The organism is Phaeobacter sp. PT47_59, assembly GCF_028890025.1.
Taxonomy (GTDB): Bacteria; Pseudomonadota; Alphaproteobacteria; order Rhodobacterales; family Rhodobacteraceae; genus Phycobacter.
Genome location: NZ_JARCJL010000023.1, coordinates 1 through 55,430 on the forward strand (window position 1 = coordinate 1; position 55,430 = coordinate 55,430).

Annotated in this window: 54 protein-coding genes and 4 pseudogenes (1 of these 58 running past the window's edge); 32 read left to right on the forward strand and 26 right to left on the reverse strand. The window is 63.1% G+C overall.

Going from position 1 to position 55,430, the window contains the following annotated elements; translation table 11 throughout:
• Positions 1-131: 131 nt before the first annotated feature.
• Complete coding sequence (locus PXK01_RS17200; protein ID WP_274861059.1) at positions 132-617, reverse strand: hypothetical protein; 486 nt, start codon at positions 615-617, stop codon at positions 132-134.
• 337 nt (positions 618-954) lie between these two features.
• On the opposite strand from PXK01_RS17200, the gene PXK01_RS17205 reads away from it, so the two are divergent.
• Positions 955-1,248 carry a hypothetical protein gene (locus PXK01_RS17205; RefSeq protein WP_028288615.1) on the forward strand — a complete coding sequence of 98 codons (294 nt, stop codon included), beginning with the start codon at positions 955-957 and terminating at the stop codon, positions 1,246-1,248.
• Between the two features lie 28 nt (positions 1,249-1,276).
• Here the strand turns inward: PXK01_RS17205 and PXK01_RS17210 are convergent, their stop codons facing one another.
• The 9 genes from PXK01_RS17210 to PXK01_RS17250 all read right to left on the reverse strand — a co-directional run bounded on the left by PXK01_RS17210 (position 1,277) and on the right by PXK01_RS17250 (position 10,091).
• Positions 1,277-1,438 carry a hypothetical protein gene (locus tag PXK01_RS17210; RefSeq protein WP_224557872.1) on the reverse strand — a complete coding sequence of 54 codons (162 nt, stop codon included), beginning with the start codon at positions 1,436-1,438 and terminating at the stop codon, positions 1,277-1,279.
• A gap of 135 nt (positions 1,439-1,573) precedes the next feature.
• Positions 1,574-2,275, reverse strand: a complete 702-nt coding sequence (locus PXK01_RS17215; RefSeq protein WP_028288616.1) for a VIT1/CCC1 transporter family protein — start codon at positions 2,273-2,275, stop codon at positions 1,574-1,576.
• Entirely contained in the window at positions 2,272-4,179 is a 1,908-nt protein-coding gene (locus PXK01_RS17220) for a heavy metal translocating P-type ATPase (RefSeq protein WP_036540305.1), read from the reverse strand. Before PXK01_RS17220 ends, PXK01_RS17215 begins: the two co-directional genes overlap by 4 nt.
• A 5-nt stretch (positions 4,180-4,184) precedes the next feature.
• Positions 4,185-5,165 (reverse strand): FAD:protein FMN transferase, encoded by a 981-nt coding sequence (locus PXK01_RS17225; protein ID WP_028288618.1) that lies wholly within the window; start codon positions 5,163-5,165, stop codon positions 4,185-4,187.
• Positions 5,146-7,353, reverse strand: a complete 2,208-nt coding sequence (locus tag PXK01_RS17230; protein WP_028288619.1) for a PepSY domain-containing protein — start codon at positions 7,351-7,353, stop codon at positions 5,146-5,148. The genes PXK01_RS17225 and PXK01_RS17230 overlap by 20 nt, the downstream gene beginning before the upstream one ends.
• 11 nt (positions 7,354-7,364) lie before the next feature.
• The gene (locus tag PXK01_RS17235; protein ID WP_028288620.1) at positions 7,365-7,835 is read right to left on the reverse strand and encodes a DUF2271 domain-containing protein; all 471 of its coding nucleotides are present in this window, start codon (positions 7,833-7,835) and stop codon (positions 7,365-7,367) included.
• 35 nt (positions 7,836-7,870) lie between these two features.
• Positions 7,871-8,251 carry a PepSY domain-containing protein gene (locus tag PXK01_RS17240; RefSeq protein WP_028288621.1) on the reverse strand — a complete coding sequence of 127 codons (381 nt, stop codon included), beginning with the start codon at positions 8,249-8,251 and terminating at the stop codon, positions 7,871-7,873.
• A gap of 180 nt (positions 8,252-8,431) precedes the next feature.
• Complete coding sequence (locus PXK01_RS17245) at positions 8,432-9,817, reverse strand: ferredoxin reductase family protein (protein WP_028288622.1); 1,386 nt, start codon at positions 9,815-9,817, stop codon at positions 8,432-8,434.
• Complete coding sequence (locus PXK01_RS17250) at positions 9,774-10,091, reverse strand: PepSY domain-containing protein (RefSeq protein ID WP_028288623.1); 318 nt, start codon at positions 10,089-10,091, stop codon at positions 9,774-9,776. Before PXK01_RS17250 ends, PXK01_RS17245 begins: the two co-directional genes overlap by 44 nt.
• A 145-nt stretch (positions 10,092-10,236) precedes the next feature.
• Between PXK01_RS17250 and PXK01_RS17255 the strand changes: the two genes are divergently transcribed.
• A complete protein-coding gene (locus PXK01_RS17255) occupies positions 10,237-10,896 on the forward strand; it encodes a response regulator transcription factor (protein ID WP_274861061.1) in 660 nt (219 codons plus the stop codon).
• Complete coding sequence (locus PXK01_RS17260; RefSeq protein WP_028288624.1) at positions 10,893-12,260, forward strand: ATP-binding protein; 1,368 nt, start codon at positions 10,893-10,895, stop codon at positions 12,258-12,260. The genes PXK01_RS17255 and PXK01_RS17260 overlap by 4 nt, the downstream gene beginning before the upstream one ends.
• A gap of 156 nt (positions 12,261-12,416) precedes the next feature.
• On the opposite strand, the gene PXK01_RS22025 is transcribed toward PXK01_RS17260, so the two are convergent.
• The 5 genes and pseudogenes from PXK01_RS22025 to repA all read right to left on the reverse strand — a co-directional run bounded on the left by PXK01_RS22025 (position 12,417) and on the right by repA (position 17,881).
• Positions 12,417-12,557, reverse strand: coding sequence for a hypothetical protein (locus tag PXK01_RS22025; RefSeq protein ID WP_009503871.1), 141 nt, complete (start codon positions 12,555-12,557; stop codon positions 12,417-12,419).
• Positions 12,558-12,570: 13 nt separating this feature from the next.
• A pseudogene (locus PXK01_RS17270) lies at positions 12,571-14,178 on the reverse strand (ParB/RepB/Spo0J family partition protein); the annotation flags it as partial.
• 168 nt (positions 14,179-14,346) lie between these two features.
• Positions 14,347-15,558, reverse strand: a complete 1,212-nt coding sequence (gene repC / locus PXK01_RS17275) for a plasmid replication protein RepC (protein ID WP_050525470.1) — start codon at positions 15,556-15,558, stop codon at positions 14,347-14,349.
• Positions 15,559-15,771: 213 nt separating this feature from the next.
• Entirely contained in the window at positions 15,772-16,704 is a 933-nt protein-coding gene (gene repB / locus PXK01_RS17280) for a plasmid partitioning protein RepB (RefSeq protein WP_028288626.1), read from the reverse strand.
• Positions 16,688-17,881 (reverse strand): plasmid partitioning protein RepA, encoded by a 1,194-nt coding sequence (repA, locus tag PXK01_RS17285; RefSeq protein ID WP_009503867.1) that lies wholly within the window; start codon positions 17,879-17,881, stop codon positions 16,688-16,690. The genes repB and repA overlap by 17 nt, the downstream gene beginning before the upstream one ends.
• Positions 17,882-18,089: 208 nt before the next feature.
• Here repA and PXK01_RS17290 point away from each other — a divergent pair, with 208 nt between their 5' ends.
• Both PXK01_RS17290 and PXK01_RS17295 read left to right on the forward strand, forming a co-directional pair.
• The gene (locus PXK01_RS17290; protein ID WP_009503866.1) at positions 18,090-18,317 is read left to right on the forward strand and encodes an AbrB/MazE/SpoVT family DNA-binding domain-containing protein; all 228 of its coding nucleotides are present in this window, start codon (positions 18,090-18,092) and stop codon (positions 18,315-18,317) included.
• The gene (locus tag PXK01_RS17295; protein ID WP_028288627.1) at positions 18,307-18,702 is read left to right on the forward strand and encodes a PIN domain-containing protein; all 396 of its coding nucleotides are present in this window, start codon (positions 18,307-18,309) and stop codon (positions 18,700-18,702) included. Before PXK01_RS17290 ends, PXK01_RS17295 begins: the two co-directional genes overlap by 11 nt.
• 78 nt (positions 18,703-18,780) lie before the next feature.
• Here the strand turns inward: PXK01_RS17295 and PXK01_RS17300 are convergent, their stop codons facing one another.
• A complete protein-coding gene (locus PXK01_RS17300) occupies positions 18,781-19,665 on the reverse strand; it encodes a recombinase family protein (protein WP_274861062.1) in 885 nt (294 codons plus the stop codon).
• A 226-nt stretch (positions 19,666-19,891) separates the two neighbouring features.
• Here PXK01_RS17300 and PXK01_RS17305 point away from each other — a divergent pair, with 226 nt between their 5' ends.
• Entirely contained in the window at positions 19,892-20,959 is a 1,068-nt protein-coding gene (locus tag PXK01_RS17305) for a hypothetical protein (RefSeq protein ID WP_274861063.1), read from the forward strand.
• Between the two features lie 293 nt (positions 20,960-21,252).
• On the opposite strand, the gene PXK01_RS17310 is transcribed toward PXK01_RS17305, so the two are convergent.
• The 3 genes from PXK01_RS17310 to PXK01_RS17320 are packed head-to-tail and all read right to left on the reverse strand — an operon-like array spanning position 21,253 to position 26,151.
• Complete coding sequence (locus tag PXK01_RS17310) at positions 21,253-24,354, reverse strand: efflux RND transporter permease subunit (protein WP_274861065.1); 3,102 nt, start codon at positions 24,352-24,354, stop codon at positions 21,253-21,255.
• Positions 24,351-25,649, reverse strand: coding sequence for an efflux RND transporter periplasmic adaptor subunit (locus PXK01_RS17315; protein WP_274861066.1), 1,299 nt, complete (start codon positions 25,647-25,649; stop codon positions 24,351-24,353). Before PXK01_RS17315 ends, PXK01_RS17310 begins: the two co-directional genes overlap by 4 nt.
• A 4-nt stretch (positions 25,650-25,653) precedes the next feature.
• On the reverse strand, positions 25,654-26,151 hold the full coding sequence (locus PXK01_RS17320; protein WP_274861068.1) for a cytochrome b: 498 nt from the start codon (positions 26,149-26,151) through the stop codon (positions 25,654-25,656).
• Positions 26,152-26,289: 138 nt separating this feature from the next.
• Here PXK01_RS17320 and PXK01_RS17325 point away from each other — a divergent pair, with 138 nt between their 5' ends.
• Positions 26,290-26,862 (forward strand): TetR/AcrR family transcriptional regulator, encoded by a 573-nt coding sequence (locus PXK01_RS17325; RefSeq protein WP_274861071.1) that lies wholly within the window; start codon positions 26,290-26,292, stop codon positions 26,860-26,862.
• Here the strand turns inward: PXK01_RS17325 and PXK01_RS17330 are convergent.
• Positions 26,859-27,818: pseudogene (locus tag PXK01_RS17330) on the reverse strand (IS481 family transposase). The gene PXK01_RS17325 and the pseudogene PXK01_RS17330 overlap by 4 nt on opposite strands.
• Before the next feature lie 158 nt (positions 27,819-27,976).
• Between PXK01_RS17330 and PXK01_RS17335 the strand changes: the two are divergent.
• On the forward strand, positions 27,977-28,249 hold the full coding sequence (locus PXK01_RS17335) for a hypothetical protein (RefSeq protein WP_274861072.1): 273 nt from the start codon (positions 27,977-27,979) through the stop codon (positions 28,247-28,249).
• Here PXK01_RS17335 and PXK01_RS17340 read toward each other — a convergent pair.
• Positions 28,228-28,641, reverse strand: a complete 414-nt coding sequence (locus PXK01_RS17340) for an RrF2 family transcriptional regulator (protein ID WP_274861073.1) — start codon at positions 28,639-28,641, stop codon at positions 28,228-28,230. The two genes, PXK01_RS17335 and PXK01_RS17340, sit on opposite strands and share 22 nt — an antisense overlap.
• Before the next feature lie 119 nt (positions 28,642-28,760).
• Between PXK01_RS17340 and PXK01_RS17345 the strand changes: the two genes are divergently transcribed.
• From PXK01_RS17345 to PXK01_RS17380, 8 genes are read left to right on the forward strand one after another with little or no spacing between them, the layout of a single operon-like run.
• Positions 28,761-29,243, forward strand: a complete 483-nt coding sequence (locus PXK01_RS17345) for a hemerythrin domain-containing protein (protein WP_274861074.1) — start codon at positions 28,761-28,763, stop codon at positions 29,241-29,243.
• Positions 29,244-29,250: 7 nt separating this feature from the next.
• Positions 29,251-29,784, forward strand: a complete 534-nt coding sequence (locus PXK01_RS17350) for a DUF2478 domain-containing protein (protein WP_274861075.1) — start codon at positions 29,251-29,253, stop codon at positions 29,782-29,784.
• Positions 29,781-30,467: a 5-formyltetrahydrofolate cyclo-ligase gene (locus tag PXK01_RS17355; protein WP_274861077.1), complete on the forward strand. Its 687-nt coding sequence runs from the start codon at positions 29,781-29,783 to the stop codon at positions 30,465-30,467. The genes PXK01_RS17350 and PXK01_RS17355 overlap by 4 nt, the downstream gene beginning before the upstream one ends.
• Positions 30,464-30,991: a ubiquinone anaerobic biosynthesis accessory factor UbiT gene (gene ubiT / locus PXK01_RS17360; RefSeq protein WP_274861078.1), complete on the forward strand. Its 528-nt coding sequence runs from the start codon at positions 30,464-30,466 to the stop codon at positions 30,989-30,991. Before PXK01_RS17355 ends, ubiT begins: the two co-directional genes overlap by 4 nt.
• The gene (gene ubiU, locus PXK01_RS17365; RefSeq protein ID WP_274861079.1) at positions 30,988-31,986 is read left to right on the forward strand and encodes a ubiquinone anaerobic biosynthesis protein UbiU; all 999 of its coding nucleotides are present in this window, start codon (positions 30,988-30,990) and stop codon (positions 31,984-31,986) included. Before ubiT ends, ubiU begins: the two co-directional genes overlap by 4 nt.
• 5 nt (positions 31,987-31,991) lie before the next feature.
• A complete protein-coding gene (gene ubiV / locus PXK01_RS17370) occupies positions 31,992-32,903 on the forward strand; it encodes a ubiquinone anaerobic biosynthesis protein UbiV (RefSeq protein ID WP_274861080.1) in 912 nt (303 codons plus the stop codon).
• A gap of 20 nt (positions 32,904-32,923) precedes the next feature.
• Positions 32,924-34,129 carry an NnrS family protein gene (locus tag PXK01_RS17375; protein ID WP_274861082.1) on the forward strand — a complete coding sequence of 402 codons (1,206 nt, stop codon included), beginning with the start codon at positions 32,924-32,926 and terminating at the stop codon, positions 34,127-34,129.
• Between the two features lie 11 nt (positions 34,130-34,140).
• A complete protein-coding gene (locus PXK01_RS17380; RefSeq protein WP_274861083.1) occupies positions 34,141-34,806 on the forward strand; it encodes an NnrU family protein in 666 nt (221 codons plus the stop codon).
• Positions 34,807-34,809: 3 nt separating this feature from the next.
• On the opposite strand, the gene PXK01_RS17385 is transcribed toward PXK01_RS17380, so the two are convergent.
• Together PXK01_RS17385 and PXK01_RS17390 are read right to left on the reverse strand one after the other, a co-directional pair.
• Positions 34,810-35,121 (reverse strand): carboxymuconolactone decarboxylase family protein, encoded by a 312-nt coding sequence (locus PXK01_RS17385; RefSeq protein WP_274848022.1) that lies wholly within the window; start codon positions 35,119-35,121, stop codon positions 34,810-34,812.
• An 11-nt stretch (positions 35,122-35,132) separates the two neighbouring features.
• Entirely contained in the window at positions 35,133-35,831 is a 699-nt protein-coding gene (locus PXK01_RS17390; protein WP_274861085.1) for a cyclic nucleotide-binding domain-containing protein, read from the reverse strand.
• Between the two features lie 336 nt (positions 35,832-36,167).
• Here PXK01_RS17390 and PXK01_RS17395 point away from each other — a divergent pair, with 336 nt between their 5' ends.
• The 11 genes from PXK01_RS17395 (at position 36,168) to PXK01_RS17445 (ending at position 49,623) form a co-directional block, all read left to right on the forward strand.
• Positions 36,168-37,502: an MFS transporter gene (locus PXK01_RS17395; protein ID WP_274861086.1), complete on the forward strand. Its 1,335-nt coding sequence runs from the start codon at positions 36,168-36,170 to the stop codon at positions 37,500-37,502.
• A gap of 65 nt (positions 37,503-37,567) precedes the next feature.
• Positions 37,568-38,965, forward strand: coding sequence for a NarK family nitrate/nitrite MFS transporter (locus PXK01_RS17400; RefSeq protein WP_274861087.1), 1,398 nt, complete (start codon positions 37,568-37,570; stop codon positions 38,963-38,965).
• A 64-nt stretch (positions 38,966-39,029) separates the two neighbouring features.
• Positions 39,030-42,788, forward strand: coding sequence for a nitrate reductase subunit alpha (locus PXK01_RS17405; RefSeq protein ID WP_274861088.1), 3,759 nt, complete (start codon positions 39,030-39,032; stop codon positions 42,786-42,788).
• On the forward strand, positions 42,785-44,311 hold the full coding sequence (gene narH, locus PXK01_RS17410; RefSeq protein ID WP_274861089.1) for a nitrate reductase subunit beta: 1,527 nt from the start codon (positions 42,785-42,787) through the stop codon (positions 44,309-44,311). The genes PXK01_RS17405 and narH overlap by 4 nt, the downstream gene beginning before the upstream one ends.
• Positions 44,311-45,024 (forward strand): nitrate reductase molybdenum cofactor assembly chaperone, encoded by a 714-nt coding sequence (narJ, locus tag PXK01_RS17415; RefSeq protein ID WP_274861090.1) that lies wholly within the window; start codon positions 44,311-44,313, stop codon positions 45,022-45,024. Before narH ends, narJ begins: the two co-directional genes overlap by 1 nt.
• Positions 45,025-45,035: 11 nt before the next feature.
• Positions 45,036-45,803 (forward strand): respiratory nitrate reductase subunit gamma, encoded by a 768-nt coding sequence (gene narI, locus PXK01_RS17420; protein ID WP_274861091.1) that lies wholly within the window; start codon positions 45,036-45,038, stop codon positions 45,801-45,803.
• A gap of 5 nt (positions 45,804-45,808) precedes the next feature.
• On the forward strand, positions 45,809-46,603 hold the full coding sequence (locus PXK01_RS17425) for a peptidylprolyl isomerase (RefSeq protein WP_274861092.1): 795 nt from the start codon (positions 45,809-45,811) through the stop codon (positions 46,601-46,603).
• Between the two features lie 20 nt (positions 46,604-46,623).
• Entirely contained in the window at positions 46,624-47,193 is a 570-nt protein-coding gene (locus PXK01_RS17430; protein WP_274861094.1) for a hemerythrin domain-containing protein, read from the forward strand.
• On the forward strand, positions 47,183-47,815 hold the full coding sequence (locus tag PXK01_RS17435; RefSeq protein ID WP_274861096.1) for a carbonic anhydrase: 633 nt from the start codon (positions 47,183-47,185) through the stop codon (positions 47,813-47,815). Before PXK01_RS17430 ends, PXK01_RS17435 begins: the two co-directional genes overlap by 11 nt.
• Positions 47,812-49,089, forward strand: coding sequence for a molybdopterin molybdotransferase MoeA (locus PXK01_RS17440; RefSeq protein WP_274861098.1), 1,278 nt, complete (start codon positions 47,812-47,814; stop codon positions 49,087-49,089). The genes PXK01_RS17435 and PXK01_RS17440 overlap by 4 nt, the downstream gene beginning before the upstream one ends.
• 12 nt (positions 49,090-49,101) lie before the next feature.
• A complete protein-coding gene (locus tag PXK01_RS17445; protein ID WP_274861099.1) occupies positions 49,102-49,623 on the forward strand; it encodes a DUF2478 domain-containing protein in 522 nt (173 codons plus the stop codon).
• 93 nt (positions 49,624-49,716) lie between these two features.
• On the opposite strand, the gene PXK01_RS17450 is transcribed toward PXK01_RS17445, so the two are convergent.
• Positions 49,717-51,063 carry an ISKra4 family transposase gene (locus PXK01_RS17450; protein WP_274861100.1) on the reverse strand — a complete coding sequence of 449 codons (1,347 nt, stop codon included), beginning with the start codon at positions 51,061-51,063 and terminating at the stop codon, positions 49,717-49,719.
• A 66-nt stretch (positions 51,064-51,129) separates the two neighbouring features.
• Between PXK01_RS17450 and PXK01_RS17455 the strand changes: the two are divergent.
• Positions 51,130-51,294 (forward strand): annotated as a pseudogene (locus tag PXK01_RS17455) (cytochrome c oxidase subunit 3); the annotation flags it as partial.
• The gene (locus PXK01_RS17460) at positions 51,291-51,560 is read left to right on the forward strand and encodes a cytochrome C oxidase subunit IV family protein (RefSeq protein WP_274861101.1); all 270 of its coding nucleotides are present in this window, start codon (positions 51,291-51,293) and stop codon (positions 51,558-51,560) included. The pseudogene PXK01_RS17455 and the gene PXK01_RS17460, both read left to right, overlap by 4 nt.
• Before the next feature lie 28 nt (positions 51,561-51,588).
• On the opposite strand, the gene PXK01_RS17465 is transcribed toward PXK01_RS17460, so the two are convergent.
• Both PXK01_RS17465 and PXK01_RS17470 read right to left on the reverse strand, forming a co-directional pair.
• Positions 51,589-51,822: a hexameric tyrosine-coordinated heme protein gene (locus tag PXK01_RS17465; protein ID WP_274861102.1), complete on the reverse strand. Its 234-nt coding sequence runs from the start codon at positions 51,820-51,822 to the stop codon at positions 51,589-51,591.
• 32 nt (positions 51,823-51,854) lie between these two features.
• A pseudogene (locus tag PXK01_RS17470) lies at positions 51,855-52,274 on the reverse strand (Rrf2 family transcriptional regulator).
• 147 nt (positions 52,275-52,421) lie between these two features.
• Here PXK01_RS17470 and PXK01_RS17475 point away from each other — a divergent pair.
• The 3 genes from PXK01_RS17475 to PXK01_RS17485 all read left to right on the forward strand — a co-directional run.
• Positions 52,422-52,817: a group III truncated hemoglobin gene (locus tag PXK01_RS17475; RefSeq protein ID WP_274861103.1), complete on the forward strand. Its 396-nt coding sequence runs from the start codon at positions 52,422-52,424 to the stop codon at positions 52,815-52,817.
• A 29-nt stretch (positions 52,818-52,846) separates the two neighbouring features.
• Entirely contained in the window at positions 52,847-53,380 is a 534-nt protein-coding gene (locus PXK01_RS17480; protein WP_274861104.1) for a DUF2478 domain-containing protein, read from the forward strand.
• Positions 53,381-53,999: 619 nt separating this feature from the next.
• A protein-coding gene (locus PXK01_RS17485) for a NosR/NirI family protein (RefSeq protein ID WP_274861106.1) crosses the window boundary here: on the forward strand, positions 54,000-55,430 show its 5' portion. The gene runs 771 nt beyond the window's last position; 1,431 of the gene's 2,202 nt are visible here — the first part of the coding sequence; it begins with the start codon at positions 54,000-54,002; the stop codon falls past the right edge of the window.

Below are 55,430 nucleotides of genomic sequence, written 5' to 3' on the forward strand. Positions count from 1 at the left end.
GCCACGGCAGGACGCCGCGCTCGATGATGCGGATGATTTCGTTTGTGATGACCTCGGAGGCATCGAATTTGGGCGTGCGGGATCGGGCCATGGCTGGCCTCCTTTCGAGTGTTGATGAGAGGGAGTGGTGATCAGGTTGACTGGCGGGGGCGCGGATCGTTGACGATCCTCGCGCCGAGCCCTTCGACCATACCGATGTAGTCGGTCAGCGAGACGGACCTGCCAGGACCCCAGAGTTCAGAGTCGTCCGATCCGTCCCGCGCCACCCGCGGCAAGTTCGCGAAGGCAATGACATCGGTGACGGGCCGGACATCGATGAACGGGGTCCCTCGTGCGACCGCAAGAGTGGCCAAGGGAAAGCGCTCGATCGGCGCGAGGGTCGAGACGGTGGTCCAACCAAGATGGATGAATGTCCCGCCCTCTCCGCAGATCACGTGCGCGTTTGGCAATAACGCCGCCTGCTTCAGATAGCCGAGATCACGCAGGACGGTCTGGCATTCGAGCTGCAGTGCCTGGCCCGTCTGGCCGGTTCGGCGTAGTTCCTTGTGTCGCCACCACGAGGCAGCGGTCGCGCGCAATACGCGCAAGACACCTGTTTGCATGAGAATGCCCTTCATCAGGAACGGCAGACCGGAATCCGGCCCGGACCCATCTGAGGGACCTCAAAGGCCCTCATCCGTCAGTCACAAAACCCGAAGAACACTTTCACTCTTTAGGGATCTGATGCCGAGGAGCGTTAAATGCAAAGCTCATGAGAACGTAGGATCCTCCACTTTCCGGCATCAGACCCCAATGAGGAACAGGATCAGGCCCGGACACCCTCTTTCGGGCATCCTCAGGCCTGACCTCCCCCGGCCCTCCTCTTCCTCTCAAACCCCATGATTTCCGCAGGTGGCTTGATTTTGTTCCTGTTATGTTCTATGTTGAAAGCCACGCTAAGAAGGGAGATCCCCGATGGAAAGCACCACTTACGCCCTGCCCGCGACGCCAAAGCAGATCGCCTATGCGCGCGCACTGGCCCTTCGCAACCAGACGCTTCTGCCGTGTGAGGTTCAGCAAGATCGGCGCTCCTTGAGCGCCTGGATCGACGCACAGGCCAAGCTGAAGCCGGGCACGCAGGACAGCCGCCCGACATCAAAGCAGGTCGCCTTTGCCGAGCGCCTCGCCCGCATCAAGCGCCGCGCCGTGCCGGACGAATGCTTCCGCGACAAGGAGCTGATGTCGAAGTGGATCGATGGGAACAAGTGAAGCTGGGTAGACCCCGCGCTGATCGAGATTACTTCGGCCGATCGACAACGGATGCCCCGCCCGACTTGGCAAGCGCGATCAGGCTGGACTGGATTTTGGATGTGAAGACGGAACTGAACGTGCCGATGGGCGTGCGGTCCTCCCAGACAAAGGACCGCTCCAGAACATCGGTGTTGATCTCGTCCAGCATGACCCATTTGCGGACATGGGTTTATGACCCCACGCGCTGCGACTCGATCTGTGGCACCTCGATGATCAGCACGATGTTGACGAGCGTTGCCGCAACAAGCAGCCGGAGCGGGGTTCGGGTACACCCCATTAACTCCTAGCCTACGGCGACCCCGAACAGCGCACCGACCCCGGCTGTCGCCGCCATTGCAAGCGCTCCCCATAGCGTGACCCGCGTGGCCCCACGGACGACGCCTGCGCCGCCGGCCGAAGCGCCCAATCCGCCAAGAACCGCAAGGCCAAGGATCGTCGATCCCGCCACCAGGGGAGCGATCTGCGCCTCCGAGACCAGCAGCACGACGATCAGGGGCAGCACCGCCCCAACGGCGAAGGTCAGTGCGGACACCAGAGCCGCCTGGACAGGGCGGGCGGTAACGGTTTCCGAAATGCCGAGCTCGTCGCGCGCATGCGATCCGAGCGCGTCACGTTCAGTCAGTTGCACGGCAACCTTTTCCGCCAGGTCGCGGTCCAGCCCCCTTTCAACATAAATCCGGGTTAGTTCCTCGAGCTCGGCCTCGGGCGTTTCCTCGAGTTCACGGCTCTCTCGGGCGAGGTCCGCCTGTTCGGCGTCAGTTTGCGAGCTGACCGAGACATACTCCCCCGCCGCCATCGACATCGCGCCAGCCATAAGCCCGGCCAGCCCGGCGATCATGACCTCGGGCTTGCCGGACCCGGCTGCGGCGACGCCGACGACGAGGCTCGCGGTCGAGACAAGACCATCGTTGGCGCCGAGAACGGCGGCCCGCAGCCAGCCGATGCGATGCACCATATGGATTTCAGAATGTGATAGACGGCTCATGGCGTGGCTCCTTGAACGATGTCAGCTTGCTCTGAAATGATCGCCTGGGGTTTGCCCGTAGCTGGCTCCTGTGGCGCGATGCGCAGCGCGCGCAGGGCGTTCAGGATCACGGCAACGTCGATCACTTCTTGCAGGAGCGCGCCCTGAACCGGCGTGAGGTAGCCGAAAGCGGCCGCGATCATGCCCATGACAGACAGGCCGATCCCGGCGACAACGCTTTCGACCGCGATCCGGCGTGAAGCCCGCGCGATCTCGATGCCGGGCCCCAGCCGGTCGATCCGGTCGACGAGCAGCACCACGTCGGCGGCCTCGGCCGAGGCCGCGGCGCCCCGTGCCCCCATTGCCACGCCTACATCGGCTGCGGCCAGGGCGGGCGCGTCGTTGACACCATCACCCACCATCATCACCGGCCCGTGTTTACGCTCAGAGAGCACCAGCAACACCTTTTGATCCGGCGTCAGACCGGCCCGCAGCCCGTCGAGGCCCAGCCCTTCCGTCACACGCTCGGCCACGTCCGCGCGGTCGCCGGTGGCCAGCAGGATACGCGAGATCCCTTGGCGGCGCAGACCGTCCAGCATGGCACCCGCTCCCTCGCGCAGCGGGTCGGACATGACGAGGTGCCCGGCCATGTGACCGTCAACTGCCACTGCGACAAGGACCGATCCGGCGCCCTTGGCGGGGTGATCGCCCACCATCCGCCCGACCCGGGACGCCACGAAGCCGTCGCCCCCGACGATCACCTCGCGGTCCTCCACACGACCCAAGACCCCTTCGCCCGGGATCTCAGCCACTTCTGTCGGAACGGGCAGTGTGAAGCCCTGTGCCTTGGCGGCGGTGACGATCGCTTGCGCGACAGGGTGCTTGGAGGCCTGATCGAGCGCGGCCGCGAGGCGCAGGATGTCGTCCTCGTTCATGCCATCGTGGCTGTCGATCGAGATGATCTGCGGACGGCCATCTGTCAGCGTCCCCGTCTTGTCGAGGATCAGCGTACGGATGCGCGCCATTGTCTCGAGCGGCCCTGCGCCCTTGATCAAAACGCCAAAATGCGCCGCACGCGAGAGACCCGCGACCAGCGCAACCGGCACGGCAAGGATCAGCGGACAGGGCGTGGCGACCACCAGCACGGCGACCGCGCGGATCGGATCGCCTGTGAACCACCAGGCCGCGAAGGCGATACTGACGGTGACGACCAGAAAGCCCAGCGACCAGCGGTCGGCCAGCCGGGACATCGGCGCTTTGGACGCCTGCGCTTCCTCGACCAGGCGAACGATCCCTGCATAGGTGCTGTCCTTGGCCTCGCGCGTCGCCGTCAGGTCGAAGGCCTCGCCCGCGTTGGTCGATCCGCTCATGGCGTCGGCCCCGCGCGCCAGCCGGACTGGGAGGGATTCGCCGGTCAGCGCCGCGGTGTCGAGGAAGGCGGTGTCGGACGTAACCGAACCGTCCACGGGAACGACATCGCCCTGCCGGATCAGCAGGCGATCGCCCGGTGCGATCTCCTCGAGAGGCACATCCTCAAGACCGCCGTTCCGGTGCCGCGTCGCGGTCCGGGGTACGCGAGATAGAAGATCCTTCATCGAACGACGTGCACGGCCCTCAGCGAAGGCTTCGAGGAAAGTGCCTCCAGAATACATGACTGCGACGACAGCCGCAGCCAAGGTCTCGCCGAAGACAAGCGCCGCCGACATCGACAGCGCGGCAACGATATCGAGGCCCACCTCGCCGCGCCCAATGCTGCGGACGATTTCGACCACAAGCGCTGCCAGCGCGGGAACAACTCCTGCAATCCAGATCAGGTTCGCAACCTCTGGTTGGCCCGCAAGGTAGAATGCGAGTCCCACGATCAGCCCGGTTGCGGCCATCAGCAGGAGTGCGGTCTTGAAGCGATCGGTACGGGTCTGTTCCATGCGGCTCATCTTCCCCCGGCTGAGGCGATTGCCGCTGGTTCTTCGGAAAAAAGACGCCCGACTCCCACGCCCATTGCATTCCCTTCATCATCGCGCAGAAGAAACAGGGCGTCGAGTCCACGTTGTCTTGCGAGGTCCGCACCCCTCTCCGCACCGAGCACCATCAGCGCCGTCGCCCAGGCGTCGGCCTCGGCACAGGTGCGGGCCACGACGGTGACGGAGGCCGGCGAGGCGATCAGCGGCGCGCCACGTCTCGGATCCATGGTATGCGACAGGCGGCGCCCATGCACCTCGACCCAATGGCGGTAGTCACCGGAGGTCGCGACGGCGGCGTCCTGCAGCGCCAGAACCGAATGCGGCGTCCGGCGATCAGGGTCCGGCGCTTCTACCGCGATGATCCATGCCTCGCCATCGGGGCGCAGGCCCATGGCACGCATCTCACCGTCGATGCCGACAAGGGCGTCGGCAATCCCATGATCGCGCAAGGTCTCGGCGAGCCGGTCGACACCGTGGCCCTTGGCGATGCCGTTCAGGTCCAGCGCGACGGGCGCGGTCTTGCGCAACTGCATCCCCTCGATCTCCAGCACCTCCTGAGCCGGGCGGCGGGGGGCGTCCATCGCGGCGCGGATACCCTCGGGCGCGGCGGCCCCGGGCCCGAAACCCCAGGCCGTCACCGCATCGCCCATGCCGATATCGAAGGCCCCGCCCGAGGCACGCCCGATCTCGAGCCCGAGGCGCAGGACCGCCCGCAGTTGCTCCGGCACCACCACCCAATCGCCCACCGGCGCCGCATTGATCCGCATGAGCGCGCTCTCCGCGTTCCACATCGACATCTGCGTGTCCACCTCGTCGACAGCCGCCTGAAGGGCGGCACGAATTGCATCCGTGTCGCGGACCCGATCCGCGAAGAACAGCGCCGACCAGCGCGTGCCCATGGCGGGGCCGTTCAGGGCGATGCGCGCGCGCTCAGTAGACATCTTCGACATACCGCCCCTCTGCCTTTAGGACTGCGGGCGTAAGCCCGGCAGGTGCGAGTATCTCGGCCAACGCATCGCTCACGCCCGTGGCCATGTCGCGCCCGCCGCAGACCATCACACGCGCCCCGTCGCAGATAAGCCGGGCCACCTGCGCCGCGTCGGCGCGCAAGGCGTCCTGCACATAACTGCGCCGCGCGCCGCGCGAGACGGCGGTGACAAGCCGGGTCAACCGCCCCTCAGCCTGCCAGCCGGGCATCTCTTCGCCATAGAAGAAATCGCTGTCCGCATGCCGCATCCCGAAAAACAGGTGCACGGGCCTGTGCCGCGCATTGCCGCGGATGAAGCCCGCCAGCGGCCCGATGCCGGTGCCCGCCCCGATCAGGATCAGCGGGGTGAGACCGCGACCGGCGTGAAAGCCGGGATTGCGCCGCAGGAAGGCCCGGACCGTATCGCCCGGTTCCAGCGCGGTCAGCTGGCCCGAGGCCAGACCGCCCGGATGCTTGCGCACCACGATCTCGACGAACCCGTCGCGCCGGCCCGAGGCCAGCGAATAGAGGCGCGGCATCGGGCTGCCCTGCGGCAGGACGCCGATCAGGTCGCCCGCCTGGAACCGTGCGAAGCCCGTGCCCGTCAGCCGTTGCCACGGCGTTGCGCGCGGCAGGGCGAAGCGCAGGATCGCGGCCCCCGCCTGCATCTCGGCCCCGTAGTTGCGCCGCGAGACGAGGGTCAATGTTTCGGTGCGCGGCGAAACGGGCTGGTGAGAAAGCTCGAGAGAGATGCCAAGCACCTCGCCAAGAGCTCGGCCCCAGCGCGCGAAATCCTGTGGCGATTGGCGGTCGATCGTGTCCAGCGGCATGAGTTCGGCCCAGCCCTTCGCCTGCGCCGCTGCCGCAACGGCCTTGGCGAAGGCGCAATAGGACGGAAAGCTGCGGTCGCCGAAGCCGAGCAGGGCCATCGGGATATCAGGCGCAGGGGCCGACGCGTTCATCCGGTCGAGGAGCCCCTTGGCCGAGGCGGGCGCCGCGCCATCGCCATAAGTCGCGGCGAGGACGATGATGCGCTCTGCACGGGCGTAGCGCTCTGGTGCGAAGCCCGACATCGGGCCAACATGGACGCCCTGCCCCGCTGCCGTCAGCGCGGCATGCAGGGTCGCGGCGAAGCCCCAGGTGCTGCCACCCTCGCTGCCGACAAGAATGATCGTCTCGGCACGGCCCGCGGGCTGGTTGCCCCGGATGCGCGGCCGCCCGCGCCGCCCGGCAAGCCAGATCAAGACGCCGGTCACGCCCATCGCCGGCACTCCGAGCGCCATCATCCCGAGCACAAGGCCGAGCATCGCGGCCCCCTGCCCCGTGTGCAGCATGTAAATGGTTTCCGAGACGCGCTCCCACCCGGTCAGGTCGGCCCATGCCACGAGCGCGCCGGTTCCCTGGTCAAGATAGCCGGTGCCCCGGTCGGTCTTCAGTGTGAACACGTCCGTCGCATCGCCGGGATAGGGAAAGCTCAGTTCGCGCAGCTCGGCGACGGGCGTCTGCAGCAGCGTGGCCATCTGATCGAGAGCGAACCCAATCTCTCCGCTCACTTCGGTGGGATCAGCCGGCAGGACGCCACCGTCCGGCAAAAGATCGAAGGTGGAGGCTGTCATCCAGAGGGCGGTGGTGGAGGACAGAACGAGGCCGATGACGGCGATCCGGGCGATCTCGACATGCAGCCTGCCCGTGAACGGACCGCGCAAGGACGCGAACCAGTGCCGCCATCCGCCCGCCCGTCGCACGACCAGCATAGCACCCGAGAGCGAGAGGACCAGCATCGCCGCGGCCCCGGCGGCCATGGCGATGCGCCCGCCATCCCCGAGGAAGAGCGAGCGATGAAAGTTGGTGAGCCAGCGAAGCGCCTGGTTCGGGTCGGCCGAGGCCACGCCCGCGCCCGTCGCCGGGTCGATCACGGCAGCACCCGGCGCGCCCTGATCGAACCAATAGGCGGTGATCCGACCGGAGGGCGACCGCCGGATCTGCTCGACGCCCGGATAGACGACCTGGATGCGCTCCGCGAGGGTGGCGACTGTCAGGCCAGTCTCCACCTGCGGCGCGGTGATGCGCTCGACTGCCGGAAAGACCGAGAGCGCAGCGCCGCTCAGGCTCAGGATCGTGACGAGCGCGAGTGCCAGAAGACCCGGCCAGCGATGGAGTGTACGGATCATGGCCCTGCCCCTCACATGTCGTAGGAGAAGTTGGCGATGTAGCGCCGCCCGCTCACCGGCGTGCCCGCGCCCGCCGTCGTCAGCGGCACGGCCACCTCGTTCGGGCTGTCGCGCATATCCTCGACTGCCGCGTCGATGTGCAGCGTGTAGCCCGCATCGAACAGCGCGTCGGCCAGATCGAGCGTGATCTCGAGACTGCGGCCCGCGCCGACGCTGGCGCCGGTGATACCGTTTACCTGCGCGGTATCGCCGCCCGTGGCACGGTACCAGTCGCTCAGATGCTCGTAGTACTTGGACTTGCCACCAGCCATCCAGAGACTGCCGACATAGGCGCCCGAGGCGTCGGTAACGTAAAGCGCGAGGTAAGCGCCGTCGCCACCATAGTTGTTAAGGGTGGTTGTGAGCGTCACGGGCCGTGCCATAGCGAGGCCGGGAAGCGTGAGTGCGGTGGTAAGCGCGAGCGTTGCGAGAAGTGATTTCATGGGAATGATCCTTGTTCAGGGTGCTTCGGAGCTGTTCAGTTCACCTGAACCTGCGGAGGGGCGCCGTTTCCGAAGAGGCCGTTCTGCGGAGGAGCGACCGTTCCAGCGGGCGCGGGATTGCGGGCGCCACCGCGGTCGTCGTCATCATCCTCGTAGTCCATCTCGACGATCTGCAGCGTCGCCGGATCGAACTTCACCTCGATCTCGCGGCCATTCTGGTCTCGGCCTTCGATTTCGTAGCAGCCGTCGTCGATCTCGAAGTCGCGCACCGTCCAACCGTTCTGTTCGGCCATCTGCATGGCGGCCTCGCGCGGCTGCCACTGGTCACGGGGCGCATTGCAATCATCGTCGTCGGCCAGCGCAGCGCCGGCGGGCAAAAGTGCGATCAGGGCAAGGGCGGTCAGGGTCTTTTTCATGGCAAGGGGTCCTTTCGTTTGATGAGACCAATCTGGCACCCCGACCTGAGGGCATCCTGACGCCCCAGCGATTCCTGCTTCAGCTTGCCGTCAGGAAAATGGCCCCGCCGATGATGACGGGGCCAAAAAGATGCGAGCGCAGGCTACAGGGCTGGCATGGCTATACGCCCTGCCCCGCGTTCAGGTGAATTCGAACTGCTCGAAGCGGACACGGCGAGGCGTTTGGCCTTGTGCTTTCAAGCCCTTGAGAATCCCGTCCTTCAGACCGGTTGGGCCGCAGAACCACAGATCGGCTTGCCGGATCGCGAAAGGGACCGCGCCAATCAGGCGCTCGGCCGTGAGCCTGCCATCGCGCGTCGTAACGACCACCTCGAAACTGAACCTCGGGTTGCGGGCAGCCGCAGCGCGCAACGTCTCTACGCCAATCGCCTCCTCTTGTGTCGGAACGCAGTAGATGAGGTGAATGTCGCGACTCTCCGCCTCTGTCAGGCTTTCCGCCCAGGCGAGGAACGGCGTGATACCGATGCCGCCGGCAAGCCATATTTGGCGCGCACCGCCCTTGCGGAAATTGAACCGTCCATATGGCCCTTCGACCTGCACGCGCGTTCCGGTCCGCAAGATGGCGGGCAGGCTTCGTGTCCAGCCACCCAACCCCCTGATGCAGAACGTCAGGGTGCCGTCAGGGCGCGGGGCGCTGGCAATCGTGAAAGGGTGCGGCTCGGACAGTCCTGCCTCTGGCGCGCGGAAGAAGGCGAATTGCCCCGGCCGCCACCGCATGGCCCGCCCCTCGGGGCGGAGGGTTAGCGTGGTGGTGTCCTTGGTCTGGCTGATCTCTGTGACGGTGAATTCTCTACGCCGCAGGTACGGGGCGACCAGCTCGGTGAATATCCACGCGATCACTCCGGCGATGCCGAATGTGTTCAGAAGCACCGAGAGCGATGGATCTACCTCTGTCGGCAGGTCGACGAAGAACTGGTGAAAGACCACGATTGCAAAAAGGGCCCCCATGAAACGATGGCTGAACCGCCAGATTTGATAGGGGATTTCCAGTGGGGTGAAGGGCAATCTCCGGAACCAGCTGACAGCAACCAGGGCAAGAAGCGCGTTGAAGGCAAGTTCGCCCGCCTCTTCACCAAGTTCACCAAGGGAGGTTTCACGCACCAAACGCTCGAAATCCGGCTCGATCTGCTGGTGCAGGATCATCAGGACCATTGCGGAAATACCAAGCCACTTGTGGACCCGGTACATGCGATCGAGACCGCCGAACAACGGCTCCACCAGCGGCGGCCGTGCGGCGAGGATCAGGGTCTGTGCCATCGCGACAACTGCCGCGGCCCCGACGGCGATGCCGAGCGCGGCATCCGCACCATAAGTCGCATAGGTGTTGAAACCGAGCAAAGCCGCCAGCAGGCATGGCAACGCAACCAGCACCGGGCCCGTCAGGGCTAGAGGAGAGTTTAGGGAAAGCCGGGAGAGTGGCGGCAGGCTCGGCACCGGGACAATACCGTCGCGACGCGCTGCATCAGTCATCGTCGCGTCTCTCGTGATCCCGCTCGCGGCGATCATCCTCGTCGTCCTCGTATTCGAACTCGATTACCTCCAGCGTGGCCGGGTGGACAGTCACCTCGATCGCACGCCCCTCGGCATCCCTCCCGTCGATCTCGTAGCAGCCGTCATCGATCTTGATCCGGCGCACCGTCCAACCATTTTCCTCGGCCAGCATGGCAACAGCATCGCGCGGCTGCCAGTCGGCCATCGGCACGAAGCAATCGTCGTCAGCCAGCGCCGCGCCGGCCGTAAAGACCGCGAGAAAGCCGATAATTGTCAATGTCTTCTTCATGGGGCACACTCCTAGTGGCTCGCCTCTTGATGCCATTCATGCGCCGCGAAGCTGACGGCAGCCTGAAGGGGCTCGACCCACAAGCTTCAGCTTCGTGTCAGCCAGACGGATCATGGAGGGACATCAGGAAAGGACGGGTACGACCATGCGCATATTGCTGATCGAGGACGACACGACTCTTGGCGCTGCCGTGCGCGACCAGATCGCAGCTGATGGCCAGTCAGTAGACTGGGTCACGCGGCTAGACGCGGCGGCAGACGCGATGAGCGCAACCTCTTACGACCTGCTCCTGCTCGACCTCATGCTGCCAGACGGACGTGGTATCGGGTTCCTCAAGGGCCTCAGGACGCGTGGAGACGTGACGCCGGTCATCATCCTGACGGCGCTCGACCAGGTGTCCGATAGGATCGAAGGCCTCAATGCGGGCGCTGACGACTATCTTGTGAAGCCCTTCGACCTGTCGGAACTGTCGGCACGGATCGGATCGGTCGCGCGGCGCTACAGCGGCAACCCCAACCCGATCCTGACCCACGGACCGCTCGACATCAACCTTGCCGCGCGCAGCGTCCATCGGGATGGCAGACATGTGCCGCTGACGGCGCGGGAATGGGCGCTCTTCGAGGCCTTCCTGGCGCGTCCCGGGCAGCTCCTGTCCAAGGCGCAGTTGGAGGAGAAGCTCTACGCTTTCGACGCCGAAGTCGAGAGCAACACCATCGAGGTGCACGTGAGCCGCCTGCGCAAGAAACTGGGGAGCGCCATCATCGAGACCGAGCGCGGCATGGGTTACCGGCTGGGCAAGCCATGATGTGGCCATCCAGCCTTCAGGTACGGCTCGGCTTGTCACTCGGCCTTGTGCTGACGATCCTCTGGCTCGCCGCCGCCACGGTTACCGCGGTGATCGTTCGGGGCGAGATGGACGAGGTCTTCGACAGCGCCCTGCGCGAAACCGCCGAGCGCATCCTTCCGCTGGCCGTGACCGACATCGTCGGCCGAGAAGATCAGGGTGTGACGCAGCGCCTCGCGCCGATCCGGGAGCATGACGAGTTCTTCACCTACATCGTACGCGATGCCGAGGGACGCATTTTGCTGCAATCCCATGCGGCGGACCCTGCCGTGTTCCCTCCATACGACGGGCCGGGATTTGGGCAGAACGCCACACATCGCCTCTACAGCGACGCGGCGCTCCAGGGGACGATCAGCATCACCGTGGCCGAACCGTTGGCGCATCGCGCATCGGTTGCTCTTGAAATCCAGATGGGCCTCGGCCTGCCGCTGCTGGTCGTGCTGCCGTTGGCGCTCGCGTCGATTATTCTCGCTGTGCGCTTTAGCCTCGCCCCTCTCCATCGGTTCCGTACGCGGCTTGAAGCGCGCGGCGTGCGCGACCTGTCAGAAGTACCCGCGGCCGACCTGCCGACCGAAATCGGACCGCTGGCCGCAACCTTGAACAGCCTTTTGGCTCGGTTGCGCGACGCGTTCGAGGCTGAGCGAAGTTTTGCAGCCAATGCGGCTCATGAACTAAGGACACCATTGGCGGGCGCTATCGCCCAGGCGCAGCGACTGCGGTCAGAGACCAAAGATCCGACCATCGACGCCCGTGCCGCCGAGATCGAGGCAACGCTCAAGCGTCTCACTCGGCTTTCCGAGCGTCTCCTGCAGCTTGCGCGGGCGGAAGGCGGTAGACTTCGGATGGACCAGAGCGCTGATGTCAGAACCATCACTCGGGTCGTGGTGGAAGATATCGCGCGCACCACAGAGAACGGGCGCCTTACGTTGAACTTGCCGGACACGCCTGTCTTGTCTGATATCGACCCCGACGCATTAGGAATTCTGTGCCGGAATCTGGTGGAAAACGCCCTACGCCACGGGGCGCAGAATGCCCCAGTCGCGGTTACACTCACGAGCGAGGGGCAGTTGATCGTGGCGAACGAGGGCCCCGCGGTAGCAACCGAAACACTCGAACGCCTGACAGGGCGCTTCGAGAGGGCAGATGCAAAAACTGATGGTAGCGGGCTTGGCCTCGCTATCGTCTCAGCCATCGCAGAACGGATCGAAACCTCTCTCTTGCTCCAGTCACCACGTCCCGGTGAAACTTCTGGATTTCAGGCATCCGTCAGATTGCCAACGGATGCTCCAAATGCCCATGTGAAAGATCGGGAGCATTGGCCTTGAAGTCTCACGTCGCAGCGCCCCGAGGGGTGCGGTGTCGATGATGGTTGTTGTAGACATGATTCTTCATTCTGAATGCGAGTAATCGCGCTCATCCCATTGATATTATTACACTATAGGGTGATTGGGGGCGGAATCTCCGCCCCCCGCTGGATCACGTTATTCCGAGGCCAGCATCGACGCGCCTTCAGCAGGCAGGTCATCCGTCAGAAATGCAGGAAGGTCAGCTTCACTGACGCTGTCAGCCGCTTCGGCATCCGCCCCCTGCCCTTCGGCATGGTCCTCATCGTCAAGCGCCACGAGATCGTTCCGGCGCATGACGCTCGTCGACCAGCTTTGCCACCACGCTGTCCTTCAGATCGCTCGCCTGCGCCGGCATGTAGATGTGACGCACTGAGGCTTCGAGACAGCTTCCCGAAGCAGAGGAAGTGCGGAAGGTGTCCGTCACAATCTTCAGCAGCAGCAGAATCAACGCCACGTCGGGCGAGCGCCCGATCGCTTCACGCAGCGCCAGCGTCCGGTGTGCCGTCAACTCGATTACGAGCCGCTCGGGCAGTGGCTTCAGCGCTCCGTCATCCTCATCCTCCGGCAGATCGCCGCCAATCGGCTGGCCTCCCGACATGATGACGGTTCCGGCATGAGCGGCACTGTCATAGCCATCGGTGAGATCACGATCATCCCCCTGCCCCGCCACCGCAGGATCAGCACCATCCTGGACCGCTGTCACGTCAACCGGCTCATCCTCTGGACGCACATAGCCGCGATAGACGGCCAGCGCGCCGTAGCGGTCGAGCGTGACGAACGCCCCTGCCCGCCCGATCTCCTCCGCGTCGAAGATCAACGGCCGGGTCTCGATCTTTTCCATCTCCGTTTCCAACACGCCAAGCCGCGTGTCGATCCCGTCGGGGATTTCATCCTGACCCGCGTATTCCTCTTCCAGCGCCCGGTATTCGGCGAGCAGCTTGGCATGGGCCGCGCCTTCGTCATCCGTCATCGGTGCCGGATCACCTGACAGGGACCGCAGGCCGTGGCTGTAGCCGTAGGGCAGGTCAAGCGCGACCTCGATCCACTTCCAGCCCTCAACGGCAACCGTCTCAGCCTTGGCCTGGAGTTTTTCCGTCACCAGCCGATCGAGCAGGGCAGGGTCCTCGAGCCAGCCACCGTCATCGCCCTGAAAGAGGTCATGCAACATCGTGCCGCCCGCCGCTTCGTAGGCCTCAACACCCACAAAGACCGCGCGCCGGTCAGACGCCCGGACCGAGGTCTCGGTCAGCATGCGCCGGATCTGGAATGGCTCCTTGTTCCAGGATGAATGGATCACATCCCAGACCTGAACCTGACGCGCATGATCGGGGTTCACGGTGAAGGCCATGAGCTGCTCCAGCGTCATGCCATCCTCGGCATAGACCTCAAGCAGGGCAGGGGCGACGGAAGCGAGTTTCAAGCGCTGCTTCACGATCTGCGGCGTCACGAAGAAGGCGGCGGCAATCTCTGCATCGCTCTGGCCCTTGTCCCTCAGCGCCACAAACGCGCGGAATTGGTCGAGCGGGTGCAGGGCGACGCGATGCATGCTTTCTGCAAGGGAATCATCCTCGGCCAGGATGTCGGACGCAGCATCGCGCACGATGCAAGGAATGGGCGGGGTCTTTGCCAAACACTTCTGCTTCACCAGCAGGGACAATGCTTGGAACCGACGGCCACCGACCGGGATCTCGAACTTGCCGGTCTCGGTGCCGTCGTCAGCCAAGACGGGCCGCACGCTCAGGCTCTGCAACAGACCGCGGCGGGCGATGTCTTCGGCCAGTTCCTCGACAGACACGCCAGCCTTGATGCGCCGCACGTTGGACTGGCTCAGGACCAGCTTGTCAAAAGGGATATCCCGCGAAGGGGACAGGGTGATTTTCCGGACAGCTTTCGTCATCAGATCTTCTCCACGACGGGCGCCGGAAGCCACTCTCCCGATCTCATTTCCCGTCACCCTCAAACCAACACTCCTTTCCCTCTCGATGATCGTATGGTTGCCAAGAGGCGACTTAACAGCTGTTAAGTCATGCCAACTGAGCACCGCGGCGTTGAAACTTAACAGCTGTTAAGCCGCACTTCGCCGACCGATCAAAGCCATGACCATCGGACCGCAAGAGAATTCGCCCGCCGCGGCCTTGGACGTCAGCGCCCGCAAGTATCCACCCGGTGATCTGATGTCAGAGAATCGTTCCAGCATGGCCACGACGACGATCGAGGCTTGCTCTGGTCCCATGCAGCGTTGCGCTTCTTCCCACGCGGAAACACTGATCCCCATGGCCGGCCTTACATGACAAGCCGCGTCGAAAAGTTGGTGCCAGTGTCGAATGTCGCCCTGATAGAAAGTCTTGAGCGAGGGACAGCCGGCGATTACCAGGTGGAGTGGGATTTTCGGCACCCGCCTCGTGTCAGACTCTTCAAGGTCAGCCACGGGCTCACCCGTATCATCATCAGGCGCGCGTCCCGCCGCCCCGCCTTTTTCTAAGGCAGGTTCAAGATCTATAGATTCTTTATTTGAATTATGATGGTGACGCTCACATTGGGCATCATTGGTGTTCATTTCTTCTGTTTCAGGACCGTCAATCACATTACGCGCCTGGTCAAGAAGGGTCTCCAGTTCAGTCCGAAATGCCGACAGATCCTCAAGCGAGAGTTTGCGGCGAAGAGCGCGGGCGGTGAGGGCTGCCTTGTCGCGGAGCTGGTCCCATAGGCCAAGCCCGGGCTGGATCTCCTCGCCGAACTCCGCCAGAGCGGCCAAGTCGCGACGCATAAGGCTCACTACCTCCCTCAGTCGCCGCACACGGTCCTCGGCCTCACGCACAGCCTCTGCAGCCCGTGCAATTTCCTCGGCCCGGCAATAGAGCGGGGAGAGATCAAAGCCGAAGGCCACCCGATCTTCGCCACGCTTGCGCACATACCGCTTCCCATTGGGGCTATCGCGCCGCATGAGCAAGCGTGCCTCTACCAACCGGGCGAGGTGACGGCGCATCGTCGAGCAAGGCATGCCGTTCAGCCGCTCGCAGATCGCCTTGTTGGATGGGAAGACGACCATTTCGGTGTTCCCGCCAAGCGCATCGTCCGGAAAAAAGCTGAGAAGTCCCTGAAGAACGGTCAGATCGCGCTCGGAAACCCCGAAGGCGGCCTGTGCCTTGGACAGCTCACGGAGGAGCTCCCACTTGTTGACGGGCTTGCCGGGAACAGACGCCTCAGGACGCTCGACCACGCGCAGATGGGCGTGCGAGATCGGCCGCATAAACGGCGAAATCGGTGTGTAATCCATGATGTCATTCACGAAGGCAAAATTTCCCTAGCCCGCGAATCGCTTTGCGCTTGCGGGAAAGGGGCCAGATCGCTACATTCAGAGGTGCGAAAACTGAAGTTTTGTAGCGGGCTGGTCCCGTGCGAAACCTAAGAAAGGTCTCGTGAAGCTTGCTTCTCGGGGCCTTTTTCTTTTCTGCCTGTCTCGTGCCTCCTTTTTGATTGTTGCTCTTCCTCAGTCTTCCGAACGCTTCCAGCGCTCGTGAAGCTCGGTGATCAGCTGCGGGGCGTTGCCCTCAAGCCAGCTGACAAAATCGCTCTCCTCGGCCTTCAACTCGAGCTTGAGTTGCTTTCCACGACGTCCGATCGTGACAGTGGCGGCACCGACCCCCGGAATCACCGTGCCGGGCCGCCCGCGAGGGCGAGACGAGGATGTGGTCTGTTCGGGCTTCCCTGCAGCAGAGAGGACGGCCAAAAATGCATGATCGGATTTCTCGTCAATACCGCCTTGGTAGGATGTCTTGGCCTCACCCGCCAAAGCTGCAAGCAGTTCGCGATCGGCATCCGTAGCCCCCAGCAACTTCTTGAGCTCTTCCCACCTGGGCCGACCAATGCCCGGAGCGGCACCGATGGCGAGGACCAAGTCCTCCCCAACGGTGCGGACCACGCTTAACAGCTGCGACACTCCTGCCTCGGTCAGATTGAGAACCTCGGCGACACCCTTGTTAGTGCGTTCGGATGCGCTCAGATGGTCACCGTCGAGCAAGGCTGCGGCAACAAGCGCTCGTTCGATGAAGCTTAGATCCCGCCGCTCCTGGTTCTCTAACAGCTGATCACGAAGTGCCTGATCGCCCTCCATCTCTGTGACAATGGCGCGGACCTTGATCCCAAGTTCTCTGCAAGCTTCCAGTCGACGACGGCCATAGATCAGGCTGTAGCGATCACCATCAAGCGGCCGGACGAGGATTGGTACTCGCTGTCCGTTCTTGGAAATTGACGCCTTGAGGCCCGCAGTCTCAATCTGCAGCCTGTCATCGAGCCGACCTGTGGTTTCGATTTGGTCAGGCTCGATTTCGAAAACGCCGCCGCGCAGCCTGCGCCCTTCAAGAGCGTCGGGCGCGTTGCGCAGGGTCTGCAGTGGCAGTCCCAGTTTAGGCTTTCTTGCCATTGCGTCCCCACGTGTTCTGGATGATCGCCGCGATCTCGTCGTTGACGGCGTTCATGGATTCGATTGCACGATCGAAAGTCTGACGCGTGAAGTCCTTCTTGTCGGCCTCGTAGAGCGTCTGCTTCGTCAGCCCTGCATCAGAGATCGCAGTAGACTCAACCATGTGGTTGGTCAGGACTGACCTGCCGAACAGACCCCGGATGAAAGCAATGACCTCGGTCTGCGGGGCATCACCCACCTTGTAGCGGGTCGGCAGAAAGCGCAGCCAGTCGAAGCGAAGGTTTGCGCCAGCATCCCGGATGACGCCAAGCAGATCAGCGGTCATGCGCAAAAACTGCGACATGGACATCAGATCGAGCATTTGGGGGTGAACGGTAACAAGCACCCCTGAAGATGCTGAAAGGGCGGACATGGTTAAAAAACCAAGCTGCGGCGGACAGTCGATGACGACGACGTCATAGTCCGCTTCGACACTGTCGAGCGCGTCGCGCACACGGGCAAAGAATGCGCGGGCGCCGCCACGCTGAATGGCTGCCGGTGTCTCATGTTCGAATTCCATGAGCTCGAGGTTCCCGGGAATCAGGTCAAGACCACGGATGTAGGTCTTGCGGATCACGTCCGAGATCGGGACCGGTTCATCGTAGCGAACCGCATCATACAGCGTGCCACCCTCCATCAGGTCCAGCTCAGGCTGGATGCCATGCAGCGCGGAAAGGGATGCCTGGGGGTCCAGATCGATCGCAAGGACACGATATCCCTTGAGAGCCAAGCGCTGTGCAAGGTGAGCGGATGTTGTCGTTTTCCCGGACCCGCCTTTGAAGTTCACAACAGAAACAATCTGAAGCTCGTCACCGGCACGACGCCCCGGAACGTAGGTTCCAGGCTTCTTCGCGTTTGCCTCAAGAGCGTGGCGAATCTCCCAGATATCATCGAGGGTATATCGCCGGTGGCTGCCCGCAGTGGTTTCGACGTCAGCGATCTTTCCTTCTCGATGAAGCTTGCGAAGGTAGGTATGATCGACGCCAAGCAACTCGGCCGCCTCGCCGCTGGTCAGGCTGCGCATGACTTTTTTGGCGTCGGGAGGGAAGTGGGCAGCACGTTGCGCATGAAGATTGGACGCAAGAAGCTCTGCGTAGTGCCCGATGGCAATGTCCAGGTCCTGCTCAGCTTCGCTCATCTCTGCCTCGATTCGTGGGCGCGTTTTTTATGTGATCGCGCGTTATTTATCGAGACTATTGCCCGAGCTATCAGATTCGTGCAAGCTCTTTCTAGATTTGGTGTCAGTCGCTGCGTCATGCACAAGAGTAGCTAGGGTTTGCGGCAGGCTTGTCTTAGGAACCTTTCGGATATACATTACAAGACGTATATCCGCATGGGAGGTCACGATGCAGGTCGCAAAATGGGGTAACTCGCTGGCCGTCCGTTTGCCCGCGGAGCTCGTCCGAGAGCTTGGTCTCAAGGAGGGTGATCAGATCGACCTGGTCAAGGACGACGGTCGGGTCAGAGTCCGTCGCCTTGCTCGTGCGGATGAGGTACTTACCGGCCTGCGCCGCTTCCGGGGCAAGTTGTCCGCAGCAGAACGTCTGAGCCGCGACGACGCACATGAGCGTTGAGTTCGCGGACACGAATGTCGTTCTTTACCTGCTCGACGACGGCCCAAAGGCCGATCGCGCCGAGGTCATCCTGGGGCAGGGGCCCCGGATCAGCGTTCAGGTTCTAAACGAGTCACTGGTGAACTGCCGCCGCAAAGCTGGCCTCGGTTGGGAGGAAGCAGCGGCCTTTCTCGAAGGCGTGCGCGCCTTGTGTCCCGTCGAAGATCTCACCGTGCAGACCCATGACGTCGGCCGCGCTTTGGCGGAACGCTACGGCTTCTCGATCTACGACGCGATGATCGTGGCCAGCGCTTTGGTTGCGGGGTGTACCACGCTGTGGAGCGAGGACATGCAAGATGGCCTGCTGGTGGAAGGCCAGCTTCGCATCGTCAACCCCTTTGCATGAGCGAACGGCTTCTGTGCCTGAAACTGACCACAACCTTGTAATCCTTCCCTATAGTGGAGGATTTGCAAGGTTGTTAGGCTACTCAAGCAGCCCCAGCCTCTCCGCCCGCTCCAACAGCATCTTGACTGACGACGGCTGCCATCTCGTTCGGCCACGTGGTGTGCGTTCGCGCATTGATTCCAGCCGTTCACAGATCGCCTGGAGCGTAATGCCGGGATCCGCGCCCTTGATGGCGGCGACGATGGCGGGCAGGCGGTCGTCGGTTTCGCGGCGGCCGGCGCGGGCCAAAACTGTCTCGGGCAGGAAGCCGTCGCGGACATAGGCCTTCACGGCGCGCAAGAGACGGCTTTGGGTCCAGCGACGCGCCTCGGGCAAGGGGCCGTTGATGATGCGCACCACGTCTTCCCAGGCCAAGTCAGGGCGCAACCGGCGCACATGGGGCACCCAATCTTGTGCCGTTTCGTTCAGACGCTCCATGTAGCCGTCCTGTCGCGCTAGCCGCACCTTGCGAAGAGCGGCAGGGTCTTTGGCCCGCAGTCCAGGGTTTCCGCCCACGCGGCCCTTTGTGCGCGCACTGGCGAGGCCGGCCTTGGTGCGCTCCCGGATCAGGGCGCGCTCGAACTCGGCCGCAGCGCCCAAGACCTGCAGCGTGAACTTGCCCTGCGGGGATCCAGTGTCGATCGGGTCCTGGATCGAGCGAAAGAACGCACCCCTAGCCTCCAGCCGCTCGATCACTTCCAGCAGATGCGACAGAGACCGCGCAAGCCGGTCGATCCTCACGACGACCAGCGTATCGCCACTCTGGATGCGTTCGAGCACACGCGCGAGCACAGGACGCGCGCGATTGCCGCCTGAGGCGTGCTCTTCATAGATTTCGGCGCAACCCGCAGATTTCAGGGCCTGCGACTGGGGCAGGGGGGTTTGATCCTCTGTGGATACGCGCGCATAGCCTATCAATGGCATCAAAACAGTCTTTTTGCAGTTTCATATAGCGGCAATAAACGACCGTTTGTAAACGAATGCAAGTGAGTGTTCTCTCGTCGTGCTGCCGTACAATGCCTTGGTTTCCTTGCGCTGAGCGCGATCTGAGAGGGTCCGCCGGCAATCGCGCGCGCATACTATATAAAGAGCAAAGGCAACCGCCACAAAATCACTTGGGTAATGTGCAAAAGAACAGTATTTTGCACATATGAAACCTCAAGCATCCGCTTTGACTGACGATTTCGATGACTCCCTCATCACAATCGAGGAGGATGAAGAGGCTCACGAAGACGATCTCTGGTTCCTGCCTGGGCCACTCGAAGAAGAACCGGATGATTTGCCTCCCGGGCCACGGGCAGAACCACCAGACACTGCTGTCATCGAAGACTGGGCGAAAGCAGAGGGGGCTCATGCTGCGCGGCTAGCAAAGGTGGCTGGACGCCTGGGTGCTCTGGATGACCGGCTGCTGCGCGGCCCGGAAGGCTGGCGGCATCGGCTTGCTTTAATCGAGGCGGCGGATCTTAGCTGGTTCGCAGGGGACCGGGTGAGTTCTGATCGTCTGGCGCTCTGGATATCGATGCGGCTCTCGGGCGCACAGGATGACCCGAATGCCTTGGCAAGAGTTGGATGGGCCGTTCGACGCCTGACAGGCGGTCCCGGACCCATGGCTGACTTGGCTGCCTTCCTGGATCGCCGCGATCCCGAGAACATCGAAGACAGCGCTGAGCGTTTCGAGGATCGCGCGGGCGGATGGCTAGACGTAATGATAACTGCCGCCGATCTCCACCCAATCACCCGGGCTTGCATGGGCTTTCATCTCTGGAGCCTGGCAGGCCTCGGACAGCACGGCGACCAGATGGAAGCCGCCGTCACCGCCTCCAGGATCGCGGCCTGCGACGGAAGCGGCGCCATCTTCGCACCGCTCGCCATGGGCGGGGCAGGGGGACTGCGTGTTTCGGGCTTGCCAACCGAACGCTTGGCCCGCTGGTTGGACGGGATGAACAGTGCAAGTCTAACGGCGATGCGAACACTTGACGACATTGAAGCGTGGACTTGTCGGGCAGAAAACGTCATGGCGCAATTGTCTGGCCGCACGCCGGTTGCCTTGCGAAGAACTCTCTCTCAGTGGCCATTGGTCTCCGCCCCAATGGCTGAGGCCATGACCGGAGCCAGTCGCGCAGCCGTTCAGCGCAATCTGGCGTGGATGGAGGCAAGCGGCTTGATCCGCGAAGTGACAGGGCAGGGGCGGTACCGAATGTGGAAAGCGACAGACTGACCTATCGCCCAGTAATGGATGATGGCGATTCAGGCAGACTTTCAAAGAGTTACTTGGCGGCGTGTGCAGATCACATTCATTTTTTGAATGCACTCTTTCGTGGTCTGTCACGTGATTTTCTGCCAAATGCGTTCAACTGCAGCACATTTGGCGTCGCGTTCGACGCTGTTTTTCTACCCCTGCGACCGGTTAAAGCTCGCCCAAATTCTGGATCGGAATGATTGTCCGCTAGGAAATTTCCATTGGTCTCCTTTAATTCCAGCTGTTTCTGTTTCTTGAGGGGGCGAGGTGGGTCAGCGACCTTCTAGAACGGCAGCATTGACCCGTTTCCTCGGCCGAATATCCTCGAGCGCTGCATAGAATGCGGGCAACACCAAAAGGATCAGAACCGTTGCTGCTAGCAAGCCGAAGACGACTGAAATTACGAGTGGCTTGAGTGTTTGAGCCTGGGTCGAGGATTCCAGCAGCAAGGGTGCCATGCCCATGATCGTCGTCGAGACCGAGACGAAGATGGGACGGAACCGCGATCTCACAGCTTCACCTGCGGCCAGCGCAGCTGACAGTCCCTCGGCGCGGCGAGTGTTGATGACGCCGACCAGCAGGATCGCGTTGTTCACCACAATGCCCGCGAGCGACGCCGCGCCCACCAGAGACGGCATGGAGATGTCGTAGCCCATCAGGACATGGCCCCAGATCACGCCGAGAAACGCGAGCGGGATGGTGATCATCACGATCAGCGGCTCGACATAGCTGCGGAACTGAAAGCTGAGCACAAGGTAGATGCCAACGAGTCCGATCAGGAAGCCGCGCAGGATCGAGGCGACGGTTTCCGCGGAATTCGCGGCCTGCCCACCGATCTCGAAGGTCAGGCCGGGGGTGGCAGCCGCGAGGTCCGGCAGAAAGCCCTCGGCCAGGCGGGCGGTGATCGCGTCGGCATTGCCGATGCGCCCGTCCACATCGGCTGCGACCGTCAGCGTCCGCAGGCCATTGCGGCGCGTGATGGTTCCCCACCCACGTGCTTCGGTGACGGTGGCGATGCTGGACAGCGGCACGGTGCCGCCACCGGGCAGGGCGATCTCAAAAAGGCTCAGATCGTCGCGGGTGGCACGGTCCTGATCGGCCAGCCGCACCTCAAGATCCCAAGCCAGATCGCCGCGCCGGATTTCCGCAAGCTGCGTGCCGAGGAAGGCCGCGCGAAGCTGGCCAGCCACATCCGTCGCGGTCAGCCCCAGGGCCTCGGCGCCGGGCGACAGGCTCAACCGCAGTTCCGGTGCGCCAGGGCGCAGGTCTAGGATCGCGTTGCGCACACCGGCATAGGTTTCAAGCTCCGCCAAAGTGGCGCGGCCCGCCCCTTCCAGCGTTGCGAGGTCAGGGTGGCTCAGGCGTAGCTCGACCGCGATGCCCTGCGGGCCGATCCCCGGCTCGGTCAGAATCAGCGAGGTGACGCCGGGCAGTGTGCCGATCTCCTCCCGCCAGAGCGTAACGATGTCGTCCAGCGTGCTGCTACGCGTTTCGGCCCCCAGCAGGTCTACCGCGACGGTGGCGACATGGGCACCGCTCTCGCCCGCCGAGAGGTTGCGGCCCAGCCGGGTGATGCGGCGGATCACCAGCGGTTGTGCCTCGGGCTGGTCTGGGGTGAGGCGGGCGTTGACCCGGTCCAGTGCCGCCTCAACCTCCGCGACCGCCTCGGTCATGCGCAACAGCGGGGTACCCGCGGGCAGCATCAGCCGCGCCTCGAGCACGTCGCCGTCGATTTCGGGCATCGCCTCGCGCTTGACCAGGCCGCCGCCCAAGGCGCCGACCGTCAGGATCAAGGCCCCGATGGCCAGCCCTGCGACCAGCCAGCGCGCCTTGATCGCGGCATCGGCCAGACGGCCTACGCCCCGCTCGCGCAGGGCGTCGAAGCCGGCGTCGAAGCGTTTGCGAAAGCGGGAGGGGGCAGTATCCTTCATCCCGCCCTTCAGATGATGGGGCAGGATCAGGAAGGCCTCGATCAGGGAGGCGGCGAGTGCGGCCAGCAGGACCACCGGCAGAACCTCCAGCACCGCGCCCAGTTCGCCTGCAAGGAAGGCCAGGGGCAGGAACACGGCAAGCGTCGTGAGAAAGGATGAGATCACGCCTGGCGCCACGGTCGCGACCCCGGCAGCCACGGTCTCGACCGTAGCGCCTTTGGCGGCGTGTACCGCGATGGAATCCGCGATCACGATGGAATCATCCATCACGATCCCGATCGCCATCAGAAGCGCGACCAGCGTCATCATGTTCAGGCTGAGCCCGGTCAGCCCCATCCAGACAAACGCCCCGGCAAAGGCCACGGGCAGGCCCATCGCAGCCCAGATTGCGAAACCGGGGCGGAAGAACAGACTCATCACGACGACGACCAGGACAAGCCCGATGACGCCGTTCTGTACCAGCATCACCAGCCGGTCGCGGATGATGGAGGTCACATCCTGCACCACTTCGACAGTGATCGCGCCCGGTAGGCGGGCGGTTTCCTCGGCCACCAACGCGGCGACCCCGTCGAGCACCCGAAGCGCGTCGGCATCCAGCGCCTTTGATACGTCGAGCACGATGGCAGGTACCCCGTCGACAAAGGCCCGGTCCTGCGGCGGTTCGAACCGTTCCTCGATCACCGCCACGTCACCCAAGGTCAGCGTCGCGCCGTTCGGCAGCACAAGCACGGGGATTGTGGCCAGCGCCGTCACCGTGTCGCGTTCGGCGGTGAAACGCAGGGTCAGGTCCGCGCCCTCCCCCTCCAAAGTGCCGGCTGGCAGGTCGATGTTCTGCGCGGCGATGGCGGCGGCCAGCGTCGACGGTGTAAGCCCGTGGCTGTCGAGAACGGCGCGCTCCGCGATGATGGTCAGTGTCCGGGTTCCGAGGCCTCCGCGGGTGACGCCCGCGACACCTGGCAGGGCGGTAAGGCGGTCCGACAGCGCGTCGGCGTAAAGATCCAACTCGCCCAGCGGTAGATCGCCCGATATGGCGACCGAAGTGACCGGATCGGAGCGGTGCAATTCACGGACGACAGCCGGATCGGCGCGGTCCGGGAAGGTGTCGATGGCCGAAACCTCGGTGCGCAAGGAATTGACGAAGCGCAGCGCGTCATTGCCGGGCGCCATGGTTGCAACGGCGCGCGCGCGGCCGGTCTGAGCGGAGCAGGTGAAGGTTTCCAGCCCCTCGACACCCTGCACGCCATCCCAGAGCGGCGCGCAGATGGCGGTTTCGACATCTGCGGCGGCAGCACCCCTATAGGGCACGGTGATCTCGGCCTCGACCGCGCGGAAGTCGGGAAATGTCTCGCGCAAGAGACCGGGTGCTGCAAAGACGCCCGCTGCAAGGAACAACAGAAGCAGCAGGTTGCCCGCCGTCGGGTGGCCGGTGAACCAGCGGATCATTGCTGGACCTCGACCGGCGTTAGCGCCATGCCGGGGATGGCCGGAGCGATGTCGTCGATCACCACGCGGTCGCCAGGCGACAGGCCTTCGGCGATCACGATAAAGCCACCTTGCGCGAAGGCGGCGGTGACGGGCCGCAATTCCAGCAGGTCATCGGGACCAAGGATACTTACCATGCCGCCATGCAAGGCGGCCTCGGGGATCGCGATGGCGCCTGTGAGGGGAGCACCCGAAAAAGAAAGCTGCACCTGCATATTGGGCACCAGCGGCAGGCGGCGAGGCGGGTCCGCGTCCTCATAGGGGTGGTCAACCCTGACGACGACCGGCACGGTGCGCGCACGTGCATCCAGCGCGCCCTCGATCCGGCTGATGTGGGCGGTCCAGATTTGCGTCGGGTCCGACAGCGGGCTGAGCGTCACATCAATGCGCGTGACGGGCATGTCGTTCATCATGTCCGCTAGGGAGATGCCTTCTGCTGCATCTCCCACGAGCCGTCGAAAACTGTCGATCGGCAAATGCGCCACGACCTCGGCTGCCGCGATCCCGTCGGCACGAATCACCACATGGCCAGGAGCGACGGTCTGAAACTGCTCTGCAGTCACCTCAGTCACCCGGAGGTCGAACGGCGTCGTCAGGGTCGTGCGGTTGAGCGACCGGCGCGCACGGTCGATGGCGGCCTCGCTGCGCGCGACCTGTGCCGCTATCCGCGCCTCGCGGGACGGGATCAGGGCGAGCGTGTTTTCCAGCTCCGCCACCGTGCGGCGGGCCAGAAGTGTGGCGCGTTCGGCCTCGTCAGCGCGCGATTGTGGGACGGTGCCCTGTTCGGTCAGTGTGCGGGTGCGGGTCAGGTCGGCCTCGGCCAGTTCCAAGCGGGCACGTTCCAGATCAAGGATTTGGGCCGTATTGGCCGCCTCGGCGGCCAGTTGAGCACTCTCGGCGGCAAGTGCCGCAAGATCGGCCTGCGATTGCGCAAGCGCCAGTTCGTAATCGGCCGGGTCTATCTGCAACACCTCGGTTTCGGCCGGGATCAGGCGTCCGGCTTCCAGATCAGGATGGCGCCAGATCACCTCGCCCTGCACCTCGGCCACGGCGACCCAGGTGTCGGCCGCCCTTAGATTGCCCCAGGCGGTTGCCGTCGGGCGGATATCCTCCGCTGCGACCGTCATCACCCGGACGGGCAGGCCGGGCGCGCGCCCTTCGATCTGCGCCGGACCGGGCGCATTCGCGACCATCCAGACCGCAATCGCAGCACCAAGAGCAATGGGCGGAATGGCAAGAAGTGGGGCCAGACGCATGGGCTCAGTCCTGCGCACGGCGCATCCGCGCCAGCGTTCCGTCACGCAACACGAACTGATGGTAGAGCGCGCCGACCACATGCAGGGCGACCAAAGCCAGCAGGACAATCTTCAACACATTGTGCCCCTGCGCTGCGGCTTCGACCCCGCCGAACCACGCGACGGACCCGCTGAGCGGCATCAGGATCATCAGCGCGTAAAGGCCCATATGGGTAAGCTTGGCAAGAATGCCCTGGACTTTGCTGGCCTCGATCGCTGGGGGCACCCCGCGCCGCGCGCGCAGGGTCAACCGCCACAGCGCGAAGATCATCACCAGCGCGCCGCCCGCAACGTGGGCAAGGACCAGCGGGTCGAATCCTGTCTCCAGCCCATCCGTGATGCGGCCCCAGGCAGCCGACATCGCGTCCTTGAAGAGATATTGCTGCGAGATCAACGCGAAGACGAGCCAATGCAGCGCGATCTGCAGGCGGGAATAGCCGGTGGGGGCGTTTGTGGCGGGCATGGCGAGGATCCTTTCGGTCGGGGCGGGCGACTCGGGATAGAGCTTGCGGTTGGCAATAGTATATGTTAGTGAGTTATAACTAACAAGAGGTGACGCATGTCAGGCCGTCAAAGCGCTGAAGAGAGAAAGGCACAAATCGTGTCCGAGGTTCTGCGACTGGCCGATGAGATCGGACCCGACCGGCTGAGCACCACGGAGGTCGCGCGTGCCATCGGTCTCAGTCAGCCTGCGATCTTCAGGCATTTCCCCACCAAGGGCGCGCTCTGGCTGGCGGTGGCCGAGGATATCGCTGACCGGTTGCAGAGTTACTGGGCTGCGGCCGAGGCGGGTGCCACTGGGCCGCACGCGCGCCTGAAAGCGCTGATCGGTGCGCAACTGACGGCCATTGCTGAAACGCCTGCCCTGCCGTCGATCCTGTTCTCGCGCGAGTTGCAGGTGGACAATCCAGCCCTGCGCGACGTGTTCCGGGAGCTTCTGGGCGCCTTTCAGGGCCGCCTTGTTGCCGTGGTCCATGATCTTCAGGCTGCGGGCGAGATGAAACGCCATGTCAGCCCGGAGGATGCCGCCATCCTCCTGACCTCGCTGGTGCAGGGCGTCGCGATCCGTTGGACGCTTGGCGCGCGGGGCTTTGCGCTCGTGCCGGAGGGGTTGCGGCTGTTTGACGTGCAGATGGAACTTCTACGCCCAAAGGAGGGCGCTTGCGATGCCTAGGTGTTCAGTCCCGGCATCTGGTGGATCGGATTTAGGATGAATCGATCTGGCTCTGATGTCCAGATTTTGGAGATGTACTCGTAGGGCGTGAGACCGTTCAGGGTCTTCAATCGGCGCGGAAAATTGTAGGCGTCTAGGAAATCGTTGAGATGTCCGCGAAGCTGATCATGGCTGTCGTAGTGATACCGCTTCACCGTTGCGTCCTTGATTGTACGGTTCATCCTCTCGACCTGGCCGTTGGTCCACGGATGGTTGGGCTTGGTCAGACGATGCTCGATATCGTTTGCCTCGCAGATCATATCAAAACGCATTTTGCGGAATGTCACGCTGTTCCGGTTCCGCGGTTGGTCTGCAAACTGGATACCATTGTCAGTGAGGATTGTATGGATGCGGTAGGGCACCCTTTCCAAAAGGTGTTCAAGGAATTTCCAAGCCGTCTTGCGATTGGCCTTCTCTACCAACTGCGCCACGGCGAACTTGCTGGTGCGGTCAATGGTGACAAAGAGATAGAGTTTGCCTTCCTCGGTCCTGACCTCGGCAATATCGATGTGGAAATAGCCAATCGGGTATCTCTTGAACTTTTGCCGTTTGGGCTTGCCCCCATCCATATCGGGCAGTCGAGAGATACCATGCCGCTGAAGGCAGCGGTGCAATGAAGATCGCGTCAGATGCGGGATCGATGGCTGCAATGCATAGAGACAGTCATCCAGCGGCAGCAATGTGTGCCGTCAAAACGCGACCACCATGGCCTCTTCTTCCTCGCTGAGAACGGTTGAGCGCGGTTCTTTTGGCCCGGTCTTCAGATCTTCAACGGTTTGGCGTTTCCGCCACTTCGCCACCGTCTTGGGGTTGACCCCAAGTTCCCGGCTCAGTTCCGCGATCGAAGTTTGCGATCGCTGTATTGCTGCTCTGACGGCGTGCGTAGTCGTGGCGCTGCCATGACGAACTTGTCCCATAAGGCTTCCTTCCATTCCAACGAAAGGATCACACCATCAAACCGTGGGATCAAACACCTAGAACCAGCCTGACGCTCCGCATAGCGGGCGGTGTTGCGATTGCCTTTGGCGTGCTGACCATTTTCTCTGGTGGCCGAACACTGCTCGGATCAGCTGACATGGGAGCAGTCGTACCCTTCGTGCTGTGGTTCAACACGCTGGCCGGGCTTGCATATTTCATAGCAGGCCTTGGCCTTTGGCAGGGGCGGCGATGGGCATGGCCCCTATCGTTCGCACTCTTCGCCGCAACGCTGTTGGTCTTTGCTGCCTTCGGTCTGCACGTCGCCCGGGGCGGAGCCTTCGAGATGCGTACCGTTTTCGCCATGGCCCTGCGCGGCGCGGTCTGGGGCTGGATCGCGTGGGTGGCGCGTCAGGCATTTTCGCGTCGGTAGACGCAATCGGCCAGAGTGCTGCGGTTGAGATCGGCGACAAACGCCGCCTCGGCATGGGCTAGCCGCGCCTTCAACCGGCAGTGCGGGGTCAGGGTGCAGGCATTGTTGCCGGCAGAAAAGCATTCCACCAGCGCCTGATCGGCTTCGAGCACCGCCACCACATCGCCGAGGCGAATGTCCTCGGGCGCGCGGGCAAGCATGGCGCCGCCACCACCGCCGCGCCGGGTCTCGAGAAGACCTGCCGCGGCAAGTGCCGAGATCACCTTGGCCAGATGGTTGCGGGAGACACGGAATTCATCGGCGAGTTCCGACGTGGTGAAGGCCCGGTCGGGTGCGCCCGCCATCCGCATCAGAACGCGCAGGCCGTAATCGGTGAAGGAGGTGAGGCGCAAGGTCGCGCTCCTTATTTGGTAGTTGAAATGCGCATTCGCAAGATGGTATGCGCATTGAAAATACCAATTCGCTACGGCCCACGCAAGGACCCGGCGACGCGCCAGTGAAAGGGCTCGCGATGAAAGACCTCCCCGAAACGGATGTGCCGCAGGACACCGGCGCGATGATCGACCATATCCTGACACGCTATCATGAGATGCACCGGGAGGATCTCGCCTCGCTCATGCCGCTGGCCGACCGGGTCGAACGGGTGCACGCGGACGATCCCGACGCGCCCACGGGGCTCGCCGCCGCCATCCGGACGCTCGCCGGCGAGATGGAGGATCACATGATGAAGGAGGAGATGATTTTGTTTCCGGCCATGCGCGCGGGCGGTGGGCCGGGCATCGAACACCCCATCGCGGTGATGCGCGCCGACCACGACGATCACGCCGAAAACATTGCGCTGATCCGGCGACTCACCTGCGATCTGACGCCGCCCGAGCACGCCTGCGGCTCCTGGCGCTCGCTCTATGGCGGCCTGTCGGCGCTGTTCGACGACCTTGCAGCCCATATCGCGCTGGAGAATGACGTGCTGTTCCCGCGATTCGAGCCGGCTTGAGGCGAAGATGCTGCTCGCGGGAGTGAAAGTCGAAGGACGCGGCGGGACGGATCGTCTTCTGGACGCGGTGGCTGACCGGCTAACGCGGGACGGCGTCCGGCTGGTGGGTGCGTTGCGCGCGGCCTCGCCCGATGCCGGATCGGGGTCGTGCGACTGCGATCTCTGGATTCTGCCCAACGGGCCGCGCTGGCGCATCACGCAGGATCTCGGACCCGGCGCCACCGCCTGCCGGATGGACGCGGACGCCTTCGAGCAGGCCGTCGGTCTGGCGATGTCGCGGCTGCAGGCTGGCCGGACGGACCTTGTGATCCTGAACAAGTTCGGCCTGAGCGAGGCGGAGGGGCGCGGCTTCCGCGGGCTGATCGCCGAGGCGCTGGCCGGCGGCGTTCCTGTCCTGACGGGCCTCTCTGAAACCCACAGGGCCGCATTCGACCGCTACGCCGATGGGATGGCGACGATTCTCGCACCGACCGAGGCTGCCGTCATGGACTGGTGCAACGCCGCCGTCGGAACCGTGGCCGAGGAGGGCGCGACGCCATGAGCGGACAGGCGACCTACGCCTCGCCCCCCTGCATGGCGGCGGAGGTGGACCCGACCTATTTCGATCCGCTTGGCACGGATGCGCAGCAGGCGCGCGATGTCGTGCGCTGGCGTCGGGCCGAACGTACAAGGCTGGCTGGCCTTAGGGAGGGGTTGGGCCAGACAGGACGGGCGCAGGCGAGTAATTCCATCTGCGGTCATCTCGAAACAGTCCTTGCCGCGCGGGGGACTCTCCGGGCGACTGTGTTTGCCGGCTACTGGCCGATCCGAGGAGAACCGGATCTGTGCCCGTTCCTGTCCGATCTTCACGCGGCGGGCGTCCGTATCGCGCTGCCGATGGTGGAGACCCCCGCAGCGCCGCTCGTGTTCCGACGATGGACGCCGGGCATGCGTATGCTGCGTGGCCATTGGAACATCCCCGTTCCGCCGCCCGAGGCGGAGGTCCTGGTGCCCGATATCGCGCTTGCGCCCTGCCTCGGCTGGGACGAGAGTTGTTACCGGCTCGGCTGGGGCGGCGGCTATTATGACCGGACACTTGCCGCGCTTTCACCGCGCCCCGTCACCATCGGCGTCGCGCTTGCGGCAGCCCGACTGACCACAATCTACCCGCAGCCCCATGACGTTCCCCTCGACATGATCGTGACCGAGACGGGCGTATCGGGGGAGCGAAAGGACCCATCATGACCCCGACGAGCGAACCAACGGCCCGGTTGTGGCCCGGCGAAGGCGCGATCGCACGGCTTGCCTGCCTTGTGCTGCAACCGGTTCTGACGCGCGTTGTCCGTCGGGTCGCGGCGCGGCACCCGTCGCTCTTCGCGCGGCTCGGTCCACACCAGGCGACCGATTTCCTGATCGATCCTGTGGAGCTGCCCTTTGCGCTGCATCTGCGCCCCGACCCGCAGGCGCTGGTCTTTCGCGCCGTGCCGCGCGATGCGGCGCCACAGGCCGGGGCCACGATCCGCGGGCGTTTCCTGCTGCTTTTGGAACTGATCGACGCCGAGCAGGACGGCGACGCGGCCTTCTTCTCGCGCGATCTGGAAGTCAGCGGGGACACCGAGGCCGTCGTTCGTCTTCGGAACGCGCTCGACGACATGGACGGCTCGCTGGCCGAGGAGACGTCGGCGATGTTCGGGCCAGCCGGACGGGCGGTTCTCGCACGGTTGCGGCGGGCCTATCCGGATGCCACCAAACCGAGGGAATACGCATGAGCCTTGCCGAACTGATCTGCCCCGCTGGCACCCCCGCCGCACTGCGCACCGCCGTCGACGCGGGCGCCGATGCCGTTTATTGCGGCTTCCAGGATGCGACCAATGCGCGGAACTTTCCGGGGCTGAACTTCACCCCCGATGAATTGGCCGGGGCGGTCGTCTATGCCCATGCGCGCGGCACCAAGGTGCTGCTGGCGCTTAACACCTATCCGCCCGCAGGCAAGGTGGATCTCTGGCGGCAAGCGGCTGACACCGGCGCGCGGCTGGGCGTGGATGCGTTCATCGTCGCCGATATGGGCGTGGCCGACTATATCGCCCGGACGTATCCGGGCATCCGGCTGCACCTGTCGGTGCAGGCCGCGGCCTCATCGCCCGAGGCGATCCGCTACTATTGCGAGAATTTCGGTGTAAAGCGCGTGGTCCTGCCGCGCATCCTGACGATCCCTGAGATCCGCCAGATCCGCCGCGAAATTCCCTGCGAGATCGAGACCTTTATCTTCGGCAATCACGGGCTGATGGTCGAGGGGCGCTGCAGCCTGACCAACTACTTGACGGGTCAATCCACGAACATGGACGGCGTGTGCTCGCCTGCCTCAGATGTGGAATATGTGCGCGACGCCGACGGGTCGATGTCCTCGCAGCTGGCGGGTTTCACCATCGACCGTTTCGGGCCCGAGGAAAAGGCCGGCTATCCCACCATCTGCAAGGGCCGCTACACCGCGCCCCATCGCCCCGAGGGCTACTACGCCTTCGAGGAACCCGTCAGCCTGAATCTGTCGCGGCTCCTGCCAGAATTGATCGAGGCGGGCGTACATGCCTTCAAGATCGAAGGGCGTCAGCGGTCGAAGAGCTATGTCCGCGGCGTTGTGCGCGCGTTCCGCGCAGCGGTGGACGACATCAAGGCGGGACGCGACGCAAACATCGCCGACCTGATCGCCCTGACCGAGGGGCAGAAACAGACCCAGGGCGCCTTCGAGACAAAGAAATGGCGGTGAAGACCATGACGAAACTGACGCTCGGCCCCATCGCCTATCACTGGCCCGCAGACGCCAGGCGTGACTTCTATGCGCGCATCGCCGACGAGGCGCCCGTGGATGAGGTTTATCTGGGCGAGGTGATCTGCTCCAAGCGCGCGCCCTTCCACGAGGCAGACCTGCCCGCCACGATCGAGCGACTGGAACGCGCAGGCAAGACCGTGATCCTGTCGATGCTAGCCGAGGTCATGCTGAAGCGCGAACGCCGCGCGACCGAGGATCTGGCCGCGATGGAGGCGCCCGAGATCGAGATCAACAATGCCGCTGGCCTCTTTGCGCGCGGCAAACGCCCGCACCGGATCGGCCCCTTCATGAACGCCTATAACGAGGCGACCATCGCCTGGATGGCCGGGAAGGGCGCGACCCATATGTGCCTGCCGGCCGAGATGCCGGCCCCGGCCATCGCCGCTGCGGCGCGGGCCGCGCGCGCTCTGGGGCTCGGCGTCGAGGTGCAGGTCTACGGCCGCGCCTCTCTGGCGGTGTCGGCGCGATGCTATCACGCCCGCGCGCACGGCCGCACCAAGGACAACTGCCAGTTCGTCTGTGAAGAAGACCCCGACGGCATGGCGCTGCGCACCCGCGACGACCGGCCGATCCTGCGGGTGAACGGCATACAGACCCTGTCGGAAAGCTATATCGACCTGCTCCCCGAGGCTGCCCGTCTGGTTGCCGATGGCGTGACGCACCTGCGGCTCATGCCACAGGCGGTGGACATGGTCGCGGTGACGCAGGTGTTCCGCGATGTGCTTGATGGGCGCATGCCGACTGGCGAGGCCGATGCTCACCTTGCGATGCTGAGCGGGGATGCGGGCCTGAGCAACGGTTTCTATCATGGCACGGCAGGCTACCGCCGCATTGCCGCCGCCGCGTCGGCCTGAGCGCGCAAGGGACGCCACAAATGACCTCGACCACCGAACAGATGCGCGCCTGGACCGGACCCGCGATCCTGGCCTACGGGTTCCGCCCGTTCTTCTTCGGTGCGGCCGTCTGGGCTGCGCTGGCGATGGTGCTTTGGGTGCCGATGCTGTCAGGGCACCTGATGTTGCCCACAGCCTTTGACCCTGTGTCATGGCACGCGCACGAGTTCCTCTACGGTTATCTCGGTGCCGTCGTCGCGGGCTTTCTCCTGACTGCGGTGCCGAACTGGACGGGGCGCCTGCCGATCGTCGGCTGGCCGCTGGGCGGGCTGGCGGCTCTGTGGCTCGCAGGGCGCGTGGCTGTGATCTTTTCGGCGGGGTTGCCGGCGCTGCTGGTGGCGGCGGTCGACCTTGCCTTCCCGGTCGTGCTGGCCATGGTGATCGGGCGCGAAATCGTGGCGGGCCGGAACTGGCGCAATCTGATCGTGCTGGGGATGCTCGCGGTCTTTGCCCTCGGCAACGCGCTGTTTCACTGGGAGGCTGCGCGAGGCGAGTATGCCGCACAAGGCTATGGCCTGCGGTTGGGCCTCGGCGCGGGCATCTTGATGATCGCGGTCATTGGCGGCCGCATAGTGCCGTCCTTCACCCGCAACTGGCTGGTGAAACAGCGCAGCGCCGTCCTGCCCGTGGCGCCGATGCAGTCCTTCGACAAGGGGGCGCTCGCGGCTCTTCTGGTGGCGCTTGTGCTGTGGGTTGCGCTGCCTCTGGGGACGCTGACCGGGTTCTCGCTTGCGCTGGCAGGCGTGTTGCACGCCCTGCGATTGGCCCGTTGGGCCGGGCACCGTACCTTCGCCGAGCCGCTGGTGACTGTGTTGCACGCAGGCTATGCCTTCGTGCCGCTGGGAGCTCTCGCATTGGCCGCAGAAATCTTGGCTCCCGGGTCCTTCGGAATGGCGAGCGCGCAGCATTTCTGGATGGTGGGGGCAATCGGCCTGATGACACTGGCGGTGATGACACGCGCCACGCTTGGTCATACCGGGCAGGACCTGCGGGCGGGAGCAGGGACCGTCGTGATCTATCTGGCCCTGATCCTGTCCGTATTCGCGCGGGTCGCGGGCGGCGTATGGCCCGAATTTTCCAGCCCGTTGCACACGGTGTCCGGGCTGTCGTGGATCGTCGCCTTCGGCAGCTTTGCGGTCATTTACGGCGGGCTCTTGCTACGTCTGCCCGCCGCCAAGCGGATCTGAGGTGCGCACCGATGGGATGGTTCGAGTTCGCCCTGGCCTATGTCGTGTTCTTCCTGTCGCATTCCTTGCCCGTGCGCCCGCCGTTGCGGCCTCGGCTTCAAGCCCGACTAGGCGCTTCCGGCTTCACACTGGCCTATTCCGCCCTGTCGCTGGCGGTGCTTTCCTGGTTGATCGGGGCGGCGGGTCGCGCACCGCATGTCACCCTTTGGGATTGGGCCCCATGGCAGGTCCATGTCCCACTGACGGTCATGGGGCCGGTCTGCTTGATCCTTGCGCTGGCCATCGCGCGGCCCAACCCGTTCTCCTTCGGCGGCGCCCGCAACGACCTGTTCGATCCGGCGCGCCCCGGCATCGTCCGGTGGTCGCGTCATCCGCTTCTTGCCGCGCTGGCGCTTTGGGCGGCGGCCCATGTCGTGCCCAATGGAGATCTGGCCCACGTGATCCTGTTCGGCACCTTCGCCGCCTTCGCGCTGCTGGGAGGTCGATTGATCGACCGGCGCAAACGCCGTGAGATGGGGCCAGAGTGGCAACGGATGCGTAATCGCGTGGCGGACGCGCCGCTCCTCTCGGCGTCCCCGTCGGGGGGCACTCTCCTGCGGCTTGCGGCAGGCATTGCGCTTTATGTGGCGCTGCTCTGGGCGCATCCATTTCTTTTTGGAGTCAGCCCGCTTCCCTGAACGTCAATCCTTGATGTCTTCGATCCAGGTCTTCGCGGCGACGGCACGAGGCAGGCCAAGCGGGCCGATGGCCAGCATCGCCACCTGCATGATCGCCTCAGCCTCAATCCCCTCCGATCTGGCGCGCCGGGTGTGGGAATGGACCGCGCCTTCGGAGCCCGCGCCAATCGCGAGGGCGAGCTTGACGAGGCGCTTCTCACGATCCGTCAGGGGGCCGCATTCGGCTGTTGCCTTGCCCAAGGCAGCATAGGCCTTCCAGACATCGGGGTGTTCCTCGGCGAGATCTCCGGCGGCGCCGGGCATGGATTTGGTCATCTGTCAGTCCCTCAGGTTGAAAAGTCATCAATCAGTGGATTTGGTTTCGCAAAGCGCTCAAGGTCCGCCTGATTGTCGATGGAGATGCGGGTGCCGGTCACGGTAACGCCGTAGGGCTGCAGCCCCTTGAAGGCGCGGCTGAGATTTTCAGGGGTCATGCCCAGCACCGAGGCCAGGCGCCGCTTCTCGAAATTCAGTTCGAACGCGGCCCCGCCGCCTGCGTGCCTTTGTTGCCTGAGCAAGTAGTTCGCGAGCCGCTCGAGCGACGTTCTGAGTTTCAGATCCTTCTGCGCCTTGATGACCGAGCGATAGCACTGTGCCAGTTCCGTGACGATCGCACGGGCAAAGTTGCCGTCAGCATCAAAGATCGCGCGCACGTCCTGACTGGGGATCAGCGCGATCCGGCTTTTCTCGAGCGTACGGGCCGACATCAGGTAGGGCGCATCCTTAATGGTCGCGGCAAGAATGAAGGTCGAGATCGGGCGGACAGTGGCCATGCTGGTCTCGCGACCGTTCCATGACGAAAACAGATCGACCGAGCCCGAAATGACGATATGAAGAAAATCGCTCGGTTCTCCTTCGGTGATCAATTCGATCTGCGCAGGGAAATTCTGCACATAGGCGCCACGCATCAAGGATGTGAAATTATCATCCGCCATATGCGTAAAGAGATCGAGTTTTCGAATATCCCGGTATTCGGAATCGGGCATGTCGGTCCCCCTTCGACTTTGTGCGCTCAACAAATGGCACCAAATCAATTGATATATGTCAACCCGTCGGTTGACCCTCGCGACCACAGCCTTGATTTGCGCCCGCGCACCGGATGACATATTTCTGCAAGCCATTTATTTCGTTGTTCTTTTCCGAATTTTTGATCTGAATCAACCATTCGCGCGGCGATCAAGCGCCTTGTCTCTTCAACCAACGCGGTCGGCCACATGCAGACCGAGAGATGGAAGGGACGGCACATGGAACTACAGAACAAGGCCACAGCCCTGTGGTCGAATTTTTTCAATGTAAAGATGGTGCAGATCAGGACGTTCCACATGACGTGGTTCGCGTTTTTCTCGTGCTTCTTCGCCTGGTTCGGCATCGCGCCCTTGATGAGCGTGGTGCGCGACGAACTTCAACTGACCAAGGATCAGATCGGTTGGGCGATCATCGGATCGGTCGCGATCACGGTTTTCGCGCGCTTTTTCATCGGCTGGCTGTGTGACCGCATCGGTCCGCGCAAGGCCTACACCTGGCTGCTGATCCTTGGAGCATTCCCGGTCATGGGCATCGGCCTGAGCTGGAACTTCGAAAGCTTCCTGCTCTTCCGGGTCCTGATCGGCGGGATCGGCGCAGCCTTCGTCATCACGCAGTACCACACCACGGTGATGTTCGCACCCAACGTGGTCGGACAGGCCAACGCGACATCTGCAGGCTGGGGGAACCTTGGTGGCGGTGTCACGCAATTCGTCATGCCGCTGCTCTTCTCGGTTTTCGTGGTCGGTTTCGGCTTCTCTGAAGCGATCGGCTGGCGTCTCGCCATGGTCGTGGTCGGCGCAATCATCTTCCTGGTGGGCATCGCATATTACTTCCTGACGCAGGACGCACCGGACGGCAACTTCGACGATTTGCGCGAGCAGGGCCGGATGGAAGCCAAGAAGGACGTGACCGGCAATTACATGAAGGCCCTGCGCGACCCGCGGGTCTGGGTCCTGTTCGTGATCTACGGCGCCTGCTTCGGGATCGAGCTGACCGTCAACAACGTCGCTGCGCTCTACTTTTTCGACTACTTCGACCTAAGCCTCGTTGCCGCCGGTTTTGTCGCTGCGTCGTTCGGTCTGATGAACATCTTCGCCCGGACGCTTGGCGGCCTCTTTGGTGACAACTTCGGATCTCTCTGGGGTCTGAAGGGCCGGGCTTTCTGGTTGTTTGTCTGCATCCTGTTCGAAGGCATTGCGCTGATGATCTTCAGCCAGATGCAGGTGCTCTTCCTCGCCCTGCCTGCGCTGATCGTCTTCTCACTGTTCACCCAGATGGCCGAGGGTGCCACCTATTCCGTCGTGCCGTTCATCAACAAGAAGGCGCTTGGGGCGGTTGCCGGTGTGGTCGGTGCAGGCGGCAACGCCGGGGCGGTCCTCGCAGGCTTCCTGTTCAAGAACATGATCGACTGGTCCGAAGCCTTCCTGATCCTTGGTATCGTTGTGAGCTGCGCTTCCTTCCTGGCCTTCTTTGTCCGCTTCTCGACGCAACAGGAAGACGAGGAACGCGCGAATTTCGCCGCGGCCAACATCGAGACCCTGCGCCGCCGGGCCGAGAAGGCAAACGCCGACCTGCAGGAAGGTCTCGAAGCGATCTCTCGCAAGAACGGCGGCCCGCAACCGGCTGAATGATATCGCGCCGCGCGTCGCACCGGCGCGCGGCCATTCCGAAACATGCCTCAGCGGAGGATCTACCCATGGCATCGACAGCAACCCAAACCGCCAACCGGGGCCCCGTGCTCGCGGATTGGCGCCCCGAAGACGAAACCTTCTGGAAAGATCGTGGACACGCCATTGCAACGCGCAATCTGTGGATTTCGATCCCCAACCTTCTGCTGGCCTTTTCGGTATGGATGGTCTGGTCGGTCGTTGTCGCCAAGCTACCGGCCATCGGTTTCGACTATTCGACGGGCCAGCTTTTCTGGTTGGCGGCCCTGCCGGGCCTGTCAGGTGCAACGCTGCGCATCTTCTACAGCTTCATGATCCCGATCTTCGGCGGCCGCAAATGGACAGCGATCTCGACGGCCTCGCTGATGCTTCCGGCGCTTGGTATCGGGTTTGCGGTCCAGAATCCCGAAACCCCCTACGTGGTGTTCCTGGCCCTGGCTCTGATGTGCGGCTTCGGGGGCGGCAACTTCGCCTCGTCGATGGCCAACATCGCCTATTTCTACCCTAAGAAAACCAAGGGCAACGCCTTGGCGCTGAACGCGGGTCTTGGCAATCTGGGTGTGTCGGTCATGCAATTCGTCGTGCCGATGGTCATCACCGCGGGCGTCTTTGGCGCCATCGGGGGCGAACCGGTGACGTTGTCGGATGGCAGCCAACTCTGGATCCAGAATGCGGGTTTCATCTGGGTGCCCTTCATTGCCCTCTCCGCCATCGCGGCCTGGTTCGGCATGAATGATATCGCGGATGCGAAGGCCTCTTTCAAAGAGCAGTCGATCATCTTTTCGCGCAAGCACAACTGGATCATGTGCATTCTCTACACCGGCACATTCGGCAGCTTCATCGGCTATGCCGCGGGCTTCCCGCTGCTGATGAAAACCCAGTTTCCGGAAGTGAACGTATTGCAATACGCCTTCCTCGGGCCGCTTGTCGGGGCCCTGAGCCGCGCCGCGACCGGCTGGGTCTCGGACAAGTTCGGCGGGGGGCGCGTCACCTTCTGGACCTTCCTCGGCATGATCGTTGCGGTTTGGGCCGTGCTTCAGTTCCTGCCGTCCGAAGCCAGCCCGGCTGGCAACTTCTGGGGCTTCTTCGCCTGTTTCATGGCGCTCTTCTTCCTGACCGGTGTCGGCAATGCGTCCACCTTCCAGATGATCCCGTCGATCATGCGTCAGGAAGTGCCGCGTCTGATGCCGAACTTGGATCAGGCCGCAACTCTCAAGCAGTCCGAGCGCGAAAGCGCCGCGATCATCGCGTTTACCTCGGCCATTGCGGCCTACGGCGCCTTCTTCATCCCCAAAGCCTACGGCACTTCGATCAGCATGACCGGGGCTCCCAACGGCGCGCTCTGGGCCTTCCTTGGGTTCTACGTGGTCTGCGTCGCGATCACTTGGATCTTCTACAGCCGCAAGAACGCACCGGTTCCGTGCTGAACTTATAAAGCCATCGGGTACGCGGCTTCTCCGCGCATCCGGGTAGTCACAGGAGAAAAAAGACATGAGCCATCTGCTCGACAAACTGAACTTCTTCCAGAGCAAGGAACTGGAGCAATTCTCCGACGGTTGGGGTCAGACCACCCGCGAGAACCGCGACTGGGAGGACACCTACCGGAACCGCTGGCGGCACGACAAGATCGTCCGCTCGACCCATGGGGTGAACTGCACCGGGTCGTGTTCGTGGAAGATCTACGTCAAGTCCGGCATCGTCACCTGGGAAACCCAGCAGACCGATTATCCGCGCACCCGCGCGGGCCTGCCCAACCACGAACCGCGCGGTTGCGCGCGCGGTGCCTCCTACAGCTGGTATCTCTATTCCGCCAACCGCGTGAAGAACCCGCTGATCCGTGGCGCGCTGATGCGGGCGTGGCGAAAGATGCGCGAGACCATGACGCCGGTGGCCGCCTGGGCCGCGATCCAGGGCGATCCCGCCCTGCGCAACGCGATCAACAAGACCCGCGGCAAGGGCGGCTTCGTGCGGGCAAGCTGGGACGAAGCGACCGAGATCATCGCCGCTGCCAACGCCTATACCGCGAAGACCTACGGGCCCGACCGCGTCTTCGGTTTCTCGCCGATCCCGGCCATGTCGATGGTCAGCTATGCTGCGGGCTCGCGCTATCTGTCCCTTCTGGGCGGCACCTGCATGTCGTTCTACGACTGGTACTGCGACTTGCCGCCGGCTTCCCCCCAGACCTGGGGCGAACAGACCGACGTGCCGGAGTCGGCCGACTGGTACAACGCTGGCTTCCTAATGCTCTGGGGTTCGAACGTGCCGCAGACGCGCACGCCCGACGCGCATTTCTACACCGAGGTCCGCTATCGCGGCACCAAATCCGCCGTGGTCAGCCCCGACTATTCCGAGGCGGCCAAGTTCGGTGACATCTGGCTGAACCCGCAGGCCGGCACCGACGCGGCGCTGGCGATGGCCATGGGCCATGTGATCCTGCGCGAATTCCACCTCGACCGGCAGGCCGAGTATTTCGCGGACTACGCCCGCAAGTACACGGACATGCCGATGCTTGTTCGGCTCGACGAAAAGGACGGGCACCTCGTGCCGGGCCGGATGCTGCGGGCCGATGATTTCGACGGCAAGCTGGGCGAGACCAACAATCCCGACTGGAAGACCGTCGCCTATGACGAGACGTCTGGCCAGATCGTGGCACCCAATGGGTCAATCGGCTTCCGTTGGGGTGAAGAAGGCAAGTGGAACCTCGAAGAGCGGGCAAAAGGGGCAGAGGCCAAGCTGCGCCTGAGCCAGATCATGGATGGCGACCACGACGAGGTCGTCGGCGTCGACTTCCCTTACTTCGGCGGTGCGGCCACGGGCGACTTCGTGAAATGCGATCACCCCGAGGTGTTGACCCGGAACATTCCGGCGCGGCGCGTGAAACTGGCCGACGGATCCGAAGCGCTGGTTGCCACGGTGTTCGACCTGTTCTGCGCCAACTACGGGCTAGACCGCGGCCTTGGCGGTGACTGGGTGTCGAAGGATTTCAACGACGACAGCCCCTACACCCCCGCTTGGGCCGAAAAGATCACCGGCGTCGAGCGGGAGAAGATCATCGCGGTCGCGCGGGAATTCGCGGGCAACGCCGAAAAGACTCATGGCAAATCCATGGTCATCCTCGGGGCCGGTCTGAACCACTGGTATCACATGGACATGAACTACCGTGGCATCATCAACATGCTGGTGATGTGCGGCTGCATCGGCCAGGAAGGTGGCGGCTGGTCACATTACGTGGGGCAGGAAAAACTCCGCCCGCAAACCGGCTGGCAGCCTCTGGCCTTCGCGCTGGACTGGAACCGCCCGCCGCGCCACATGAATTCGACCTCCTGCTGGTATGCCCATACAGACCAATGGCGCTACGAGACCCTACGCGCCGGTGAAATCCTGTCGCCCACGGCACCCGAAGGCGACTGGGACATCTCCCTGATCGACTACAACATTCGCGCGGAACGGATGGGCTGGCTGCCCTCGGCTCCACAGTTGAAAACCAACCCGCTGGAAGTCTCCAAAGCCGCAAAGAAGGCCGGCAAAGAGATCAAGGACTACGTCGCCGAACAGCTGAAATCGGGCGATCTGGAAATGTCCTGTCAGGACCCCGACGCGCCGGAAAACTGGCCGCGCAACCTGTTCGTCTGGCGCTCGAACCTGCTCGGGTCGTCCGGCAAAGGGCATGAGTATTTCCTCAAGCACCTCTTGGGCACCGACCACGGGGTGATGGGCAAGGATCTGGGCGAGGAAGGCGGCGTGATGCCGAAGGAGGCCGTCTGGCATGACGAGGCGCCGAAGGGCAAGCTCGACCTGCTCGTGTGCATCGACTTCCGCATGTCCACGACGGCCGTGTATTCCGACATCGTCCTACCCACGGCCAGCTGGTACGAAAAGGACGATCTCAACACCTCGGACATGCACCCGTTCATCCACCCGCTGCAGGCGGCGGTGGACCCGGCCTACGAGTCGAAATCGGACTGGGAGATCTTCAAGGCCATCGCGAAGAAATTCAGCGAAGTCGCGCCCGAGGTGCTGGGTGTGGAAACCGACATTGTCCAGCTGCCGCTTCTGCATGACACGGCCGCCGAACTGGCGCAGGCTCATGTGAAGGACTGGAAGAAGGGCGAATGCGACCTGATCCCCGGCAAGACCGCACCGAACTACATCGCGGTCGAGCGGGATTATCCCAACCTCTACAAAAAGTTCACCTCGGTCGGTCCGCTGCTGGAGAAACTCGGAAACGGCGGCAAGGGGATTACCTGGGACACCAAGGTCGAGGTCAAGCATCTGCGCGACCTGAACGGGGTCGTGCTGGACGAAGGCGTGTCCAAGGGGCAGCCCAAGCTGGAAACCGCCATCGACGCGGCCGAGATGATCTTGATGCTCGCCCCGGAAACCAACGGCGAGGTGGCCGTGAAGGCCTGGGAGGAGCTGGAGAAGCCCACGGGGCAGCACCACGCCCATCTGGCCGAAGGGGCGCATCACACCAAGATCCGCTTCCGCGATATCGCCGCGCAACCGCGCAAGATCATCTCGTCGCCCACATGGTCGGGCATCGAAAGTGAGGAGGTCTGCTACAACGCCGGCTACACCAACGTCCACGAGCTGATCCCGTGGCGCACCCTGACGGGCCGCCAGCAACTCTATCAGGATCACGACTGGATGCGGGCCTTCGGCGAGGGGTTCGTCAGCTATCGTCCGCCGGTGGACCTCAAGACCATCACCAAGGCCGTCAACAACGACGCGGCCGAGGGCAGCCCGCATGTCGTGCTGAACTTCATCACGCCGCACCAGAAGTGGGGCATCCACAGCACCTATACCGACAACCTCTTGATGCTGACGCTGAACCGGGGCGGGCCGGTGGTCTGGATGTCCGAGGTGGACGCGGCAAAGGCGGGCCTTGTCGATAACGATTGGGTCGAAGCCTACAACACCAACGGCGCGCTGACCGCGCGGGTGGTGGTGTCCCAGCGGATCAGGCAGGGGACGCTGTTCATGTACCACGCGCAGGAAAAGATCGTGAACACGCCCGGTTCGGAAAAGACCGGCAATCGCGGCGGCATCCACAACTCGGTGACCCGCGCCACATTGAAACCCACGCACATGATCGGCGGCTATGCGCAGCTGTCCTACGGCTTCAACTACTACGGCACCGTGGGCAGCAACCGCGACGAGTTCGTGATCGTGCGGAAAATGAAGAAGATCGACTGGCTCGACAAACCCGCAAGCCGGTCCGCAACCCAGAACGTGGAGGCAGCGGAATGAGAGTTCGTGCGCAAATCGGCAAGGTCCTGAACCTCGACAAATGCATCGGGTGTCACACCTGCTCGGTCACCTGTAAGAACGTGTGGACGACGCGCGAAGGTGTCGAATACGCTTGGTTCAACAACGTCGAGACCAAGCCCGGCACCGGCTATCCGACGGACTGGGAGAACCAGAAGCGCTGGAACGGCGGCTGGGTGCGCTCAGCCTCGGGCAAACTGCATCCCAAGCAGGGCAGCAAATGGCGGATCCTGGCGAACATCTTCGCCAACCCGTCCATGCCCGAGATCGACGACTACTACGAGCCGTTCGATTTCGACTATGACCACCTGAAATCTGCGCCCGACATGCAGGCGTTTCCCACCGCGCGGCCCCGGTCCAAGATCACAGGCGAACGGATCGAGAAGATCGAGAAGGGTCCGAACTGGGAGGAAATCCTCGGCGGTGAATTCTCGAAGCGGTCGCAGGATTACAACTTCGACCAGGTGCAGAAAGACATCTATGGAGAGTATGAAAATACCTTCATGATGTATCTGCCTCGGCTCTGCGAGCACTGCCTCAACCCGACCTGCTCGGCGTCCTGTCCCTCGGGTGCCATCTACAAGCGCGAGGAGGACGGCATCGTCCTGATCGACCAGGAGAAGTGTCGCGGCTGGCGGATGTGCATCTCGGGCTGCCCCTACAAGAAGGTCTATTACAACTGGGATACCGGCAAATCCGAGAAATGCACCTTCTGCTATCCGCGCATTGAATCTGGCCAGCCGACGGTCTGCTCGGAAACTTGTGTCGGACGCATCCGTTACCTGGGTGTGATCCTCTATGACGCGGACAAGATCGAAGCTGCGGCCAGTGCCGAGCGCGAGACCGATCTCTACGGCGCGCAACTGGATGTGTTCCTCGATCCGAACGACCCCGAGGTGATTGCCGCCGCGCGCCGCGACGGCGTGCCGGAGGACTGGATCGAGGCGGCCAAGGTCAGCCCGGTCTGGAAGATGGCGATGGACTGGAAGGTCGCCTTCCCGCTGCATCCCGAATACCGGACGTTGCCGATGGTCTGGTACATCCCGCCGCTCAGCCCGATCCAGAACGCGGCCCAGGCCGGACAGATCGCGATGAGCGACCAGATGCCCGACGTGCGGTCCCTGCGCATCCCCGTCAAATACCTCGCGAACATGCTGACGGCGGGGGACGAGGAACCCATCGTTCACGCCCTCGAACGCATGTCCGCGATGCGGCTCTACATGCGGGCGCTCAGCGTGGAGGGCGTGCGGGACGAGGCGATCGCCGCTCGTGTCGGCATGTCGGGCCGGGTGATCGAGGACATGTACAAGATCATGGCCATCGCCGACTACGAGGACCGTTTCGCGATCCCCACGGCGCACCGCGAACAGAACGAGCATGGCGCCGACATCCGCGGCGGCTGCGGCTTCACCGACGGCAACGGCTGTTCCACCGGCGAAGCGGGCAAGACGACGCTCTTCGGCGGCAAGAAGAAAAAATTCGCCCTTCCGCAGGAGACCTTCTGATGCTGGACCGTTCCCTGAAAGCCCTGTCGCTGATCCTGAGCTATCCCTCACGAGAACTTCAGGAGGCGATGCCCGAGATCGGGGCCATTCTTGGTTCCGATCCCCGCATCGCCACCGATACACGCGCCGCGCTGCGCTCGTTGACCGATGGCTTCGCAGACGCTGACCTCTACGATCTGCAGGAGAGTTATGTGATGCTCTTCGACCGCTCGCGGACGCTGTCGCTCAATCTATTCGAGCACGTTCATGGCGAAAGCCGAGACCGGGGCGGCGCGATGGTCAGTCTGATCGAAACCTACCGGGAGGGCGGGTTTGAACCTACCACCTCGGAACTGCCGGACCACCTGCCGGTGCTGCTGGAATTCCTGTCGACGCGTCCCTTCGCAGAAGTGCAGGAAACCTTGGCGGACGCGGCGCATATCCTCGATGCTCTCGCTGTCCGGCTCGTCCGGCGCGACAGCGGATATGCCGCCGCGTTCGCCGCTCTTTCCCAGCTCGCCGACATGCAGGCCGACGCCGAAGCGGTGGCCGACATGCTGGCCCAGCCGGATGATGATCCGACCGACCTCGCGGCGCTCGACGCTGTCTGGGAGGAAACGGAAGTCACTTTCGGCCCCGATCCCAATGCGGGTTGCCCGCAAGTCCGCGACATGCTCGCGGCGATGGACAAACCGAGCCTCCGCGCAATGGATGCGCGGCCCGTGACCGAATAATGGAGGCAGACATGCACAACTTTCTTTTCGGCATCTATCCCTATATCGCTCTGTCCGTTCTTCTAATCGGATCGATCGTGCGCTACGAACGTGATCCCTTCACCTGGAAGACTTCGTCGAGCCAGATGCTGCGACGTAAGCAGTTGATCATCGGTTCGATCCTGTTTCATGTCGGTGTCTTGGTGATCTTTGTCGGACATCTCGTCGGCCTGCTAACCCCGATCGCGGTCTTCGATGCCATAGGCATCAGCCACGGGGCAAAGCAGCTTTTGGCCGTGATCGCTGGCGGTATCGCTGGCGTGATGGCCCTCGTGGGCGGTGGGATGCTCATGCACCGCCGCTGGACTGATCCGCGCATTCGCAAAACGTCCAGCTTTGCCGACATCGCCATTCTAGCGCTGCTGCTGGCACAACTGGTGCTCGGTTTGGGGACGGTGTTCGTATCGCTCCAGCATCTCGATGGTCACGAAATGACTAAGTTCATGTCCTGGGCTCAAGGAATTTTCACCTTCAGGTCCGGCGCTGCGGCGCAAATCGAGGATGTGGCGCTGATCTTCAAGCTGCACCTGTTCCTAGGGCTGACGATCTTTTTGGTCTTCCCGTTTACAAGGCTGGTCCATATCGCTTCAGGCATCTTCGCTCCGCTGCGTTACCTGTTCTTGCGGGCAGGCTATCAGCTTGTCCGTTCGCGGCGGCATCGCCCGCTCGAAGAACGCCGCCGCGCCTATGACAAGGTGCAAGCCAAGCGCGGTCCCACCGCCACGACGCCAGCGGAGTGAGTCAGATGAATGTGACTCTCTTTCCCGATGTCGTCGTGAACGGCGAAACCATCCCCTCGGCGGCAATCGCCGCCGAGGCCCAGAACCACGAAGCTCCCAAGGAAAAGCCGGGCATCGCCTGGCGCAAGGCCGCGCAAGCATTGGCCATCCGCGCACTGCTGCTGCAAGAGGCGAAGCGACGGGCGTTGACGGCCGACCCGCTCGAGCTGGCACCCGGGCGGTTCGAGACCGAGGACGAAGCCCTGATCCGCGCCCTGCTGGACGAGGCGCTCGTGATCGCGCCCGTCGGCGAAGATGCCGTGCATGCGGAATGGGAGAAGGACCCTGCCCGATATCGTTCGGCACCGCTCTGGGATGTATCGCACATCCTATGTGCCTGCGATCCGCGCGACGAGGCTGAGCGTGGGCTGGCCGAGGCACGGGCCGTTGCCCTGCTGGCGCGGCTTGATGGTGACGCCAAGGGGTTCGCCGCTGCAGCCCGTGAAAGCGATTGCGGCTCAAAAGCCTCGGGCGGTCATCTGGGTCAGCTTGGTCCGGGCGACACCGTGCCCGAGTTCGAGGCGGCGCTGCGCACTCTGACCGATGAAGGCATCACGCCCGCACCCGTCCTGTCGCGGCACGGCTGGCACATCATCCGCCTGAACGCGACGGCGCCTGGGCAGGTTCTGCCCTATGAAACCGTTCGCCCCAAGATCGCGCAGGCGCTGGAAAAAGCCGCCTGGGCCGATGCGTCGAGGGCGTTCGTGGAAAGCCTCGCCGACCGGTCGAGCATCACTGGCGCAAGTCTTGCGCCGATCTGAACCACGCGAAAGGACGTGTCATGCAACCGTCAGAGCCTCTGCTGCGAGGGAGCGGTGAGAAGCCGACGAGCCTGGGCCTGCTTGCAAATCCTCTGGATTTCATCAGCGAAGACCACCTGCGCGAGCGTCAGCTTTGCGCAATGATCGACCGGCTTGCAACGGCGGACGTTCGCAATCGCCAGGAAGTGACAACGGTGCTGCGCTTTCTGAACGAGGAACTGAATGTCCACCTGCGCGACGAGATGGACGACCTGTTCCCGCTTCTTGCCCGACGTTGCACTGCGGAGGATGCGATCGAGGGCGTGATCGACCGGATCAGGGCCGATCAGGATGAGGCGATGCGTCTGATGCCGCAGGTGCGTGCGATGCTGGCCGGTTGCCTCGATAGGGAGGGCGCTCTGTCGGTTAAGGAGCGCGGGGTATTGTCCAGGTTTGCGGGGCACGTGCGCCGCCACCTGGTGGCCGAGAACGCAATCCTCTTGCCGATTGCCCGGGTCCGGTTGACCCGGGCCGATCTGCGGAACCTGTCGAAACACATGCGGTCAAGACGCGGGCTGCCAGATTTTGCGGAGACGACCGATGCTGAATGACCTCCTGGCGCGCAACGAGGCGTGGTCGAAACAACGTCATGACGAGGAGCCTGGCTATTTCACCCGCCTTGCCGCCCTTCAGGCGCCCGAGTTCTTCTGGATCGGCTGTTCGGACAGCCGGGTTCCGGCCAACGTGGTTGCGGGGCTCGATCCGGGCGAAGTGTTCGTCCATCGCAACGTCGCCAACATCGTTCACTCCTCGGACATGAACCTGCTCTCGGCGCTGGAGTTCGCGGTCGATGCCTTGCATGTGCGCGAGATCATCGTTTGCGGCCACTATGGCTGCGGCGGGGTCAAGGCCGCGACCGAGGATCTGCCGCACGGTTTGGCTGATCACTGGCTCGAACCGATCCGGCGTCTGGCCCGCGCTTACGCGGTCGATCTGGGGCGCGAAGCCGACCTCGAAGGACAACGTGACCGGCTGGCCGAACTGAACGTCGTCGAAGGCGTTCGGCGCGTCTGCGAGACGCCGATCCTGCAGAGGGCATGGCGCCGCGGAGCCGATGTCCGCGTGCACGGCCTGATTTACGGGCTGAAGGACGGGCGCCTGAGAGATCTCGATTGCAGCATCGGGCCCGGGCATTTCCAGCCTACCCATTCCGCCGAGGAGGCAGCACAATGACCATCCATCAAGCCATCACGTCACCGGGCTGCGGCTGTGACAGTCAGGACAAGCTTCACGCGCTGATCGGCATCGACGAGGCCCTCGCCCGGATTGCAGGGCATGTGGCCCCGGTCGGCCGTACCGACGCCTTGTCGCTCGACCACGCCTTTGGCCGCATTCTTGCCCAGCCGGTCCGGTCTCGGTCCATGGCACCGGCTTTCGACAATGCGGCGATGGATGGCTATGCGATCGAGACATCGGCCCTGACTGGCGCCGGACCCTGGGTGCTGCCGGTCGTTGCGCGCGTGCCTGCCGGGCAGGCGATGACGACACCGGTTGCCGGAGCCGTGGCGGCACGGATCTTTACTGGCGCACCAATCCCGGATGGGGCGGACGCGGTCGTGATGCAGGAGGAAGTTCAGCGTGACGGGGACGTCATTCATCTGTCGCGCCGACCTGAATCGGGTTTGAACATCCGCCGTGCCGGCAGTGACATGGCCAGCGGCGCGACCGTCCTCGACAAGGGGCAAAGGCTCGGCCCGAGGGAAATCGCCGCCTGTGCCGCGGCCGGTGCAGGCATCCTGCGCGTTCGGCGCAGGCTGCGCGTGGCACTTCTGGTCACCGGCGACGAGGTGCGCCGCGCTGGTGGCGCGCGCGACGCCGCCCAGATCTGGGACGTCAACACACCGATGCTGACGGCAAGCCTTTCAGCTGCGGATGTCGACATCATTGCCTCGGATCATGGTGCCGACAACCTTGCCGGCCTTGTCCGTCAATTGGGCGACATGGCGGCGCGGGCCGATCTGGTCATCACCACGGGCGGTATCTCGGTGGGCGAAGAAGATCATGTGAAGCCGGCCTTCATAGCATTGGGCGGCGAAACCCTGTTCAGCGGCGTCGCGATCAAACCGGGCAAGCCGGTGTCGGTCGGGCGCATCGGCAAGGCGCACTGGCTTGGATTGCCCGGCAACCCGGTGTCGGCCTTCGTCACATGGCAGGTCTTCGGACTGGCGTTGGTCCGTGCCCTAAGCGGCGAGGGACTCGCCCCGACCCGGCGGCATGTCGTGACCGCAGGCCCGATCCGCCGCAAGCCCGGGCGCTGCGAACTCCGACCCGCCACGCTGGCCGGTTTCGATGCCCATGGCCGCGAGGTCGTCAGTTTCGAGGATGCCACACATTCGGCCCGTGTCGGGCTGCTCTCACGAGCAGACGGATTGATGTTTTTGCCCGCCGACGCCGAATGTTTGCCAGCCGGCGCGCTGGTCGAATTCCAACCTTTCTGCCAATCCTGAAGGAGCGCTGATATGAAACTTGCCTACACGATGGCGCCAGGACGTGGCGATACGGATCTGGTGCTTGAACGGCTGGCAGCCGACCTCTCAGCCCGGGGCCTCAGATGCTGCGGCACCGTCCAGATCAACAGCGAGCGCGCCGATGCCGGCCCCTGCGACATGGATGTGCGGGTGCTGCCCGATGGTCCCGTTCTGCGCATCAGCCAGGACCTCGGGTCGCAGGCGCGGGGGTGCCGCCTCGACCCGGCCGCGCTGGAAACGGCGGTCGGGCTGGTCAAGGTCAGCCTGTTCTCGGGCGCGGACCTGCTGATCGTCAACAAGTTCGGAAAGCACGAGGCGGAGGGGCGGGGGTTCCGCGACGTGATCGCCGAGGCGCTGGCAATGGATATCCCGGTTCTGGTGGGGCTCAACACGCTCAACCGACCGGCCTTCGAAAGCTTCGCGGAGGGGCTGGCACTTCGGCTGCCGTCTGATCCCGCGGCGCTGATGGCTTGGGTGAACGAGGTGACAGCATCGGCGAACGAACTGGTCTGATTTCGACCGATCGCCGAAAATTGCTTTTCGTTTGTCGGAGATGAAGGCCGGCGGTCACTGGAACAGGGCATGGGAGTGGGCAAAACGTGGTGGTCAAGCGGCCCGCTTTGAGACACCTAGCCTGCCGTCAAGGACAGCAGCCCGCGTAACAGCAACGCGATGCGCGCCCCGTGGTGACCATCTCATGCGCCGACGTTTGCCCATGCGGGTGTTGCCGATGTCATCAACACAGCCCTCTGCTCGGGACGATGAAACAGCGAGGCCAGTTCGGTGTCGATGGCCGTAATCCGGAAGCGCGTCGAGGTTGTTCGCAAGGTAGGAATAGAGGTCCTGGCACCGGGCTTTGACGCGCTTTGCCGCTTCTCGCAAGTCTTGGGTTTCGGCATTCAGGCGATCGCAATCGATCTGAAGAACTTTTAGGATTGTCGCGGCGGTCATCACTTTGCCGTGCCAAAGGTACCAACGCAATGTATCGGCAGGTCGCTCGAAGAGGAGCGGCAACCCTGAAAAGTCCTTCGATTGCAAAAGCCCCCGCACCGCATTTTCGATGTGCTTGACCCGCATCGAGATATGCCACCAGTCCAGTATATGGGTGACTGGACCTCGAACGGCACGCCTCACCAAATTCGGCAGTGCAGGTTCGCCATCTGAGATCACGGTTACTTTGCTCTGACCATCCCAGCCCTGCGCAATCAGGTCATGTCGAAGCTGCTTTGCAGGAGCACTGGCGGCTTGCTGCACGAGGCCAAACCGCCGGCTCATATTGGGGCTTTCAACCTTGCCGACCACGACATCGAGGTGGCGTTTCTGGTACTCCGGCCGACATCGTATATGCGCACCATCCAGGAAAACGGTCAGTGGGGCGGGCCGTGCGATTGTATCCGCGTCTCCTTGGCTTGCGTCGTCGTGGCCCAACTCGTCGGCAATGCGACCCAAGCGATTTCGAACGGTCGTGTTCGACTGAGCCGAACAGGGCAGGAACATCCCGATCAATCGAGCGGCTTCCCGAAACGAGTGCCTGGCCCCCAATTCAGCCTGCAGGCGCCGAAGCTCGGGAGTCGCACGGTCAGAGAACAGTCCGGAAAGTGGTGATTGCGGTCCAGCTTTCGCGATCCCAGCCGGTTGGCACAAGCAGCGTCGAAGCCTTGGCCACTTCACCCGAATTCGCCCGAAAAGAGTGTCGAGAATACAGCCTCGATCATCATGGATCGCGCGGTGTTTGCCACAGCCATCGCATTTCCGGCGAGCCTCTATTGCTTCACCGACCTGATCTTGCACAATCGCTTCCTGCAAGCGTCTCAACAAGGTCTTTGCGTCGTCGAGGAGAAGGCCCACATTATCGAAACCAAACTCATCCGGCGCACGGCGAAGTCGACCGATATTGCGCCTCTTGGTTTCTCCATCGCCAAAAGTCGTCTCGACAAAAATGCTTACATCCATGGTGGGTCCCGCCTTGTTCCGAAACCTTACCCTACCACGTCAACCACCAGGTTTTGCCCACTCCCCATGCTGACCGGTTTCCATGCAGCGCATGTCGAGGCGGGAATCGTTTTGTTGTTGCTCGTCGCCTGGCGCGATCATGTCGACAATATCGAGGACGCGACGGCGTTCTGGCACATGGTCGATCTGGTCTGGGTGCTGCTTTTTCCCGTGATCTATCTTCTGCAATGAAACGCCGTTCGCTTCATATCGCTTGGGTATTGCTGATTGCGCTCAGCCTCGGCTCGACCGCCCTGTCGGCTTCAGGAGTCTGGGGGCAATGGCCGGTCTTGGCGGGTATGGCCGCGATGGCGCTTGCGTGGCAGAAGGCCCGGATCATCCTTGCGCAATATCTGGGATTGCAACAGGCTCCGCAGTGGCGGCGCGGGTTCGACATGGGCCTGACCGGGCTTTGCCTATTGATGTTGGGGTTGTATCTGGCCCCGCTTGTGCTTTGACATGAGCGGGAACCGGTCAGGCGCCGATTCAGGACGCGTCGCGCCAGTAATTGTTGGCTGCGGAAATCGTCGCGAAATGCGTCGCGACGACCTGGCTGACGGCGATCAGAGCACCGGCATCCTCCGCATATTCAGGGCGCAGCTTGTCCCGTATCTCGGCATCGGGTTGCGTCAGCTTGATCGCGATCCGGGACAGTTTGACCGCAAGATCATAGCCCTCTTCGGGGTTGGCAGTGATCAGGGTGGGGAGCCAGGATGTCATGACAGGTCCTTTGCGGTTCGTGGGTGAGAGGATCAGGCGGCGCTCTGGGGTTCTGACAAGGCGATATCCGCCAGCGTGGAGCGATCGAGATCGGCAATAAAGGCGTTTTCGGCAGACCGCAGCCGGGCTTTCAGGCGACACTGCTTTTCGAGTGTGCATTGGGACTTTCCGGGGCCAAAGCATTCGACGATTGGTTGGTCCGCCTACAGTACGGACACCACCTGACCCAGCTGAAGCTCTGACGCGGGCCGCGCCAGACGCGCACCGCCACCACCGCCGCGTCGCGTTTCGACAATTCCGGCACTGGCCAGCCGCTGCATGATCTTGCTCAGATGATTGCGCGACAAGCCGAATTCGTCGGCAAGATCCGCCGTGGAAAACGCCCGCTCAGGCGCGCTGGCCATCCGCATCAACATACGCAGTCCGTAATCGGTAAATGACGTCAGGCGCATGCGGCAATCTCGCTTTTGAATTGGCATTTACAATGCGCATTAGCGCGCGTACGGTCGAAAGCAACGAAAAAGGGACGGCCGATGTATCATGATCCAACAAACCACCCAAAGGTGTCCTCCGCGCGACCAAGAATGACGCGGGCGGTCATGGCCGAAACTGGGCTCGACGAAGACATGCTGCAAGTCCTTGTGCACGGGTTTTACGGTAAGGTCCGGCGCGATGCAGTTCTCGGCCCCATCTTTGCGGACCGGATCGACGATTGGGGCCCGCATCTGGATCGAATGGTCGACTTCTGGTCCTCGGTCGCGCTGATGACCGGACGGTATCATGGCGCACCGGTGCCTGCGCACACCACCTTGCCGGTCTCGGCGGCGCATTTCGACCGTTGGCTGTCACTGTTTCGCGAAACGGCGCACGAAGTTTGCACGCCCGAGGGCGCCGCCCACGTCATCACCCGGGCCGAACGCATTGCACGGTCGTTGAACATGGCGGTCAAGGACGCGCAAAGCGTCTGCCCCCATGCTGTTCCCGTTCTGCGCTAAAAACCACAGACCAGACTCGAGGCTGCCCCATGAACCTTGCAACTCTGACCGGGACCAAACCCGGTGAAACGGACAGGCTGCTGTCCTCGGTCGTTGCCCGATTGGTGCAGGATGGGGTCAGGCTGCTGGGGACCGTGCGCGCAAGCGATCCGGACCATCCCGTCGGTCATTGCGGCAGCACGCTCTGGCTTTTGCCGGAAGGTCCGATGGTGCGGATCACACAGGATTTGGGCGCAGGCTCATCTGCCTGCCGGATGGATGCCGGGGCGCTGGAGGAGGCGGTTGGCTTGACGACTGCGCGACTGACGACGAACGGGGCCGACCTTGTCATACTGAACAAATTTGGCCTTAGCGAGGTCGAGGGACGTGGCTTTCGCACCTTCATTGCTGACGCACTTGCTCGGGACGTGCCGGTTCTGTTAGGGCTATCAGAGGCACATCGCGCCGCCTTCGAGACCTTTGCGGACGGCATGGCGACACGGCTGCACCCGAACGAACCCGCGACTCTGGGGTGGTGCCGCAAGGTTCTTGATCGGTCGACTGTGATCGAGGGTGCAGCGTGATGCGCCGGGGTGCTCGAAATAGACCTCTCATCCGTTTTTGGGCGCTTGAAATCGTCGAGGTGAAATTTGCATTGCCGCGACTTGGTCGTTGCTACGCTCATTTCCGCGCATGCAGAGCCGTCCCGGCACGAGGTTCTGAACTGACCTTGCGTCAGAAAGTAGGTCTATGATGTTTCTATTTGCGCTGCATCAAACTCCGCACAGTTGAGATCGAATATGTGTCGGTCTATGAAATCCGTAGCCTCCATTTTTGCACTGGCATTCCTGTCGCTCGCGCTCGTGCTAACTGGCCCGACATCGCGCGGCGTGGCTGCGTCGGACACGATGATGGTCGAGCTTTGTCTCGATGGCGTGGTTCAGGTTGTACGCCTTGGGCGAGATGGCCAGCCGGTCACACCAAATCAAGGCTGCGGCCAAACGCACGCTTGTTGTATCATTGCCGACGATCCGGCCCTGCCGGGCATCGTCCCGGACGTAACGGTCCTGTTTCTGAAACAGACCCTCGCACCTGAGGCGACGGACGCCTTGATCTCACGAAGCGAATACCTGTTTGCCGATCCGCGCGCCCCCCCCCCCCGGCCGCGCAGATTGGGCAGATTGACCAAATGGAAATCCGCTCATGACCTTACTTCGTTCCCTTCTCTGGGTATCGCTCTTGTGCCTTGGTACGTCGCTTTTCGCGCAGTTCGCGCAGGCACAATCCGAACTATCCCGTCTCCTGCCGAATATTGCCGCCGGAGATGTGGTCGAAGGAGCGACAGGATTCGGTCGCGTACATGATGACCTTCCCGTTGTTCAGGTACTCCGCGATCAGGAGCAGATCGGCTGGGCCTTCATCACGTCGGATTTCGTCTCGACAACAGGCTATTCCGGCAAACCGATCCACACGATGGTCGCCGTTGATGACGCGGCACAGGTGATCGGTGTCCAACTTGTCAAACACTACGAACCGATTGTCCTGATCGGGATCCCGGACGCCAAGGTCAAGGCGCTGGTGGCGAACTATCGTGGTCTTGATCTTGTGGCGGAGGCCGAATCCGGCGGCACGTCGCACGAGCTCGACATCATCTCGGGCGCGACCGTCACGATCATGGTCATCGACGATTCCATCATCCGTGCCGGTCTGAAAGTTGCACGCCAGCTGGGGCTTGGCGGGCTTGCCGTGGAGGTCGAAACCGGACCGCGTTTCGAGATTGACCCGGACGCTGCGGCGGCAGATGACTGGATGACACTCGAAGGTGACGGCACGCTGCGGCGGCTGTCGCTAGATGTGGGTCAGGTCAATGCGGCCTTCGCAGCGATGGATGATCCACGCGCCGAAGACCGTGCGCTGACCGAAGCGCCCGAGACCACCTTCATCGAGATGCACGCCACATTGATTTCGCACCCCGCGATTGCCGAGGCACTCCTGGGCGAGGCGCGCGCCGCCAATCTTCAGGAGTGGCTGGACGAGGGCGACCATGCGGTCGCGATTTTCGGGCGCGGGCTTTATTCCTTCAAGGGGTCGGGCTATGTGCGCGGCGGCATCTTTGACCGGATCGTGCTCATTCAAGACGACATCTCGGTGCGCTTCCGCGACCGGATGCACCAGCGGATCAACGGCATTGCCGCCGAGGGCGCGCCGCAATTCAACGAGGCGGACCTGTTCAAGATCCCCGCCGACAGTGGCTTTGATCCAACCGAACCCTTCCGCATCCAGCTGCTGGTCCAGCGCGAAGTCGGGGCCATCGAAAAGATCTTCACCACCTTCGATCTGGGCTACCGATTGCCGGACCAATACCTCCGCTCGATCGCACCACCCACTGCGCCCGAGGTTCCCGCGTCTGTGACCAACGTAACGACCCAATCGGAGAGCCAGGCACATCAGGCGCTCTGGAAACGCATCTGGGCGGACAAGACCACGGAGATAATCGTCCTCGGCGTGATGCTGATTCTGCTGACGGCTGTATTCTTCTTCCAGAACATCGCGACTCGCAATGAACGCGTGTTCTTCTGGTTTCGCATGAGTTTCCTTACGGTGGTCCTTGTGTACCTGGGCTGGTACGCCAAT

Coding starts and splice junctions, on each gene's coding strand:
- PXK01_RS17200 (WP_274861059.1), bottom strand. CDS start 617: ATGAAGGGCATTCTCATGCAAACAGGTGTCTTGCGCGTATTGCGCGCG.
- PXK01_RS17205 (WP_028288615.1), top strand. CDS start 955: ATGGAAAGCACCACTTACGCCCTGCCCGCGACGCCAAAGCAGATCGCC.
- PXK01_RS17210 (WP_224557872.1), bottom strand. CDS start 1,438: ATGCTGGACGAGATCAACACCGATGTTCTGGAGCGGTCCTTTGTCTGG.
- PXK01_RS17215 (WP_028288616.1), bottom strand. CDS start 2,275: ATGAGCCGTCTATCACATTCTGAAATCCATATGGTGCATCGCATCGGC.
- PXK01_RS17220 (WP_036540305.1), bottom strand. CDS start 4,179: ATGGAACAGACCCGTACCGATCGCTTCAAGACCGCACTCCTGCTGATG.
- PXK01_RS17225 (WP_028288618.1), bottom strand. CDS start 5,165: ATGTCGAAGATGTCTACTGAGCGCGCGCGCATCGCCCTGAACGGCCCC.
- PXK01_RS17230 (WP_028288619.1), bottom strand. CDS start 7,353: ATGATCCGTACACTCCATCGCTGGCCGGGTCTTCTGGCACTCGCGCTC.
- PXK01_RS17235 (WP_028288620.1), bottom strand. CDS start 7,835: ATGAAATCACTTCTCGCAACGCTCGCGCTTACCACCGCACTCACGCTT.
- PXK01_RS17240 (WP_028288621.1), bottom strand. CDS start 8,251: ATGAAAAAGACCCTGACCGCCCTTGCCCTGATCGCACTTTTGCCCGCC.
- PXK01_RS17245 (WP_028288622.1), bottom strand. CDS start 9,817: ATGATCGCCGCGAGCGGGATCACGAGAGACGCGACGATGACTGATGCA.
- PXK01_RS17250 (WP_028288623.1), bottom strand. CDS start 10,091: ATGAAGAAGACATTGACAATTATCGGCTTTCTCGCGGTCTTTACGGCC.
- PXK01_RS17255 (WP_274861061.1), top strand. CDS start 10,237: ATGCGCATATTGCTGATCGAGGACGACACGACTCTTGGCGCTGCCGTG.
- PXK01_RS17260 (WP_028288624.1), top strand. CDS start 10,893: ATGATGTGGCCATCCAGCCTTCAGGTACGGCTCGGCTTGTCACTCGGC.
- repC (WP_050525470.1), bottom strand. CDS start 15,558: ATGGATTACACACCGATTTCGCCGTTTATGCGGCCGATCTCGCACGCC.
- repB (WP_028288626.1), bottom strand. CDS start 16,704: ATGGCAAGAAAGCCTAAACTGGGACTGCCACTGCAGACCCTGCGCAAC.
- repA (WP_009503867.1), bottom strand. CDS start 17,881: ATGAGCGAAGCTGAGCAGGACCTGGACATTGCCATCGGGCACTACGCA.
- PXK01_RS17290 (WP_009503866.1), top strand. CDS start 18,090: ATGCAGGTCGCAAAATGGGGTAACTCGCTGGCCGTCCGTTTGCCCGCG.
- PXK01_RS17295 (WP_028288627.1), top strand. CDS start 18,307: ATGAGCGTTGAGTTCGCGGACACGAATGTCGTTCTTTACCTGCTCGAC.
- PXK01_RS17300 (WP_274861062.1), bottom strand. CDS start 19,665: ATGCCATTGATAGGCTATGCGCGCGTATCCACAGAGGATCAAACCCCC.
- PXK01_RS17305 (WP_274861063.1), top strand. CDS start 19,892: ATGAAACCTCAAGCATCCGCTTTGACTGACGATTTCGATGACTCCCTC.
- PXK01_RS17310 (WP_274861065.1), bottom strand. CDS start 24,354: ATGATCCGCTGGTTCACCGGCCACCCGACGGCGGGCAACCTGCTGCTT.
- PXK01_RS17315 (WP_274861066.1), bottom strand. CDS start 25,649: ATGCGTCTGGCCCCACTTCTTGCCATTCCGCCCATTGCTCTTGGTGCT.
- PXK01_RS17320 (WP_274861068.1), bottom strand. CDS start 26,151: ATGCCCGCCACAAACGCCCCCACCGGCTATTCCCGCCTGCAGATCGCG.
- PXK01_RS17335 (WP_274861072.1), top strand. CDS start 27,977: ATGGGAGCAGTCGTACCCTTCGTGCTGTGGTTCAACACGCTGGCCGGG.
- PXK01_RS17345 (WP_274861074.1), top strand. CDS start 28,761: ATGAAAGACCTCCCCGAAACGGATGTGCCGCAGGACACCGGCGCGATG.
- PXK01_RS17350 (WP_274861075.1), top strand. CDS start 29,251: ATGCTGCTCGCGGGAGTGAAAGTCGAAGGACGCGGCGGGACGGATCGT.
- PXK01_RS17355 (WP_274861077.1), top strand. CDS start 29,781: ATGAGCGGACAGGCGACCTACGCCTCGCCCCCCTGCATGGCGGCGGAG.
- ubiT (WP_274861078.1), top strand. CDS start 30,464: ATGACCCCGACGAGCGAACCAACGGCCCGGTTGTGGCCCGGCGAAGGC.
- ubiU (WP_274861079.1), top strand. CDS start 30,988: ATGAGCCTTGCCGAACTGATCTGCCCCGCTGGCACCCCCGCCGCACTG.
- ubiV (WP_274861080.1), top strand. CDS start 31,992: ATGACGAAACTGACGCTCGGCCCCATCGCCTATCACTGGCCCGCAGAC.
- PXK01_RS17375 (WP_274861082.1), top strand. CDS start 32,924: ATGACCTCGACCACCGAACAGATGCGCGCCTGGACCGGACCCGCGATC.
- PXK01_RS17380 (WP_274861083.1), top strand. CDS start 34,141: ATGGGATGGTTCGAGTTCGCCCTGGCCTATGTCGTGTTCTTCCTGTCG.
- PXK01_RS17385 (WP_274848022.1), bottom strand. CDS start 35,121: ATGACCAAATCCATGCCCGGCGCCGCCGGAGATCTCGCCGAGGAACAC.
- PXK01_RS17390 (WP_274861085.1), bottom strand. CDS start 35,831: ATGCCCGATTCCGAATACCGGGATATTCGAAAACTCGATCTCTTTACG.
- PXK01_RS17395 (WP_274861086.1), top strand. CDS start 36,168: ATGACGTGGTTCGCGTTTTTCTCGTGCTTCTTCGCCTGGTTCGGCATC.
- PXK01_RS17400 (WP_274861087.1), top strand. CDS start 37,568: ATGGCATCGACAGCAACCCAAACCGCCAACCGGGGCCCCGTGCTCGCG.
- PXK01_RS17405 (WP_274861088.1), top strand. CDS start 39,030: ATGAGCCATCTGCTCGACAAACTGAACTTCTTCCAGAGCAAGGAACTG.
- narH (WP_274861089.1), top strand. CDS start 42,785: ATGAGAGTTCGTGCGCAAATCGGCAAGGTCCTGAACCTCGACAAATGC.
- narJ (WP_274861090.1), top strand. CDS start 44,311: ATGCTGGACCGTTCCCTGAAAGCCCTGTCGCTGATCCTGAGCTATCCC.
- narI (WP_274861091.1), top strand. CDS start 45,036: ATGCACAACTTTCTTTTCGGCATCTATCCCTATATCGCTCTGTCCGTT.
- PXK01_RS17425 (WP_274861092.1), top strand. CDS start 45,809: ATGAATGTGACTCTCTTTCCCGATGTCGTCGTGAACGGCGAAACCATC.
- PXK01_RS17430 (WP_274861094.1), top strand. CDS start 46,624: ATGCAACCGTCAGAGCCTCTGCTGCGAGGGAGCGGTGAGAAGCCGACG.
- PXK01_RS17435 (WP_274861096.1), top strand. CDS start 47,183: ATGCTGAATGACCTCCTGGCGCGCAACGAGGCGTGGTCGAAACAACGT.
- PXK01_RS17440 (WP_274861098.1), top strand. CDS start 47,812: ATGACCATCCATCAAGCCATCACGTCACCGGGCTGCGGCTGTGACAGT.
- PXK01_RS17445 (WP_274861099.1), top strand. CDS start 49,102: ATGAAACTTGCCTACACGATGGCGCCAGGACGTGGCGATACGGATCTG.
- PXK01_RS17450 (WP_274861100.1), bottom strand. CDS start 51,063: ATGGATGTAAGCATTTTTGTCGAGACGACTTTTGGCGATGGAGAAACC.
- PXK01_RS17460 (WP_274861101.1), top strand. CDS start 51,291: ATGAAACGCCGTTCGCTTCATATCGCTTGGGTATTGCTGATTGCGCTC.
- PXK01_RS17465 (WP_274861102.1), bottom strand. CDS start 51,822: ATGACATCCTGGCTCCCCACCCTGATCACTGCCAACCCCGAAGAGGGC.
- PXK01_RS17475 (WP_274861103.1), top strand. CDS start 52,422: ATGGCCGAAACTGGGCTCGACGAAGACATGCTGCAAGTCCTTGTGCAC.
- PXK01_RS17480 (WP_274861104.1), top strand. CDS start 52,847: ATGAACCTTGCAACTCTGACCGGGACCAAACCCGGTGAAACGGACAGG.